Source organism: Mesorhizobium sp. M1006, from assembly GCF_040318825.1.
Taxonomy (GTDB): Bacteria; Pseudomonadota; Alphaproteobacteria; order Rhizobiales; family Rhizobiaceae; genus Mesorhizobium.
This window is the reverse complement of record NZ_JAMYMZ010000017.1, coordinates 53,476-111,146: the sequence shown is the minus strand read 5'-3', so window position 1 is coordinate 111,146 and position 57,671 is coordinate 53,476. Positions and strand designations below refer to the sequence as shown.

48 protein-coding genes (2 of these 48 only partly in view) are annotated in these 57,671 nt (G+C 64.1%); 24 read left to right on the top strand and 24 right to left on the bottom strand.

Features of this window, described 5'->3' with window-relative positions; genetic code table 11:
- The 4 genes from NKH60_RS18330 to NKH60_RS18315 form a co-directional block, all read left to right on the top strand.
- Window positions 1–130, top strand: partial view of a hypothetical protein gene (locus tag NKH60_RS18330; protein ID WP_352453928.1) — the end only. Its footprint begins 245 nt before the window's first position; only the last 130 of its 375 coding nucleotides appear in the window; its start codon lies beyond the left edge, outside the window; the stop codon is at window positions 128–130.
- 427 nt (window positions 131–557) lie between these two features.
- Window positions 558–1,181, top strand: a complete 624-nt coding sequence (locus NKH60_RS18325) for a CDGSH iron-sulfur domain-containing protein (RefSeq protein WP_352472830.1) — start codon at window positions 558–560, stop codon at window positions 1,179–1,181.
- A 242-nt stretch (window positions 1,182–1,423) separates the two neighbouring features.
- Window positions 1,424–3,451 (top strand): hydantoinase/oxoprolinase N-terminal domain-containing protein, encoded by a 2,028-nt coding sequence (locus NKH60_RS18320; RefSeq protein ID WP_352835991.1) that lies wholly within the window; start codon window positions 1,424–1,426, stop codon window positions 3,449–3,451.
- Between the two features lie 268 nt (window positions 3,452–3,719).
- Complete coding sequence (locus tag NKH60_RS18315; protein WP_352835989.1) at window positions 3,720–5,891, top strand: malate synthase G; 2,172 nt, start codon at window positions 3,720–3,722, stop codon at window positions 5,889–5,891.
- 241 nt (window positions 5,892–6,132) lie between these two features.
- Here NKH60_RS18315 and NKH60_RS18310 read toward each other — a convergent pair whose 3' ends face one another.
- The 4 genes from NKH60_RS18310 to NKH60_RS18295 all read right to left on the bottom strand — a co-directional run bounded on the left by NKH60_RS18310 (window position 6,133) and on the right by NKH60_RS18295 (window position 10,379).
- On the bottom strand, window positions 6,133–7,662 hold the full coding sequence (locus NKH60_RS18310) for a YifB family Mg chelatase-like AAA ATPase (RefSeq protein WP_023679867.1): 1,530 nt from the start codon (window positions 7,660–7,662) through the stop codon (window positions 6,133–6,135).
- Window positions 7,663–7,830: 168 nt separating this feature from the next.
- A complete protein-coding gene (gene gshB, locus NKH60_RS18305; RefSeq protein WP_352835986.1) occupies window positions 7,831–8,772 on the bottom strand; it encodes a glutathione synthase in 942 nt (313 codons plus the stop codon).
- 216 nt (window positions 8,773–8,988) lie between these two features.
- The gene (locus tag NKH60_RS18300) at window positions 8,989–9,363 is read right to left on the bottom strand and encodes a GtrA family protein (RefSeq protein WP_352449625.1); all 375 of its coding nucleotides are present in this window, start codon (window positions 9,361–9,363) and stop codon (window positions 8,989–8,991) included.
- A gap of 8 nt (window positions 9,364–9,371) precedes the next feature.
- Entirely contained in the window at window positions 9,372–10,379 is a 1,008-nt protein-coding gene (locus tag NKH60_RS18295; protein WP_352449624.1) for a glycosyltransferase, read from the bottom strand.
- 129 nt (window positions 10,380–10,508) lie between these two features.
- On the opposite strand from NKH60_RS18295, the gene NKH60_RS18290 reads away from it, so the two are divergent.
- The 6 genes from NKH60_RS18290 to NKH60_RS18265 all read left to right on the top strand — a co-directional run bounded on the left by NKH60_RS18290 (window position 10,509) and on the right by NKH60_RS18265 (window position 16,950).
- The gene (locus tag NKH60_RS18290; RefSeq protein ID WP_352835984.1) at window positions 10,509–12,311 is read left to right on the top strand and encodes a GtrA family protein; all 1,803 of its coding nucleotides are present in this window, start codon (window positions 10,509–10,511) and stop codon (window positions 12,309–12,311) included.
- Between the two features lie 132 nt (window positions 12,312–12,443).
- Complete coding sequence (locus tag NKH60_RS18285; RefSeq protein ID WP_352702070.1) at window positions 12,444–13,211, top strand: SDR family NAD(P)-dependent oxidoreductase; 768 nt, start codon at window positions 12,444–12,446, stop codon at window positions 13,209–13,211.
- Window positions 13,211–14,161, top strand: coding sequence for a 2-dehydro-3-deoxygalactonokinase (locus tag NKH60_RS18280; RefSeq protein WP_502898623.1), 951 nt, complete (start codon window positions 13,211–13,213; stop codon window positions 14,159–14,161). The genes NKH60_RS18285 and NKH60_RS18280 overlap by 1 nt, the downstream gene beginning before the upstream one ends.
- Window positions 14,158–14,796: a 2-dehydro-3-deoxy-6-phosphogalactonate aldolase gene (locus NKH60_RS18275; protein ID WP_352472811.1), complete on the top strand. Its 639-nt coding sequence runs from the start codon at window positions 14,158–14,160 to the stop codon at window positions 14,794–14,796. Before NKH60_RS18280 ends, NKH60_RS18275 begins: the two co-directional genes overlap by 4 nt.
- On the top strand, window positions 14,796–15,677 hold the full coding sequence (locus tag NKH60_RS18270; protein ID WP_352835979.1) for an SMP-30/gluconolactonase/LRE family protein: 882 nt from the start codon (window positions 14,796–14,798) through the stop codon (window positions 15,675–15,677). Before NKH60_RS18275 ends, NKH60_RS18270 begins: the two co-directional genes overlap by 1 nt.
- Before the next feature lie 214 nt (window positions 15,678–15,891).
- Window positions 15,892–16,950 carry a D-alanine--D-alanine ligase family protein gene (locus NKH60_RS18265; protein WP_352851211.1) on the top strand — a complete coding sequence of 353 codons (1,059 nt, stop codon included), beginning with the start codon at window positions 15,892–15,894 and terminating at the stop codon, window positions 16,948–16,950.
- Here the strand turns inward: NKH60_RS18265 and NKH60_RS18260 are convergent.
- The 6 genes from NKH60_RS18260 to dnaK form a co-directional block, all read right to left on the bottom strand.
- Window positions 16,947–17,234: a DUF1330 domain-containing protein gene (locus NKH60_RS18260; protein WP_352834263.1), complete on the bottom strand. Its 288-nt coding sequence runs from the start codon at window positions 17,232–17,234 to the stop codon at window positions 16,947–16,949. The two genes, NKH60_RS18265 and NKH60_RS18260, sit on opposite strands and share 4 nt — an antisense overlap.
- Window positions 17,235–17,404: 170 nt before the next feature.
- Complete coding sequence (gene pyrF / locus NKH60_RS18255) at window positions 17,405–18,118, bottom strand: orotidine-5'-phosphate decarboxylase (RefSeq protein ID WP_352472808.1); 714 nt, start codon at window positions 18,116–18,118, stop codon at window positions 17,405–17,407.
- The gene (locus NKH60_RS18250) at window positions 18,115–18,711 is read right to left on the bottom strand and encodes an NADPH-dependent FMN reductase (protein WP_352472807.1); all 597 of its coding nucleotides are present in this window, start codon (window positions 18,709–18,711) and stop codon (window positions 18,115–18,117) included. The genes pyrF and NKH60_RS18250 overlap by 4 nt, the downstream gene beginning before the upstream one ends.
- Window positions 18,712–18,770: 59 nt before the next feature.
- A complete protein-coding gene (gene pmtA / locus NKH60_RS18245; protein ID WP_023679853.1) occupies window positions 18,771–19,376 on the bottom strand; it encodes a phospholipid N-methyltransferase PmtA in 606 nt (201 codons plus the stop codon).
- A 117-nt stretch (window positions 19,377–19,493) separates the two neighbouring features.
- A complete protein-coding gene (dnaJ, locus tag NKH60_RS18240) occupies window positions 19,494–20,624 on the bottom strand; it encodes a molecular chaperone DnaJ (protein ID WP_023679852.1) in 1,131 nt (376 codons plus the stop codon).
- Between the two features lie 213 nt (window positions 20,625–20,837).
- On the bottom strand, window positions 20,838–22,754 hold the full coding sequence (gene dnaK, locus NKH60_RS18235) for a molecular chaperone DnaK (protein ID WP_023679851.1): 1,917 nt from the start codon (window positions 22,752–22,754) through the stop codon (window positions 20,838–20,840).
- A 570-nt stretch (window positions 22,755–23,324) separates the two neighbouring features.
- Here dnaK and NKH60_RS18230 point away from each other — a divergent pair.
- The 4 genes from NKH60_RS18230 (at window position 23,325) to NKH60_RS18215 (ending at window position 31,545) form a co-directional block, all read left to right on the top strand.
- Complete coding sequence (locus NKH60_RS18230; RefSeq protein WP_352834257.1) at window positions 23,325–25,286, top strand: hypothetical protein; 1,962 nt, start codon at window positions 23,325–23,327, stop codon at window positions 25,284–25,286.
- Window positions 25,287–25,296: 10 nt separating this feature from the next.
- A complete protein-coding gene (locus NKH60_RS18225; RefSeq protein WP_352834254.1) occupies window positions 25,297–29,082 on the top strand; it encodes a DUF7929 domain-containing protein in 3,786 nt (1,261 codons plus the stop codon).
- A 221-nt stretch (window positions 29,083–29,303) separates the two neighbouring features.
- Complete coding sequence (gene rpe, locus NKH60_RS18220) at window positions 29,304–29,981, top strand: ribulose-phosphate 3-epimerase (RefSeq protein WP_352449613.1); 678 nt, start codon at window positions 29,304–29,306, stop codon at window positions 29,979–29,981.
- 40 nt (window positions 29,982–30,021) lie between these two features.
- Window positions 30,022–31,545, top strand: coding sequence for a malonate--CoA ligase (locus tag NKH60_RS18215; protein WP_352834251.1), 1,524 nt, complete (start codon window positions 30,022–30,024; stop codon window positions 31,543–31,545).
- A 2-nt stretch (window positions 31,546–31,547) separates the two neighbouring features.
- Here NKH60_RS18215 and nagA read toward each other — a convergent pair whose 3' ends face one another.
- Genes nagA through NKH60_RS18195 form a run of 4 tightly spaced genes read right to left on the bottom strand, consistent with a single transcriptional unit; the run spans window position 31,548 to window position 35,405 of the window.
- Window positions 31,548–32,720 (bottom strand): N-acetylglucosamine-6-phosphate deacetylase, encoded by a 1,173-nt coding sequence (gene nagA / locus NKH60_RS18210; protein ID WP_352834248.1) that lies wholly within the window; start codon window positions 32,718–32,720, stop codon window positions 31,548–31,550.
- Window positions 32,717–33,748: an SIS domain-containing protein gene (locus NKH60_RS18205; protein WP_352872851.1), complete on the bottom strand. Its 1,032-nt coding sequence runs from the start codon at window positions 33,746–33,748 to the stop codon at window positions 32,717–32,719. The genes nagA and NKH60_RS18205 overlap by 4 nt, the downstream gene beginning before the upstream one ends.
- Complete coding sequence (locus tag NKH60_RS18200) at window positions 33,745–34,527, bottom strand: GntR family transcriptional regulator (protein WP_352472800.1); 783 nt, start codon at window positions 34,525–34,527, stop codon at window positions 33,745–33,747. The genes NKH60_RS18205 and NKH60_RS18200 overlap by 4 nt, the downstream gene beginning before the upstream one ends.
- Window positions 34,524–35,405 carry a glucosamine kinase nucleotide-binding domain-containing protein gene (locus tag NKH60_RS18195; protein WP_352472799.1) on the bottom strand — a complete coding sequence of 294 codons (882 nt, stop codon included), beginning with the start codon at window positions 35,403–35,405 and terminating at the stop codon, window positions 34,524–34,526. Before NKH60_RS18195 ends, NKH60_RS18200 begins: the two co-directional genes overlap by 4 nt.
- Before the next feature lie 199 nt (window positions 35,406–35,604).
- On the opposite strand from NKH60_RS18195, the gene NKH60_RS18190 reads away from it, so the two are divergent.
- The 6 genes from NKH60_RS18190 (at window position 35,605) to NKH60_RS18165 (ending at window position 41,912) form a co-directional block, all read left to right on the top strand.
- Window positions 35,605–36,564, top strand: a complete 960-nt coding sequence (locus NKH60_RS18190) for an N-acetylmuramic acid 6-phosphate etherase (protein WP_031212743.1) — start codon at window positions 35,605–35,607, stop codon at window positions 36,562–36,564.
- A gap of 2 nt (window positions 36,565–36,566) precedes the next feature.
- Window positions 36,567–37,826, top strand: coding sequence for an ABC transporter substrate-binding protein (locus NKH60_RS18185; protein WP_352449606.1), 1,260 nt, complete (start codon window positions 36,567–36,569; stop codon window positions 37,824–37,826).
- 238 nt (window positions 37,827–38,064) lie between these two features.
- A complete protein-coding gene (locus NKH60_RS18180; protein WP_023718922.1) occupies window positions 38,065–38,988 on the top strand; it encodes a carbohydrate ABC transporter permease in 924 nt (307 codons plus the stop codon).
- Between the two features lie 12 nt (window positions 38,989–39,000).
- On the top strand, window positions 39,001–39,840 hold the full coding sequence (locus NKH60_RS18175) for a carbohydrate ABC transporter permease (RefSeq protein ID WP_023679838.1): 840 nt from the start codon (window positions 39,001–39,003) through the stop codon (window positions 39,838–39,840).
- Entirely contained in the window at window positions 39,837–40,898 is a 1,062-nt protein-coding gene (locus tag NKH60_RS18170; RefSeq protein WP_352834242.1) for a Gfo/Idh/MocA family protein, read from the top strand. Before NKH60_RS18175 ends, NKH60_RS18170 begins: the two co-directional genes overlap by 4 nt.
- Window positions 40,899–40,913: 15 nt before the next feature.
- A complete protein-coding gene (locus tag NKH60_RS18165) occupies window positions 40,914–41,912 on the top strand; it encodes an ABC transporter ATP-binding protein (RefSeq protein ID WP_352527632.1) in 999 nt (332 codons plus the stop codon).
- 211 nt (window positions 41,913–42,123) lie between these two features.
- Here the strand turns inward: NKH60_RS18165 and NKH60_RS18160 are convergent, their stop codons facing one another.
- The 5 genes from NKH60_RS18160 to NKH60_RS18140 form a co-directional block, all read right to left on the bottom strand.
- Window positions 42,124–42,969, bottom strand: coding sequence for a fumarylacetoacetate hydrolase family protein (locus tag NKH60_RS18160; RefSeq protein WP_352834239.1), 846 nt, complete (start codon window positions 42,967–42,969; stop codon window positions 42,124–42,126).
- Window positions 42,970–43,135: 166 nt separating this feature from the next.
- Window positions 43,136–43,867 (bottom strand): SDR family oxidoreductase, encoded by a 732-nt coding sequence (locus tag NKH60_RS18155; protein ID WP_254815741.1) that lies wholly within the window; start codon window positions 43,865–43,867, stop codon window positions 43,136–43,138.
- A gap of 178 nt (window positions 43,868–44,045) precedes the next feature.
- Window positions 44,046–46,418, bottom strand: coding sequence for an aldehyde dehydrogenase family protein (locus tag NKH60_RS18150; RefSeq protein ID WP_352872847.1), 2,373 nt, complete (start codon window positions 46,416–46,418; stop codon window positions 44,046–44,048).
- Between the two features lie 13 nt (window positions 46,419–46,431).
- Window positions 46,432–47,481 (bottom strand): deoxyribose-phosphate aldolase, encoded by a 1,050-nt coding sequence (deoC, locus tag NKH60_RS18145; RefSeq protein ID WP_352834233.1) that lies wholly within the window; start codon window positions 47,479–47,481, stop codon window positions 46,432–46,434.
- Between the two features lie 162 nt (window positions 47,482–47,643).
- Window positions 47,644–48,471 carry a ferredoxin--NADP reductase gene (locus NKH60_RS18140; RefSeq protein ID WP_352771472.1) on the bottom strand — a complete coding sequence of 276 codons (828 nt, stop codon included), beginning with the start codon at window positions 48,469–48,471 and terminating at the stop codon, window positions 47,644–47,646.
- A gap of 218 nt (window positions 48,472–48,689) precedes the next feature.
- Between NKH60_RS18140 and NKH60_RS18135 the strand changes: the two genes are divergently transcribed.
- Genes NKH60_RS18135 through NKH60_RS18125 form a run of 3 tightly spaced genes read left to right on the top strand, consistent with a single transcriptional unit; the run spans window position 48,690 to window position 53,206 of the window.
- Entirely contained in the window at window positions 48,690–50,774 is a 2,085-nt protein-coding gene (locus NKH60_RS18135; RefSeq protein ID WP_352834232.1) for a hydantoinase/oxoprolinase family protein, read from the top strand.
- Between the two features lies 1 nt (window position 50,775).
- Window positions 50,776–52,491: a hydantoinase B/oxoprolinase family protein gene (locus NKH60_RS18130; protein WP_352851213.1), complete on the top strand. Its 1,716-nt coding sequence runs from the start codon at window positions 50,776–50,778 to the stop codon at window positions 52,489–52,491.
- On the top strand, window positions 52,463–53,206 hold the full coding sequence (locus tag NKH60_RS18125) for a hypothetical protein (RefSeq protein WP_352539846.1): 744 nt from the start codon (window positions 52,463–52,465) through the stop codon (window positions 53,204–53,206). Before NKH60_RS18130 ends, NKH60_RS18125 begins: the two co-directional genes overlap by 29 nt.
- A 28-nt stretch (window positions 53,207–53,234) precedes the next feature.
- On the opposite strand, the gene NKH60_RS18120 is transcribed toward NKH60_RS18125, so the two are convergent.
- The 4 genes from NKH60_RS18120 to NKH60_RS18105 all read right to left on the bottom strand — a co-directional run bounded on the left by NKH60_RS18120 (window position 53,235) and on the right by NKH60_RS18105 (window position 56,563).
- The gene (locus NKH60_RS18120; RefSeq protein WP_352820853.1) at window positions 53,235–53,891 is read right to left on the bottom strand and encodes a methionine ABC transporter permease; all 657 of its coding nucleotides are present in this window, start codon (window positions 53,889–53,891) and stop codon (window positions 53,235–53,237) included.
- Entirely contained in the window at window positions 53,872–54,936 is a 1,065-nt protein-coding gene (locus NKH60_RS18115; RefSeq protein WP_352834272.1) for a methionine ABC transporter ATP-binding protein, read from the bottom strand. The genes NKH60_RS18120 and NKH60_RS18115 overlap by 20 nt, the downstream gene beginning before the upstream one ends.
- 133 nt (window positions 54,937–55,069) lie before the next feature.
- The gene (locus NKH60_RS18110; protein WP_352539848.1) at window positions 55,070–55,918 is read right to left on the bottom strand and encodes a MetQ/NlpA family lipoprotein; all 849 of its coding nucleotides are present in this window, start codon (window positions 55,916–55,918) and stop codon (window positions 55,070–55,072) included.
- Between the two features lie 345 nt (window positions 55,919–56,263).
- Window positions 56,264–56,563 carry a DUF1236 domain-containing protein gene (locus NKH60_RS18105; RefSeq protein WP_352614254.1) on the bottom strand — a complete coding sequence of 100 codons (300 nt, stop codon included), beginning with the start codon at window positions 56,561–56,563 and terminating at the stop codon, window positions 56,264–56,266.
- A gap of 204 nt (window positions 56,564–56,767) precedes the next feature.
- Between NKH60_RS18105 and NKH60_RS18100 the strand changes: the two genes are divergently transcribed.
- Window positions 56,768–57,553: a DUF1236 domain-containing protein gene (locus NKH60_RS18100; protein ID WP_352834226.1), complete on the top strand. Its 786-nt coding sequence runs from the start codon at window positions 56,768–56,770 to the stop codon at window positions 57,551–57,553.
- Between the two features lie 105 nt (window positions 57,554–57,658).
- Here NKH60_RS18100 and NKH60_RS18095 read toward each other — a convergent pair whose 3' ends face one another.
- Window positions 57,659–57,671, bottom strand: partial view of a polymerase gene (locus NKH60_RS18095; RefSeq protein WP_352834223.1) — the 3' end only. Its footprint extends 230 nt past the window's final position; the window shows 13 of its 243 coding nt (coding positions 231–243); the start codon falls outside the window, past its right edge — the gene reads right to left on this strand; it ends in the stop codon at window positions 57,659–57,661.

Genomic DNA, 57,671 nt, shown 5'->3' with positions numbered 1-57,671 from the left:
CTACGGCGCCTGGGTCGACGGCGACGAGAACACCTATTGGGGCGTCGGCCCCGGCAATACGGAAAAGTGCGACGATTGCTGCTACACCTGCAGTGGCGGCGAGACCGAGGAAATCGATCTGGTTCCGTGACGTGGCAGATCTCCCCCCTTGAGGGGGAGATGTCGCCAAAGGCGACAGAGGGGGTCGCCGCGCATAGAGCGCCAACCTGTTCTGCAGCAGCAGGCCGAGTCCGGTCGTGCCGACCCCCTCTGGCCGCTGCGCGGCCATCTCCCCCTCGAGGGGGGAGAGGGCCGTCCCGCGAGTGCAGGCCGGCAACGGAAATTCAAAGCTGAAACAAAAAACCCGCCTCGGCGGGCGGGTCGTTGGAGCCAATTGGCACCATACCCAAATTAGTAGCATAGCTGCCGGCACAAAGCAAGAACAAAATGTGGTGCTGCGAGCAAAAAATGGGAATTCCCTTACCGCCGCGCCCGAGGTCGGCCCTCACGAGGGGGAGAATGCTGCCTTGACGTCGTCCTGACTGTCGCCATAGCGTAGTCCGACAGGAGACCCACCCATGGCAGTGGTCGAAGGCGAGAAGATCGACATCGGCTTTTCGGGAAAACGTTGCATCCATTCGCGCAACTGCGTGCTTGGCGATCCGCATGTTTTCGTGCCCAACGCGCCCGGCCAGTGGATCCACCCCGAGGCGGCCAGCGTCGAGAAGATCGTGGCGCTCGCCGAAGCCTGCCCGTCCGGCGCCATCACCTATGTCCGCAAGGATGGCGGGCCGCAGGAACAGCCGCCGGTGGTCAACATTGTGCGCATAAGGGAAAACGGTCCGCTTGCCGTCCATGCCGAGATCGTGTTGGGCGGCGAAACGTTTTACCGCGCCACGCTCTGCCGCTGCGGCGCCTCGGAAAACAAGCCGTTCTGCGACGGCAGCCACGCCAAGGCGGGCTTCACCGCCACCGGCGAGCCGGCGCTGAAGGACACGCCGGCGCTGGAGGTGCGGAATGGCCCGCTGACCGTCACACCGACGACCAACGGCCCGCTCAAGCTCGAAGGCAATGTCGAAATCGTCACCGGCACCGGCCACACGGTCGACCGTACGCAACGCACCTTCCTCTGCCGCTGCGGCCACTCCGCCAACAAGCCGTTCTGCGATGGCTCGCACAAGCGCGTGGGGTTTGTGGGGTAGCCTAGCGATCTCCCCCCTTGAGGGGGAGATGTCGCCGAAGGCGACAGAGGGGGTCGGTACGTCCTGACGCCAACGCCATCGCGGCCAGAGAATGCCGGCGCTCCACGCGAGACGCCCCCCTCTGGCCTGCCGGCCATCTCCCCCTCGAGGGGGGAGATTACGCTGCCTTGGCCCAGCGCTCGTGCCTTTATCGGCCCGTTCATATCCGCTAAGGGGCGGAGACGAATTCTCCGGACCCAAATATGACCGCCAAGCCCAAACCCTCACCCCTGTTCCTCGGCATCGACACCGGCGGCACCTATACCGACGCCGTGCTGTGGTCGGAGGCCGGCGGGCCAAGCGGAAAGGTGCTGGCCAAGGCCAAGGCGCTGACCACGCGCCATGATCTGGCGGTCGGCATCTCCGGCGCGGTCGATGCGGTGCTCGAAATGGCCGGCACCGACCCGGCAGCGATCAAACTGGTATCTATGTCGACGACGCTAGCCACCAACGCGCTGGTCGAGGGCCAGGGCGGCCGCGTGGCGCTGGTGATGATCGGCTTTGCCGAGGGCGACCTTGCCCGCGACGGGCTGAAGGCGGCGCTTGGCACCGACCCGGTGGTGTTCTGCCCCGGCGGCCACGATGTCCACGGCAATGCGGCAAAGCTCGATCTGTCCGGGCTGGAGGCAGCTTTGCCGGAACTGGAAAAGTCGGTGTCCGGCTTTGCCGTCTGCGCCTATTTCGCCACCCGCAACCCGGCGCATGAGCTAAGCGCGCGGAACCTGATCCGCGACAGGACCGGCCTGCCGGTCACCGCCAGCCACGAACTGTCGGCCAAGCTCGGCGGCCCGCGCCGGGCGCTGACGACATTGCTCAACGCCAGGCTGATCTCGATGATCGACCGGCTGGTCGCGGCAACGGAAGGCTTTTTGGCCGCGCGCAACATTGCCGCCCCGCTGATGGTGGTGCGCGGCGACGGCGCTCTGGTCTCGGCTGCCTTTGCCCGCCAGCGGCCGATCGAGACCATCCTGTCCGGCCCGGCCGCCAGCCTCGTCGGTGCCCGCCACATGACCGGCATCGACGATGCCGTGGTCTCCGATATCGGCGGCACCACCACCGACGTCGCCGTGCTCGACAAGGGCCGGCCGCGGCTCGATCCGGAAGGCGCCACCGTCGGCGGGTTCCGCACCATGGTCGAGGCCGTCGCCATGCGCACCTTTGGCCTCGGCGGCGATTCCGAAGTGGCGCTGGAGGACGGCGCGCTCAATCCGAGAATCCTGCTCGGCCCGCGCCGCCTGGTGCCGCTGGCGCTGGCCGGCTTGATGCATGGCGAGGCCGTCACGGCGGAGCTCGAGCGCCAGCTGCGCGCACCCAATTCCGGCCGCATGGATGGCCGCCTCGCGGTGCGCACCGGCGTGCCGGAGCGGCTGGCGGCCGGACTGACCGGCGCCGAAGCCAAGCTTTACGAGATGATCGGTGCTGTGCCGCAGGCTCTCGACAGATTGCTGACCTCGAACGCCCAGAACGCCACCTTGAACCGGCTGGTGTCGCGCGGGCTGGTGCATGTCGCCGGCTTCACGCCGTCGGACGCCGCGCATGTGCTGGGCAGGCAGGCCAATTGGGATGCGGCCGCGGCGCGTCTGGGTGCCGAGCTGTTCACGCGCAGGCGCGACGGCCGCGGCCAGTTCATCGCCGCCTCGCCGGAGGCGATCTCGGAACGGGTGCTGACCGCGCTGACCCGCCTGTCGGCCGAAGTCATCCTCGAAACCGCCTTTGCCGAGGACGGGCTGGATGGCGCGGCGACCGTCGCCCATGCCCTGGTCCAGCGCGCCGTCGACGCGCATCCCGGCATCGCCCGCTTGAGCGTCGCGCTCGACCGTCCGGTCATCGGCCTCGGCGCCTCGGCACCGCTGCATTATGCCGGCCTCGCCGAGCTGGTCGGCAATCGATGCGTGGTGCCGCAGGATACCGATGTCGCCAACGCGCTCGGCGCCGTCGTCGGCCAGGTCCGGGTTTCGGCCGAGGCGCGGGTCAGCCAGCCCAAGGAAGGCCTGTTCCGCGTCGCCTCCGGTGAAAGCGTGCGCGATTTCAACGACGAAGCAGCGGCGATCGCCGCAGCGGAGAAAGATGTGCGGGCGATTGCCGCCGGGCGGGCGAAGGACGCCGGCACCGACAGCGCCGAGATCGAAATCGCCAGCGAGTTCCGCGTCTCCACAGTAGAGGGCCAGCGCATGTTCATCGAGGCGCATGTCGTGGCGGTGGCGTCGGGACGGCCAAGGATTGCGGTGTGAGCGCGTAATCTACCCCCTCGAGGGGGAGATGTCGCCGAAGGCGACCGAGGGGGTCGCCTCGCATGAAGCGCGACGCGATTTGGTGCAAAGAAGAGGTTGCACTTCCACGCGAGGCGACCCCCTCTGGCCTGCCGGCCATCTCCCCCACAAGGGGCCCTCAAGGGGGAGATCGGCAGCGAAAACGCCCTACCTTCACCCTGAGCTGAATTGACCCTGCCACCGTGACATGCCAAAGGCCCGGCCTAGCCTTTCGTCTGGAGAAGCCCTGATGACCGATCGCGTCGAGATCGCCGGATTGCGGATTGCCCGCGAGCTTCATGATTTCGTCGTGAACGAAGCGATGCCGGGCACCGGCATCGAGGCGGAGGCATTCTGGAACGGTTTTTCGGCGATCGTCCATGATCTCTCGCCAAAAAACCGGGCACTGCTCGAAAAGCGCGATGCCATGCAGGACAAGCTCGACCGCTGGTATCGCGACAATGGCGCGCCCGTCGACATGGAGGCCTACAAGACGTTCCTCCGCGAGATCGGCTATCTGCTGCCCGAGGGGCCGGCGTTCAGCGTGACCACCGAAAATGTCGACCCGGAAATCGCTTTGGTTGCCGGGCCGCAGCTGGTGGTGCCGGTGATGAACGCGCGTTATGCGCTGAATGCCGCCAATGCGCGCTGGGGCTCGCTGTACGATGCGCTCTACGGCACCGACGCTATCCCGGAGACGGCCGGCGCCGAGCGAGGCAACAAATTCAATCCGGCGCGCGGCGCCAAGGTCGTCGCCTGGGTGAAAAGCTTCTTCGACGAGGCGGTGCCGCTCACCACAGGCAAATGGGCCGGCGTCAACGGGCTTTCGGTCGCCAACGGCATGTTGCGGCTGGGCGAGGGTGCCGGCGCCACCACGCTTGCCGACCTCAGACAGTTTGCCGGCTATCGCGGCGATGCCGCCGACCCCGAAGCCGTCCTGCTGGTCAAGAACGGCCTGCACATCGAAATCGTCATCGACCGCAACAACCAGATCGGCCGCACCGATCCGGCCGGCATTGCCGATGTCGTGCTGGAATCGGCACTGACCACCATCCAGGACTGCGAGGATTCGATCGCCGCAGTGGATGCGCAGGACAAGGTGCTGGTCTACCGCAACTGGCTCGGCCTGATGAAGGGCGACTTGGCGGAGGAGATCACCAAGGCCGGCAAGAGCTTTGTCCGCAGGCTCAACCCCGACCGCACCTATACCGCGCCCGATGGCGGCACGCTGACCTTGCCCGGCCGCTCGCTGATGCTGGTCAGGAATGTCGGCCACCTCATGACCAATCCGGCGATATCGGACCGCGACGGCAACGAGGTGCCGGAAGGCATCATGGATGCGGCGCTGACGGCGCTGATCGCGCTGCATGACATCGGCGTGAACGGGCGCCGCGCCAATTCTCGCGCCGGCTCGATGTACATCGTAAAGCCCAAGATGCACGGGCCCGACGAAGTTGCCTTCGCCGTCGAGATTTTCGACCGCGTCGAGGCGCTGCTCGGCGTGCCCAAAAACACCATCAAGATGGGCATCATGGACGAGGAGCGGCGCACCACCGTCAACCTCAAGGAGGCGATCCGCGCCGCGAAAGAACGCGTCGTCTTCATCAACACCGGCTTCCTCGATCGCACCGGCGACGAGATCCACACCTCGATGGAAGCCGGCCCGATGATCCGCAAGGGCGACATGAAGCAGGCCGCCTGGATTGCCGCCTACGAAGCCTGGAACGTCGACATCGGGCTGGAATGTGGGTTGGCCGGCCACGCCCAGATAGGCAAGGGCATGTGGGCGATGCCCGACCTGATGGCGGCGATGCTGGCCGAGAAAATCGTGCATCCCAAAGCCGGCGCCAACACCGCCTGGGTGCCGTCGCCGACGGCCGCGACGCTGCACGCCACCCATTATCACAAGGTCGACGTTCATGCCGTGCAAGCGGCGCTGAAGAGCCGGCCCAAGGCAAAACTCGACGACATCCTGTCGGTGCCGGTCGCTGTGCGGCCGAACTGGTCGCCAGAAGACATCCAGAAGGAGCTCGACAACAATGCGCAAGGCATTCTGGGCTATGTCGTGCGCTGGATCGACCAGGGCGTCGGCTGTTCGAAAGTGCCTGACGTAAACGACGTCGGCCTGATGGAGGACCGCGCCACACTGCGCATCTCCTCGCAGCACATCGCCAACTGGCTGCATCACGGCGTCTGCACGCCCGAGCAGGTCATGGAGACGATGAAACGCATGGCGGCGATCGTCGACCGCCAGAACGACGGCGATCCGCTCTACCGGTCGATGGCGCCGGATTTCGACAAGTCCATCGCCTTCCTCGCCGCCTGTGACCTGGTCTTCAAGGGGCGCGTGCAACCCAACGGCTACACCGAGCCAGTGCTGCACGCACGGCGGCTGGAGCTGAAGACGCGGGATAACGGCTGAACCGAAAGCACGATGCACGCCGGCCAAGGGTAAGCGCCGGCGTCCCCCTCCCCCTTGAGGGGAGGGTGGCCCGAAGGGTCGCCAATGCAGTGCGCCAACCCAATTCTGACGGTGCGCCTTAGGAGGAGCATCGCAACGCTCCGCACCTCGGTCGGTTTCGAAATGCGACAGGCCGAGCGTCTCACCGGCGACCCCACCCGGCCGCTTCGCGGCCACCCTCCCCTCAAGGGGGAGGGGAACGTCACGCCGCCTGCGCCATCCGTTCCGAGCTCATGCGGTAGGAAATCGCTTCGGCCAGATGGATGCGGCCGACTGTTTCGCTGGCCTCGAGATCGGCCAGTGTCCGCGCCACCTTCAAGACGCGGTGATAGGCTCGTGCGGAAAAGCCGAGCTTTTCGCTGGCATCCCTGAGCAGCGACAGGCCGGCGGCGTCGGGCATGGCGATCTCCTCGATGACTGACGGCGAGCAATGGGCGTTGGTGGTGGCGGTCGCGCCGAGCCGCTCGAAGCGCTCTCGCTGGATCGTACGGGCGCGGGCAACACGTAGTGCGACGGCGGCACTTTTCTCCGCCCGGTCCGGCCGGATCAGATCGCTGGCCGAGACCGCCGGCACCTCGATCCTGAGATCGATGCGATCGAGCAGCGGGCCGGAAATGCGCGCCTGGTAGTCGGTGCGGCAGCGGTCGCCGCGCAGGCAGCGATAGCCGGGCTCGCCGGCCATGCCGCAACGGCACGGGTTCATCGCCGCGACCAGCTGGATACGCGCCGGATAGGTGACGCGATGATTGGCGCGCGCGATCATGCAGTCGCCGGTCTCGAGCGGCTGGCGCAGTGCATCGAGCGCCTGCGGCGAGAATTCGGGGAATTCGTCGAGGAACAGCACGCCGTGATGGGCAAGCGAGGCCTCGCCCGGCCGCACGCGCAACCCGCCGCCGACCATCGCCGCCATCGAGGCCGAATGATGCGGCGCGCGGAACGGCCGCCGGTCGGTGAGTTTTCCTTCGCCGAGTTCGCCAGCCACCGAGGCGATCATCGAGACTTCGAGCAATTCCCTGGGCGCCAGCGGCGGCAGGATCGACGGCAGCCGCTGCGCCAGCATCGACTTTCCCGACCCCGGCGGTCCGACCATCAGAAGATTGTGGCCGCCGGCGGCCGCCACCTCCAGCGCCCGCTTGGCGGTCTCCTGGCCCTTGATGTCGGCAAGGTCGGGCAGGTCGCGCGCCGCGGCATGGATGCCGGCTTCCGGCCGTGACAGAACCTGCGTGCCGCGAAAATGATTGGCGATGGCGATCAGGCTGCGCGGCGCCAATATGTCGAAGTCCTTGCCGGCCCAGGCCGCTTCCGGCCCGCAGGCGAACGGGCAGATCAAGCCCTTGCCTTCGGCGTTGGCACCGATTGCCGCCGGCAGCGCGCCAGCCACCGCGGCGATGGTTCCGTCGAGTGACAATTCGCCAAGCACGACATAGCCGGCCAGCATGTCGCCCGGAATGGCGCCGAGCGCCGCCATCAGCCCGAGGGCGATCGGCAGATCGTAGTGGCTGCCTTCCTTGGGCAGGTCGGCCGGCGCCAGATTGACGGTGACCTTCTTCGACGGCATCGACAGGCCGGATGCATGCAGCGCTGCCTGCACCCGCTCGCGGCTTTCGGCCACAGCCTTGTCGGCCAGCCCGACGATGTGCATGTTGACTTTGCCCGGCGCGATCATCACCTGCACGTCGACCGGCACGGCCTCGATGCCCTGGAAAGCAACCGTGCGAACCCGCGCCACCATGTCTTCACCCCGGATGCAGGCTTTTGCCCCAAGCCTTTGCGATCATGCCGCGAACGGCGTCACCGGAGACAACCACAGATTACCGGCGAAGGCAAGAACATTTGGGGAACAGCTGAGCGCCACGGCTGCAATGGTTTGCAACGCGGCCGCTTCCAGAAGCAATGTACGCTAGTTGCGCTTCTCCTCCACGGCATCCCAGAACAGGCTGGCGATGTCGGCGCCGCCGAAGCGCTGCACTTCGCGTATGCCCGTCGGTGAGGTCACGTTGATCTCGGTCATGTAGTCGCCGATGACGTCGATGCCGACGAGGATGAAGCCGCGCTCTTTCAGCGCGGGGCCGATGCGGGCGCAGATCTCGCGTTCGCGTTCCGTCAATTCGGTCTTTTCGGCGCGGCCGCCGACATGCATGTTGGAGCGCGAATCATGCTCGGCCGGCACGCGGTTGATGGCGCCGACAGGCTCGCCGTCAATCAGGATGATGCGCTTGTCGCCAGCCCGCACCTCCTTGAGGTAGCGCTGCACGATGTAGGGTTCGCGGAACATCTGGCCGAACATTTCGAGCAGCGAGGCGAGGTTGCGGTCGGCCTCGTGCAGGTGGAAGATGCCGGCGCCGCCATTGCCGTAGAGCGGTTTGACGATGATATCGCCGAACTCCTTGCGGAAGGCTGCGACCTCGAGCGGGTCCTTGGTGATCAGCGTGTCCGGCATCAGGTCGGGAAATTCGGTGACGAAGATCTTTTCCGGGCTGTTGCGCACCCAGGCCGGGTCGTTGACCACCAGCGTCTTCGGATGGATGCGCTCGAGGATATGCGTGGTGGTGATGTAGTTCATGTCGAAGGGTGGATCCTGCCGCAAAAGGATGACGTCCATCTCCGAAAGATCGGTGCGGACTTCTTCGCCCAGCGAATAATGATTGCCCTTCTCGTCGCGAACCTGCATCGCCTCGATACGGGCAAACACCTTGCCGTCGCGCAGCGACAGCCGGTCGGGCGTGTAGTGGAACAACTGGTGGCCGCGCCGCTGCGCCTCCAGCGACAGCGCAAACGACGTGTCGCCGGCTACCGACACGGTGGAGATGTGGTCCATCTGGACGGCGACTTTCAGGGGCATGGCAGCTCTCCGGCGCACTTGGAGCGATCCACTTGGACGCACAAAGTACGCTCCAACATTTTTTGAATCCATGCATCGTGCTTTCCGAAAATCGATTCCGATTTTCGGGCCGATGCATCGACGACAGCGATATAAGGAAATCGGCGGCTTCTGCCAATCGGCCAAGGTCACGATGAGGCTGCGCTTCGCTTGGCGCAGACCTCGACGCGATAGTTCTCAGCGGTCGAAGACCAGCTTGGAATAGCCGAGGAAGGACAGTGCCATGGCGACCAGCGAGGCGACCGCAAGGGCTATGAGCGGCGACACCATCGGCAGTGCGAACAGCATGGCGCAATAGACGAGATAATTGACGACGCTGGTGGCAATGCCGACGCCGCCATAGCGGGCGCCCTCTTGCGCGACGCCGCGGCTGGAAGGCGAGAAGGTCAGATGGCGGTTGATCAGCCAGGTGACGGACAGGGCAAAACCGATCGAGATGATGCGAGCCGCGAAGGGGCCAAGCGGCGCTATCGCCAACACCAGCCAAAGCGCCGCCGCGTCGGCGACGAAGCCGATGCCGCCGGCGACAATGAAGCGGGCGAGGCGTCCCATTTAGGGCTCTAAGCCGCCCGCGGGGTCTTGCGCGGTCCGGTCTTCAAAGTCGCGAGCGCACTTGCGCGTTCGCGTTCGACGCGGCCGGAAGGCATCGACAGATAGAAGATGCGCTTCTGCTCGGCCCGGCCGCGCGACACCGAATCGAGGATTACCCCGGTCACCGCCGCCAGCATCGACAGCAGCAGCAGCCCGACCGACAGCACCCACGTCGGCATGCGCGGCACAAGCCCGGTTTCGGCGAACTCGATCAGCACCGGCGCCATCAGAAACAGGCTTGATGCCAGGAAGAACACCGAAAAAGCGCCGAAGAAACGCAGCGGCTGCGTCTCCTTCATCAGCATGGCGAACATCCACAGGATCTTCGCGCCGTCGCGAAAGGTCGACAGCTTCGACGAGGAGCCTTCCGGCCGGCGGCCATAGTCGAGTCCGATCTCGCTGACCGGCAATTTGAGCTGCGAGGCGTGCACCGACATTTCGGTCTCGATCTCGAAACCGCCGGAAACGGCGGGAAAACTCTTGACGAAGCGCCTGGTGAAGGCGCGGTAACCCGAGAAGATATCGGTAAAGTCCGAGCCGAACAAACGTTTGTAGAGGCTGTTGAAGATGCGGTTGCCGAAGGCGTGGCCTGTCCTGCCGGCGTCGTTGACGACGCCGCGCCTGGTGCCCACCACCATGTCGGAGCGCTCGGTCAGCAGCGTGTTGATCAGTTGTGGCGCGTCCTCCGGCGCATAGGTGCCGTCGCCGTCGGCCATCAGGTAGATGTCGGCCTCGATGTCGGCGAACATGCGGCGCACGACATTGCCTTTGCCCTGGCGCGGCTCGCGCACCACGATGGCGCCGGCGGCGCGGGCTCGGAGCGCCGTCAGGTCGCGCGAATTGTTGTCGTAGACATAGATCGCGGCGGCAGGCAGCGTTTCGCGAAAGCGCCGCACCACTTCGCCGATCGTCAGCTCTTCATTGTAGCAAGGCAGGAGCACGGCGATGCTCGGCTCATGGCGCACTTCTTGTGGCATTTTCGTCTCCGGATGCCCTGTGAGGCCCCTGACCACTCAAGCGCCGGCCTCGCTCGGGCGGCTTTACTATTTATTGAAGCTGTTAAGGCTAGGTTTAAACCGCACCGTATTCCTTCCAAAGGTCCTGATATGAGCACAGCCGACGATGGCGCCTCCATTTGGAGGTCCGATATCGCGCTGGCGCTGCTTGCCACGCTGCTGGCGCTTGCCGTCAATGCCTTTGCCGGCTTCCCGGCACTGACCAATGCCGGCGGCGACAACGACAATCTGCTGCGCCTCGTCGAAGTTCGCGACATGCTGGCCGGCCAAAGCTGGTTCGATCTCCACCAGTACAGGATGGGCCTGGAAGGCGGTTTCGTCATGCATTGGTCGCGGCTGGTCGATGCGCCGATCGCCGCCATCATCATCGCCGTATCGGCCCTGACCGGCAGCGCGGCCTTTGCCGAGAATGTTGCGCAAGTGCTGTGGCCGGCGCTGCTCTTCTGCCTGACCGTATTTTTCACGGCTCGCGCCGCGCGCAGCTTTGCCGGTGACAGCGCCGTGCTGCCCGCTGTCGTGATCGGCGCTGCCGCACTGTATTTCCTCGGCATTTTTTCGCCTGGCGCGCTCGATCACCACAATGTCCAGCTGATGCTGAGCATGGCCAGCCTGAGCCTGTTGCTTGAAGCGCCAAGGCGCAGGCCGGCGGCATTGCTCTCCGGCCTGTGCGCCGGATTGATGCTGGCCGTCGGCATGGAAACCGCGCCTTATGTCGCCACCATCGGCGCCTCAGTCGCCACGCTGTTTGCCCTCGACGCCGATGGCGAGAGGTCGATTGCCAGGGATTTCGGCCTCGGCTTTGCCGGCGTCTCCGCCCTCGTCTTTGTCGTCACCATTCCGTGGTCCGCCTGGGGTCAGGCGCAATGCGACGCCTTCTCGGCCGTGCAGTTCGTCGTCGCGGCGATTGCCGGAACCGGCCTTGCGGCGATAGCGTCGATCGAGCCCGCCGGCCGCACGCGCCAACGGCGGTTCGCCTCGCTTGGCCTGCTTGCCCTGATATTGGCCGCTCTCGTCGTCCTTTTGTTCCCACAATGCCTGGCAGCGCCCTACGCCAACCTCGATCCGCGCCTCAAGGAGCTATGGCTTGATCACATCGACGAGGCGCAATCGCTGTTCAAGCTGGTCGCTGAAGATCCGGCCGGGGTGGTGGCGCGCTATGCCACGCCGCTCATCGCGCTCGTGCTGATGGCGCTTCGCCTTGGCCGTGGCGGCTGGCGGCGGCAGGACAGCCTTGTCGGCGCGCTGCTTGTCGTGGCCTTCATCGTCAGTGCTTGGCAGGTGCGCGGTTCGACATTCTCGATCGCCTTCGCCGTCATCCCGCTTGCCGCCTGGATTGCCAAATGGCGTCAACGGGCAGAGGTCAGCCCGTCGCGCGGCGTGGCGCTGCGCATGGCCGCCGTCTGGCTGGTTTCAGTGAATGCCGTCTGGACTGGGGCTGCCGCGGCAACCTCGGTCGCCTTCGAGGACAGCAATACCGCCGCCGATAATGGCGACGGCGCCGATGTCGCTTGCCAGCGCATGGCCTCCTTTGCGGCACTCGGCCGCCTGCCCGGCACCACCGTGCTGGCAATTTCCAATCTCGGATCGCCTATCCTGGCCTATTCCGGACATCGCGTCTTCGCCGGGCCTTATCATCGCAATGTCGCCGGCAACCTGCTGGCGCTCGATGCCTTCCTTGGGTCCGATGCCGATGCCCGGACGGTCGTGGCGGATCATCACGTCGGCCTCGTCGCGCTGTGCCCCGGCAGCGCCGAAAGCAAGCTCCTCGCAGCCAAGGCGCCGGCAGGCTTTCTTGCCGGGCTGATGCGCGGCAGCGTGCCGGAATGGCTTGAGCCGGTTGCCGGGACCAGCGGAGCCGCAGTCGAATTGTACCGCGTCCGGCTGGGCAGCTGATCGATCGGCGGCCCGTGCGGCCTTTTGTCGGACATAAGTCCTGACAATCCACTCTTTCGCCCTTGCCCGCCCGACACGGCTGGATAGGATGCGCGCCGGCCGACCGAGATCATTGGACCGGGAGAGAATTTCATGATGCCATCGGCACGCTTTGCCGACCTCGAAGGCGCTTCGGTGCTGATCACCGGCGGCGGCTCCGGCATTGGTGCTGCCTTGACCGAAGGTTTTGTCCGCCAGGGGGCAAACGTCGCCTTCATCGATATTGCCGACCGTGCGAGCCTGGCGCTGGCCGATCGGTTAGAGAAGGAGCTGGGCCGGCGGCCGCTCTATCTCAAGACCGACATACGCGACATCGAGGCGTTGCGGCTATCGGCGGGCAAAGCTGCAGAGGCGCATGGCGACGTGACGGTGCTGGTCAACAATGCCGCGCAGGATGACCGTCATGCCGTCGAAGACGTCACGGTGGAGTTCTGGGACAACAACCATGCCATCAACCTGCGCCCGCATTTCTTCAGCGCACAGGCGGTGGCGCCGGGCATGAAGCGGGCCGGCGGCGGCTCGATCATCAATTTCACCTCGACCTCGTTTCTCATCAACCATCCCGACATGCCGGCCTATACCGCCGCCAAGGCCGGCATCGTCGGCCTCACCAAGGGTCTTGCCGGCAAGCTCGGCGTCGACGGCATTCGCGTCAACGCGATCGCGCCCGGCTGGGTGATCACCGAGCGGCAGAGAAAGCTCTGGGTCACCGAAGAAGCGCTCGCCGCTCATGTCGCCAAACAGTGCATCAAAGAGGTGATGCAGCCGGAAGACATTATCGGCACTGTGCTGTTCCTTGCGTCGGACGCCTCACGCATGCTGACCGCGCAGATGCTGATCGTCGATGGGGGGTTCCTGTGATCTCATCGAGCAAAGCAGCTTCCGTCGCGGCCGTCGACTGGGGCACCACCCGCATGAGGGTATGGCTGCTCGACGGCACTGGCAAGGTTCTCGCCGAGCGGCGCGGCGATGACGGGCTGATCACCGCCCAGGCTAAAGGATTTTCGTCCATTCTCGAAGGGCATCTGGCCGCCATGGGTGCTCCCGAGGCGCTGCCGGTCATCATTTGCGGCATGGCCGGTTCGCGCCAGGGCTGGCTGGAGGCACCCTATGTCAGCGTGCCGGCGCCGATAGGCGCTATCCTCGCCGGCGCTGCCCACATCCCCGGCCAGCGCCGTGATATCCGCATCGTGCCTGGCCTTGCCCAACGCCTCGCCGATGCACCTGACGTCATGCGCGGCGAGGAAACCCAGCTTGCCGGCGCCGGTTTACCGGCAAAGGGACGCCACCTCGTCTGCATGCCCGGCACCCATTCGAAATGGGTGCTGGTCGAGGACGGCTCTGTTGCCGGTTTCGGCACCTGGCCGACCGGCGAGCTGTTTTCGGTGCTGGCCGCGCACTCGATCCTACGCCATTCGCTGGGCGAGCCGCCGAAGCCGGTTGCCGCCGAAAATCCATTTTTCCGGGAGTGGTGCCTGAAGGCGTTGGCCGAAGGCGGTGACATCGGTTCAAGACTGTTCTCGATCCGCGCCGCCAGCCTGCTGCAGGATCTGAAGCCCGAGGATGCCGCCGCCTGCCTGTCCGGCCTGCTGATCGGCGGCGAGATCGCTTCGGCAAGTCGCCGTTATGGGGCGAGTGCCGTGCCCGTCGTGCTGATCGCGTCGGGCGCACTCGGCAAGCTCTATGCCGACGCCCTCGGCCTTGCCGGGCTCGCGGTCAGGGTGGTCGACGCCGACGAGGCGGTGCGTGCCGGTCTTGCTGAAGCCGCGCGCGAAAATGGCATGATCGCTGGAAATGGAGTTGCCGCATGACCGAAACCGCACCTTTTCCAAAGCTCGAGCGGGGTCTGGTCGCCATCCTGCGTGGCCTCAAGCCAAGCGAGGCGGTGGCGATCGGCCAGGCGATCTTCGGCGCCGGTATCGAAGCGATCGAGGTGCCGCTCAACTCGCCCGATCCTTACGCCTCCATCGCCAGCATTGTCGGAGCGCTTCCTCCAACAGCCTTGGTCGGTGCCGGCACGGTGCTCAGCGCCGCCGATGTCGACGGCCTGCACAAGGCCGGCGGGCGGCTGCTGGTCAGCCCCAATATCGATGCCGAGGTCATGGGCCGGGCCATGCACTACGGCATGGTGACGATGCCTGGCGTGTTCACGCCGACCGAGGCATTCCAGGCAATCCGGCTCGGTGCCTCGGCATTGAAATTCTTCCCGGCGAGCGTGCTTGGCGCGGCAGGCATTTCGGCGATGCGCGCGGTGCTGCCGGCCAGTGTGCTGGTCGGCGCGGTCGGCGGCGTTTCAGATAAGGATTTTGCCGGCTACAAGGCAGCCGGCGTCAGCGTCTTCGGTCTTGGCTCCAGCCTCTTCAAGCCGGGCATGAGCGTCGACGAAGTGGCAGCGCGAGCGAAAGCCGCAGTTCAGGCCTGGGACGCGGCGTTTGGAGCGGCATGATGAGCGAGACCATTGTTTCGGTTTTTTCCGACCATGTCTGCCAACTCGGCGAGGGACCAAGCTATGACCCTGCCACCGACACGCTCTACTGGTTCGACATCGTCAACGGCCAGCTCCTCGAACAGCGCCTGTCGGGCGGTGCTGTCAAAATCCACGAGCTCGGTCAGATGGCCAGCGCCATCTGCATCATCGACGACCAACGCCAGCTGATCGCCACCGAGACCGGTCTGCATGTCCGCGACGTCGCGACCGGCAAGCTGACGCTGCACACGCCGATCGAGGCCGACAATGCGGTCACCCGCTCGAACGATTCACGCGTTCACCCTTGCGGCGCGCTGTGGGTCGGCACCATGGGCAAGGGCGAGGAGAAGGGTGCCGGTTCGATCTACTGGTTCTTCAAGGGCGAGCTGCGCCGGCTTTATGCCGACATTACTGTGCCCAACTCGATCTGCTTTTCCGAGGATGGGACCATTGCCTATTACACCGACACCAGCACCGGCCTGTTGATGCGCGTCGGCTGCGATCCGGCGACCGGACTGCCGGTTGGCGAACCGAAGGTCTTCGTCGATCACCGTTCGGCCAAGGGCTATATCGATGGTTCGGTGCTCGACCGCGACGGCATATTGTGGAACGCCTGCTGGGGCGGCAGCGTCGTCGAAGCGTATGGACCCGACGGCAAGCTTATCCGTTCGGTGGCGATGCCGGCGACGCAGCCGTCCTGTCCAGCTTTCGTCGGCAGGAACGCCGACCGGCTGGCGGTCACCTCCGCCTGGTCAGGCAAGAGCGAGAAGCAGCGCCTGCTCGACCCGCAAGCCGGCATGACATTCATGCTCGACATTCCAGTCAATGGTCGCTTCGAGCCACGCGTGCTGATTGGCTAGACCCATATCTAGCACTGTCGTGCAGGCGTCCAGCTGACGTCGGTTCCGCGAAAGCCGAATGCGCTCGCCGTGCGATGCTTGAACGCTTCATCGTTTCGCGGGAACGCTGAACCGCTCTATCTCTTTGTTTTGACGCAATTCCGGACGGAAAGCCGTTTCACACTTTTCCTGGAATTGCTTTAGGCAATCGTGCTGCCGGGAAATCGTTTCGATCATGTCAAGCCGCGAGCCGAAGCTGATCCTTGTCTACGAGCCGGAAAAGGCTTGCTTCGATCGGCTGGTCGCCGATAACCACGTGCCGGAGCGTGCCGCCGAAATCGCCTCCTATCTGGCGCAATCGACCGACTTCGCTGCTGAATTCGACGCACTTGCCGCCGCTTGCCAGAAGCGCGGCTTGTCATTTGCCCCGCTGGCGCTCGACGACGCCGCAAGCCTTCTCGGCGGCGAGGACCCGAAGACCACGCTTGTCTGGACGCTGACCGACGGCGTCGCCTATTTCCGCGGCGGCGCGGCACCGGCTCTGGCACGGCTGAATGGCCTCAAGGCGATCGGCGCCGACGATGCGCTGTTCGCGCTCTGTCAGGACAAGTTCCGGTCCGGCGCCGTGCTCGGCGCGCTTGGCCTGCCGGTGCCGCAGGCGGGCCTTGCCCGCGACGGCGCCTGGCTGGTCGCGCCACCGGCCTCGCCCGCCGGCTGGTTCGTCAAGCCGAACCGGCTCGGCGCCAAAATCGGCATCTGGCCGGATTCGCGCTGCCACGATCTCGGCCATGCGCTGGAGCTTAGCCGGCGCGTCTTCGCCGCCTATCGCGACGATGTCATCGTCCAGCCCTATGTCGCCGGCCGCAACGCGCGCGCCAGTTTTCTCGGATTGCGGCCGGATACCGGCGTCGAGGCGCTGGGCATCGCCTTTGTCGATTCGGGCGGCGATTTCCAGACCATGCAGGACAGCCTGGCGCTTTACGGCGATACCGGCGCAGCGGCGAAAGCTGCGGGAAAATATACCGAGCCGGTGCTGCTGCCGGTCGCCGGCAGCCAGCCTGAAGCCGATGCAAGAATCCGTCTCATTGCCGAACGCCTGATGGTCGGGCTTGGCCTGCGGGATGTGTTTTCCATCGATTTCCGGGTCGAAGCCGACGACAGCGTCCACCTCATAGAGTTCGAGGTCTGCCCCGGCCTGCCCTGCTTCGATTTCCGCGATTACTGTCGCCAGCAATGGGGCTTGAGCCTCGCCGACGCGATGGCGGAGGCAGCGGCGAACCGGCTTCTCGCCTAAATCCCCTCGACCAGCACGATTTCGCCCTTGGCCACCTTCTGGCGGATCGCGACGGCGCGCTGGTATTCGGGCGAGTGGTAGCAGTCATGCGCCGCCTCAAGCGACGGAAACTCGATGATCACGTTGCGGTCGCGGCCCGGCCCCTCGGCCTTCTCATGCGCGCCGCCACGCGCCAGGAACTTGGCGCCGAAGCGGTCGAAGGCCGGTTTGGCGGCTGCGACATAGTCCTTGTAGCCTTCCGCATCGCGCACGTCGACGCGAGCGATCCAGTATCCCTTGGGCATGGTATTTCTCCTGGTTTTTGGCCGTGCGCGGACCGATGTTGAAAGTCGCTCCGGTGAGATGGCTGGGGTTGTTTTCGAGTGCCGGAGCGGAGCGTACTTAAAGTACGTGAGCACCGGAAGCGGAGAAAACGCCGTCAGACGGCTGCAGGAGCAAGTTTCGGAATCGGTCCTCAGGCCGAGCGCATTTCATCGAGGATCGCTTCCGCCGCCGCCCGCCTGTCGGCCGCTCCGACGATCGGCCGGCCGATGACGAGATGGCTGGAGCCGTTGCGGATCGCCTGCGCCGGCGTCACCACCCGTTTCTGGTCGCCATGGTCGCTGCCCTTCGGCCGGATTCCCGGCGTCACCACGGCCAGGTCGGGGCCGACGATGCGGCGCACCGCCTCGGCTTCTTCGGCCGAGCAGACGATGCCGCCCATGCCGGCATGCAGCGCCTGCTCGGAGCGCCTCAGCACCAGTGTATGCGGATCATACTCATAGCCGGCGTCGATCACGTCCTGCTCGTCCATCGAGGTCAGCACGGTGACCCCGAGTAGGCAAAGGTCGCTGCCCCTGGCAGCCTCGACCGCCGCCTTCATCGTCTTCGGATAGGCATGGATCGTCAGCATGCTCATGCCCATCCTGGCGATGTTTTCGACCCCCTTGGCCACGGTGTTGTCGATGTCGAGCAGCTTCATGTCGAGAAAGATCCTGGTGCCCCCGCTGGCCAGCTCGCGGGCGAAGTCGAGCCCGCCGGCAAACGCGAGCTGGTAACCGATCTTGTAGAAGGAGACGATCCCGTCGAGCTCGCGCACCGCTTTCTCGGCTTCCTTCAGCGTCGGCAGGTCGAGGCCGACGATCAGCCTTTCCTGCATCGTGTCGGCATGCGCGGCGTCCGGGATCATGCCTCGATCCGCGTCGACAGCATGCGCGAGGTTTCGATCAGCGTTCGGCATAGGTGCTCCATCGATTGGCGTAGTCTCTCGTCCCTGAACTTGCCCTCGTCGTCGAAGGCGTAGCCGCCCTCCGGCACCGAGCATTCCGGTGTCACCACCTCCATCCGGCAGCGTACCAGAACGGCGCGCAGATGGTTGATGCAGCGTATCCCGCCGAAGGGTCCGTTGGAAGACGAGCAGAGGCCGGCGACCTTGCCGGCAAGTGGCCTGAAAGTCCGGCCGCCATCCTTGCGCAGCTGGCTCACCCAGTCGATGCTGTTCTTGAGCAACGGTGGAATGGAGCCGTTATATTCGGGCGTCGCGACCAGCAGCCCGTCATGGGCGGCGATCATCCGGCCGAGCTTGAAAGCATTGTCGGGAATGCCTTCTTCCTTTTCCAAATCCTGGTCGAGGATCGGCAACGGATAGTCGGCGAGCGAGATGCGGGTCACCTCGGCGCCCTGCATGGCAAGTTCCTTCTGTGCCACGTCGGCGGTCCTGCCGCTATAGGCGCCGCTGCGCACCGAACCGGCGACGACGAGAATTTTCGGGATCACAGCCATGGGTCTGCCTTGTCACCGATGGGTATAAGACAAGTGCCATTCAAACCCAACGCTTCAATTCATGCGGCCCCGCGTCGGTAGATCCAAAGCTGCGTCGGCGGAATGTTGCGGATGACGAAATGGAAATGCTCGACCGTATAGTCGCCGCGGCCCGGCGGGATCGGCGACAGCGGCCCGTAAGTCAGCTGCACGATCGGCCGGCCCGCCGGGATACGGTCGAGCAGGCTCTCGACATAGGCGATGCGCTGGGCGACAGGGAAATTGAGCAGCGGCACCCCCGATATCACGGAATCGAAGATCAGGTCGCGCTTGTCGCCAAGCGTCGCGTCGAGATTGAAGGCGTCGCCCTCGATGACGTTGACGCCTGGATAAAGCTGGCGCAGATGGCGCACGAAATCAGTGGAATATTCGACCGCGTAGAGATTCTCAGGCTTTATGCCCTGGGCGAGGATGGCGCGGGTGATGACGCCTGTACCGGGTCCGACCTCGAGCACCGGCAGGCCGGATGTCGGATCGACGATCGAGGCCATCTTGCCAGCGGTGATGGAACTGGTCGGGACGATCGAACCGACCGCCTTCGGCTTGTCGATCCAGCCCTTGAAGAACTTCAGCTCGTCGTCGAACTTTTCCGCCAGCGTCTTTCGCAGTCCGGGACTACGCGTCATCGAAAGTCCTCCTCAACGCTCCCTCGCATGCTACTTAGCAGTTACGAGGTGCAAGACAAGGCGAATCCCCGGATAAGGTGTTGATGACGCTCGGGAAGCGTTTTCCAGGGATCAGCTTCAGTGCTCGCCGAACGTTTCGAAAAAGTCTTTCATGCGGGCGAAAAATCCGCTCGACTGAGGCGAATTGTCCTTTGAGGAAAGCTGCTCGAATTCCTCCAGCAATTCGCGCTGACGGCGCGAAAGGTTCTGCGGCGTCTCAACCACGGTCTGGATGTAGAGATCACCGATATTGGGCTGGCGAAGCACAGGCATGCCCTTGCCCTTGAGACGGAACTGGCGACCGTTCTGGGTGCCTTCCGGCACCTTCACCTTCGTCTGGGTACCGTCCAGTGTCGTCACCTCGAACGAGCCGCCAAGCGCTGCCGTCGTCATCGAGATCGGCACCTTGCAATAAAGATCGGCCCCGTCGCGCTGGAAGAATTCGTGCGGCTTGACCGCGAGGAAGATGTAGAGATCGCCCGACGGGCCGCCGCGCAGGCCGGCCTCGCCCTCATTGGCCAGCCGGATGCGGGTGCCATCCTCTATGCCGGCAGGGATGTTTACCGACAGCGAGCGCTCCTCGGTGACACGGCCCTGGCCGGCGCATTTCGGGCACGGATCCTTGATGGTCTGGCCGCGCCCCTGGCATTGCGGGCAGGTGCGCTCGATCGAGAAGAAGCCTTGCGTGGCGCGCACCTTGCCGTGGCCGTTGCACATCGAGCAGGTGACGGGCTGGGTGCCAGGCTTGGCGCCGCTGCCCGAGCATTCCGAGCAGGAAATCGAAGCTGGCACCCGAATCTGCGCGGTCTTGCCGGAAAATGCCTCTTCCAGCGTAATTTCCATATTGTAGCGCAGGTCGGCGCCGCGCTCGCGGCCGCCGGACGAGCGGCGCTGGCGCCCGCCCATCATGTCGCCGAAAATGTCTTCGAAAATGTCGGCGAAGCCGCCGGCGCCAAAGCCTTGCGCCCCGCCATTCATACCGCCGTGCTCGAAGGCGGCGTGGCCGAAGCGATCATAGGCGGCGCGCTTCTGCGGGTCCTTCAGTGTCTCGTAGGCTTCGTTGATTTCCTTGAACTTGTGCTCGCAGGCATGGTCGCCTGGGTTGCGGTCGGGATGGAACTGCATGGCGAGCTTGCGAAAAGCGCTCTTGAGCTCCTTCTCGTCGGCGCCCTTTTGCACGCCTAGCGTTTCGTAAAAATCAGCTTTCATGTTTTCCCGCAGTCCGGATAGTCAACGTCTTGAAGCATCGTTGCGTCGTTTGCCGGCACGCTGTTCCGATTTAGGTGTGATGGAGGCGCGATGCCAGTGTCTACGAGGCTTTGTCCGCATTTTTTCGGGCAGCGCAGCGTTTTTCCGGCAAAGGGTTGCAAAAAAGCCCGGCTGTGCGCCGGGCTTTTTCCCTTACCTGTACCGTCAGGCGGTTCAGGCCGACTTCTTCTTCTCGTCGTCTTCGTCGATTTCCTCGAAGTCGGCATCGACGACGTCACTGTCCTTGGCGGCATCAGCCTTGGCGTCGGCCTCGGCGGCTTCCTTCTGCGAAGCCTCGTACATGGCCTGGCCGAGCTTCATCGAGACTTCGGCGAGCGTCTGCGTCTTGGCCTCGATCTCGGTCACATCGTCGCCTTCGGCAGCGGTCTTCAGCGCCGCGATCGCATCGGCAATCGCCGTGCGGTCGGCCTCGGAAACCTTCTCGCCGTATTCCTTCAGAGACTTCTCGGAGGAATGCACCAGCGCCTCGGCCTGGTTGCGGGCCTCGACCAGCGCGCGCCGCTTCTTGTCGGCTTCGGCATTGGCCTCGGCGTCCTTGACCATCTTCTCGATGTCGGCGTCCGAAAGGCCGCCGGACGCCTGGATGCGGATCTGGTGCTCCTTGCCGGTGCCCTTGTCCTTGGCCGAGACGTTGACGATGCCGTTGGCGTCGATGTCGAAGGTGACCTCGATCTGCGGCACGCCGCGCGGCGCAGGCGGGATGCCGACCAGATCGAACTGGCCGAGCGCCTTGTTGTCGGCGGCCATTTCACGCTCGCCCTGGAAGACGCGGATGGTCACCGCCGACTGCGAATCCTCGGCCGTGGAGAACACCTGGCTCTTCTTTGTCGGAATCGTCGTGTTGCGTTCGATCAGCCGCGTGAATACGCCGCCCAGCGTCTCGATGCCCAGCGACAACGGCGTCACGTCGAGCAGCAGCACGTCCTTGACGTCGCCCTGCAGCACGCCGGCCTGGATAGCGGCGCCTAACGCGACGACCTCATCCGGGTTGACGCCCTTGTGCGGCTCCTTGCCGAAGAACTGCTTCACGATCTCCTGGATCTTGGGCATACGGGTCATGCCGCCGACCAGGACGACTTCGTCGATTTCGCCGGCCTTCAGGCCGGCATCCTTGAGCGCCGCCTTGCAAGGATCGATCGTGCGCTGGACGAGATCCTCGACCAGGCTCTCGAACTTCGCCCGCGTCAGCTTCAGCGTCAGGTGCTTGGGGCCGGTGGCATCGGCGGTGATGAAGGGCAGGTTGATTTCGGTCTGCGTGGTGGACGACAGCTCGATCTTGGCCTTTTCAGCCGCTTCCTTGAGGCGCTGAAGGGCGAGCTTGTCGTTCCGCAGGTCGATGCCCTGTTCCTTCTTGAACTCGGCCGCCAGATATTCGACCAGACGCATGTCGAAATCCTCGCCGCCGAGGAAGGTGTCGCCATTGGTCGACTTCACCTCGAACACGCCGTCGCCGATTTCGAGCACCGAAATATCGAACGTGCCGCCGCCAAGGTCATAGACGGCAATCGTCTTGCCTTCCTTCTTGTCCAGTCCATAGGCAAGCGCGGCCGCCGTCGGCTCGTTGATGATGCGCAGCACTTCGAGGCCGGCGATCTTGCCGGCATCCTTGGTCGCCTGGCGCTGGGCGTCGTTGAAATAGGCCGGAACGGTGATGACTGCCTTCTCGACCTTCTCGCCGAGATAGGCCTCCGCCGTTTCCTTCATCTTCTGCAGGATCATCGCCGAGATCTGGCTAGGCGACTGCTTCTTGCCGCCGGCCTCGACCCAGGCGTCGCCATTGTCGCCCTTGACGATCTTGTAGGGGACAAGCTTCTTGTCCTTCTCCGTCACCGGATCGTCGTAGCGGCGGCCGATCAGGCGCTTGACCGCGAAAATGGTGTTCTCAGGATTGGTAACCGCCTGGCGCTTGGCCGGCTGGCCGACGAGGCGCTCGCCGTCGCTGTTGATGGCGACGATGGAAGGGGTCGTGCGGGCGCCTTCCGCATTCTCGATCACCTTGGATTCCTTGCCGTCCATGATGGCGACACAGGAGTTGGTTGTTCCCAGATCGATACCGATTACTTTTGCCATTTCTCTAATCTCTCCGCTAAGCAGGCTCTCAGGACCCGTACAGGCGTTCCGACGAAAGCCCCTGTTCACAAGAAATTCCGCTCCGGCAACCGGCATTCGGCGCTGGACGGCTTGGCGCGTATATAAGAACAGGCTGCGTGGCGCGCAAGCATTCTGCGCAAGGCGTTCACCATTCATCGCGGTTGATCGGATTCGGGACCGGCAGGCCCGTATTTTCGGCGGTGATCCAGCCGGCCCGGCCCCCGGCCCATGAACCTTTCCGCCTCGCCCCGCGACTGATGCTCAGGTGCCGCGTGGTGCGGCCCCGGAAAGGAAAGCCCCATGACCACAGATCCAGAGGCTCCATGGTCTCCGGGAACAGCAGGAACTCAGCGCGACCATCGCCTTCGGGACCGGGTCGATGCGCTGGGCTTTTCGCCGGTTCCGTTGACCCTGCGCGGACCCAGGCGTATCGTGACGTTGAGGAAAGCAGACAATTCGATCAGGGATGAACGTGCCGGAACGCCGCGCCTTGCCCTGATTTGCGCGCCGGGACCGGATGTTTCTCCCATGACCTGTGGGGGGAGATCCATGTCTTGCGACCACGGCGCGTTCGTGCGCTCTCGTGCCGGCCGTTTGCGCCGCGCCATCGAGGCTGCCAGCGGATTGTCGATCTTGGCGCTCGCCGCTGGGCTCTGGCTCGGTGGCTCGGCCCAGGCTCAGGAAACCCGGATCATCTATCCCGGCTCGATGGCAATGACCGGATTTTCCGGCACCATCATCCCCAATTTCGAGGAAGGCCTGCCGCCAGGCGTCGATCCCGTCGACGAAACCTTCATCGACACGGCGCGCGCGACCTTGCGCATCTTCGACGTCTCAAGGCTGGGCGGGCCGGCGTCTGGCCAATTGGTCTTCACCCCGCCACCGTTCGAGGTCACAGCCGGGCAAATCGGCCAGGTGTTCGGCATCACCTACGACGACGGCGTGCGCGACGGCGTCCCATCGGCCATTCCAAACCTCTATGCCGGCGCCACGTCGCTGCACGGCATCCGCATAGTCACGCCAGACGGCGACGCCGACGGCCGGCCGGAGCGGCAGCGCCGCGGCACGGCTGACGCTGTCTTCATGGACGGCCAGTTCGGCACCGAAAACGGCGGCGGCCCCGGAACGATCTGGAAGATCGACGGCATCACCGGCGCCGTCTCGAAATTCGCCGATATCGACGCCAATAGCGGTCCCGGCATCGGCGACGTCACTTTCGACAATATCCACCGCCAGTTCTTCGCCAGCGATCTCGACACCGGCCTCATCCACCGCATCGACGCCAATGGCGCGCTGCTCGACACGTTCGACCACGGCATAGCCGGTCGCCCGGCGCACGGGCTTGCCGCCGTTGCCGACGACGGCTCGGTGATTGACATCCAGGGTGCTGCCTTCGACAGCGAGGACCCCGACAGCTGGGGCTACACGCAGGACGAGCGCCGCGTCTGGTCGGTCGCCTATCGTGGCGGCCGGCTCTATTATTCGGTCGGTGATAAGGCGGAGATCTGGTCGGTAGGCGTTGCCGGCGACGGCAGTTTCGCCGGCGACCCGCGCTGGGAACTGACGGTCAAGGCCGACAAGGATTACGCGGTCACCGACATCGCCTTCGACAACGAAGGCTTCATGTACCTGGCCCAGCGCGGCCCGGTGGAGAACCGCTACGACTACAGCCAGTTCGCCGATTCCGGCAAGGGTGAGGTCATCCGCTACTGGCGCGAAAATCCGGACGATCCGGCGACGGAATCGGCCTGGGTGGAAGTGCCGCAGGAATATGCGGTCGGCTTCCCGCAAGACAACCGACAGTCGGCCGGCGGCCTCGACCTGCAATATGGCTACGATGCCGAAGGCAATCTCGATACCGGCGTCTGCACCGACACGCTGGTCGATACCGGCGACAAGTTGCGCGACAATCCGGAGCTTGCCGAACAACTCGCAGCCGGCGGGCCGCTCGCCGTGCACGGCGTGCAAATCAGGCCGACGTCACTGGCCAAGCCGGCCGACATGCCGCCTTTCGGCTCGTGGTTCGTCGACTTCGACAATTATTTCGAAGACCCGGAAGTCGAAGGCCATGTCGGCGACGTCGAGGTCTGGCGCCCCTGCGAAGGCCGTGCCGGCTATTACGAGCAGGTGCCGGGCGGCTATCTGCCACCGTTCTATCCGCCGGACTTTCCGCCCCCCGGCAATCTGCCTCCTTGCCTCGATGTCGAGGATGTCAGGTATTTCTGCACGCCCTCCGGCCTCGAGGCCGAACTCTATCTCCATGACCATGCCGGCTTTGGCGGCGATTCGATCAAGGCTCTGTCCAGGACGCCTGGCGTTGGGGTGACTTCACCTCTGTCGCATGCGCCCGGCGCGCCATACACGATCGGCATCACCGGCCATTACCCTGGCGATACGGTCGATGTCGGGCTCTGCTTCTACAGGCAGTCCGATAGCGACAAGGGTGGCTACTACCCTTGCTGCAAGATGACCTTGCCGCTCAGAACCCCAGCCGTCAGCTGCGAACCGTGAGGAGGGGAAGATGAGCAATCTCGCATTTTTCCCGCCTGCGACAAGCAGCCAATCAACCGGCAAACAATCATTCGTCATCGAGACCATCGTGAAACCCCTGTCACTCGCCAGGCGCGGTGTGCGCTGGCTGATGGCGGCCGGTATCGCGGTCGCCATGCTGAGTCCGCTGCAAGGCTTCGCTGAAGACCTTGCTCCGGCCAAGACCAAGCCTGCCGATGCGGGCATCTACACTGCCGTTCCAGATCCCAGGCTCGATTTCGACAATCCTCGCATCGTCAATCCGGAGCCGGGCCGGATTGTGCCCTTCTTCACCAAGAAAGGCACCCAGAGAGGCTGCGACTATGTCGTATACTCGCTGAGCTTTGGCTTGCGCGGCAATCCGCAGGGTTTTGCCAGCCCGGACCTCGCCGCCATGCTGAAAAAGGTCAGGCTCGATTTCAGGGACCAGCTCCCGCACGGCCTGCGCATCGTCGGCGTGCATGTGACTGGCGACGGCACCGATGCGTCCGGCGGACCGCTGCCCGGTGCTGCGATCAGCAGTTCGGCTGGCCCGGACGATACCGCGGCGGTGCCCGATTTCCGGATTTCCGCCAGCGATCTCGACGGCATCGGCGCTGCGAACGAGCGCGCCGTCACCTTCCAGATCACCGCCAGGATCGACCATGCGGCGTTTCCGTCGCCGACGATCGTTCACAACCAGGGCCTGGTCAAGGTGAGCCGCGAACGCGGCGCCGGCATCGAAATCCCGTCGCAGGACCCGGGCAAGCCGGACGACGGCAATTACCTCACGGGTGCAAAGACCTCGATCAAGATCGACGTCACCAGGTGCAACCCGCCGCCTCCACCTCCCGGCAAGGAATGCTTCAAGGTGGAGCGAGGCACGGTTGATTGCGTGCCCGGCGGCGGCGCCTTCATCTACCACATGCCGGTCGGCCCGGAGATGGCTGGCAAATGGGTGCAGCTTTCGACGACGACACCCGGCATCACCATCATTCCCGACACGCAATTGGTGCCGGCGGGCGGCGGTGTGCTCAATTGGAAGATCGTCGGCGCTTCACCCGGCGACGTCATCCACATCATCGTCACCGGTGTCGAAACCTATGCCGGCCCGAGGGAGGGGTGGGGCCTGTGCTGTACGCAGACTGTCGATATCGTCATCCCGCGTGATCAGCGCTGCCCACCGAAGGACAAGGAACCGGATCTGAAAGTCGAAAAGCGCGCCGACGTGCAACGTTGCACGGTGGGTGGCGGCTGCGACTTCACCATCAGGGTCACCAATGTCGGCGATGCACCCTACCACGGCAAGATCGTGCTCAACGAAGTCACCCTGCCGGCTGGCTCCACCCTCGATTCAGGGCCGAACCCGCCTTGGGTCTGCGCGCCTGGAACCACCCCGATGATTTGCACTCATCCGGTGACCACGCTCAATCCGGGTGCCTCTGTCGACCTCAAGCTCGGCTTCAAGCCGGCCGCAGGCTGGCGAGGCAGCGCCTTGCGCAACTGCGCCACTTACAATTACGGCGCCAGCGGCAAGCCGCTTTTCGGCAGCCAGCAAAACGATCGCGGCTGTGCTTCGATCCCGGTCTGCCGGCGTGGCGATCGTGACCGCAACTGCCGGCCGCCGGTGGAGAAGAAGGTCGACCTGATCCTGAAGAAGCGCGCCCGCACCGAATTCTGTTCGGCCGATGGCGTCTGCACCTTCGTGGTCGACATAATCAACAATGGCAGCGTCCCCTATAATGGGCCGCTGACGGTCGTCGATACCTATCCGGGCGGCGTGCCGGCATCCTCGACCTTCGGCCCGACGCCGCCATGGACATGCGGACCGAACGGCCCCGGCCAGTTCCGCTGCGACAATGCCGGCATCGTGCTGTTGCCTGGCGCCTCGACGCCGATCTTCGTCAGGGCGGTGATGCCGGCCAACTACCGGCCCGACAGTGTCGAGAACTGCGCCGAGGTGAAAGCTATTCCCGGTGAGAACGACATCACCAACAACAGGGCCTGCGCCAAGGAACGCATCCGTCATCCGAATGCCGGCCAGCCGGCCCTGCGCATCACCAAGGTTTGCAATGGTTCGCTGGCCGGTGCTGCGGTCGTTTCCTGCCGCATTACCGTCATCAGTCTCGGCACCACTGCCCCGACCGGTCCGGTACGGGTCAACGATGCCGCGACGCTGATAGCCGGCGGAGCGCCGGTCCAGATCCAGACCGTCACCCCAGACGGCGCGGAATGGGCTTGCGGACCGGTTCCGGCCAATGCGCTGTCGTGCCAGATTCCCGGCGCCGTCATCACGCCTGGAACCAGCCGCCATTTCGACGTGACGGTTGCCGCGAACGGCGAATTCGAGAACTGCGCACGCGGCTCCTACGGCCCGGCTCCGGGAGACGACATCGTCTATCCGATCGGCCAGGCCTGCGCCAAGGGCAGCGGCGCCTCGACCATCCGCGTCGAGAAGACCGGTGATGCCGAGTGCAAGCCCGGCCAGCCCTGCTCGTTCGAGATCACCATCACGAACGATGGCGCGAGCGCCTTCTCCGGTCCGGTTCGCCTCGGCGATGCGATCGGCGTCGAAGGCCTCGGCCGGCTGGAAGGCGTTGCGATCACCTCGATCGATCCGCCCTTCGGCTGCTCGCCGGAGCCGGCAATCTTGCCTCTGTCCTGCATCGCCCAACTGACGCTCGGCGCCGGGGAAAGCCACGTGCACACGGTGACCGTGATCATTCCGGACGATGGCCGTCTGGCCAATCTGCAGGGCACTGTCAACGGCCAGAACTGTGTCGGCGTGCTGTCCCCGAACACGCCGGTGCAAGGCGGTGGCGACGTGCTGTCCCGCGGTGCGGCCGACGTGCAGGGTGATCGCGGCAAGGCCTATGCCTGCCATCCCTTCACCATCAGGAATGAGGTGAAGAAGGAATGCTCGCAAGGCTTCGTCATGAACGACGCCGGCAACTGCGTCTGCCCGCCCGGCACGACCTTCCGCAATGGCCAATGCTCGTCCGGGGGCGGCACGGTCATCGTGCCGAAGCCAAAACCTTGCGTTCTGCTCAAAGGCCAGATCCGTACCGAAGACGGACGCTGCGTCTGTCCGCGCGGAACCGAGCTGGAGAACGGCGCTTGCGTGGGCAGCAAGCCGCAGCCCGAGCAGTGCACCATCCGTGGCCAGATCCACGACGCTGCCGGCGATTGCGTCTGCCCGCGGGGCACCGAAGTCAAAGGCAATGCCTGCCGGCCAATCCAGCCGAAACCCGAGCAGTGCACCATTCGGGGCCAGATCCATAACGCCGCAGGCGATTGCGTCTGCCCGCGGGGCACCGAAGTCAGGGGCAATGTCTGCCGGCCAATCCAGCCGAAACCCGAGCAGTGCACCATTCGGGGCCAGATCCATAACGCCGCTGGCGATTGCGTCTGCCCGCGGGGTACGGAAGTCAGGGGCAATGTCTGCCGGCCAATCCAGCCGAAGCCGGAGCAGTGCACCATCCGCGGCCAGATCCACGACGCCGGAGGCGATTGCGTCTGCCCGAAAGGCACGGAAGTGCAAGGCAATGCCTGCAGGCGCAAGAAGCCTGTTGTGGTGGAGTGCTCGATACCTGGTCAGATCCACAACAAGCGTGGCGTCTGCGTCTGCCCGCGTGGGACAGAGCTGCGCGACGGCGCCTGCCGCAAACCGCGGCTGGAGTGCGCACCGGGCGCGCGGCCGATTAATGGCCAGTGCCAGCCGATCCGTAAACCGAGCCTGCTGCTGAATCCAGATGTTCTTCAGCAGCTGCCAAGGCGCAAGCCGCAGCTCGAGCAATAGGATCGCGCGCGAACTTCAAAACGGTGATCATTCGATCAAGAAAACCCCGCCGGAGCGATCCGGCGGGTTTTTCTTTGGCTCGCAGATGAAAGAGCAGCGAAAACCTGAAGCCGTGGCATCAGCGGAAGGACAAACCGGCTTCCACTTTCCGGGCTCGACTCATGGTCTAGGCAGGCGATACAGAGGGGCCGTAAACCGGGGCGTTCGGGAAAAACCGCGTCATGAGCAAAAAAACCCTGATCGCGCCATCGGTGCTGGCTTCCGATTTCTCGAAGCTCGGCGACGAGGTCGAGGCGGTGGCGGCCGCCGGCGCCGACTGGATCCATCTCGACGTCATGGACGGGCATTTCGTCCCCAACATCACCTTCGGGCCGCCGGTGATCAAGGCGATCCGCAACCGCACCAAGGCCTTCTTCGACTGCCATCTGATGATCGCCCCCGCCGACCCCTATCTGGCCGCCTTCGCCGAGGCCGGGTGCGACGGCATCACGGTGCACGCCGAAGCCGGGCCGCATCTCGACCGCTCGCTGCAGACGATCAAAAATCTTGGCAAGAAGGCCGGTGTGTCGCTCAACCCGGCGACACCGGAGACGATGATCGAATACGTGCTCGACCGGCTCGATCTGATCCTGATCATGACGGTCAATCCGGGCTTCGGCGGTCAGGCCTTCATTCCGGCGATCGTAGACAAGGTGAAGCGGGTGAAGGCGCTGATCGGTGACAGGCCGATCCGGATCGAGATCGACGGCGGCATTTCGCCGGAAACTGCGCCCCTGGTCACCGCCGCCGGCGCCAGCGTGCTGGTCGCCGGTGCGGCCATTTTCAAGGGCGGCAGCGTCGCAGCCTATCGGGCAAACATCGAGGCAATCAGGGCAGCGGCGGACAAGGCGGCCGGCTGACCGCCGCCGTCCGGCCGGAGACAGCCGCTCGGGGGAACTTTTGAGCAACCATCTGTTCGATGCTTTCCGTGCCCGGATGCCCACGCCCGGACGCCTTTTGATGGAGGCAGATGACGGGAGCTCGATCAGCTATGGCGAAATGCTGGCGCGCTCCGCTCAACTGGCACATGTGCTGTCGCAGCTGGGCGTCGAAGCCGGCGACCGCGTCGCCGTTCAGGTCGAGAAGAGCCCGGAGGCCATTTTCCTTTATCTCGCTTGCCTGCGTGCCGGCGCGATCTTCCTGCCGCTCAACACCGCCTATACGCTGACCGAACTCGACTACTTCTTCAGGGATGCCGAACCACGACTGATCGTCTGCGACCCGGCGCGAGTGACCGAGATCGGCGTTTTGGCGCAGGCCTCGGGCGCTGCGGTCGCGACACTCGGCAGCAAGGGCGAGGGTTCGTTGACCGATCGCGCCTCCGAGACGGCCGTGGACTTCCACGACGTGGCGCGCGGACCGGACGACCTTGCTGCGATCCTCTACACATCCGGCACCACCGGCCGTTCGAAAGGCGCCATGCTCAGCCACGAAAACCTCGCCTCCAATGCGCGGGTGCTGGTCGACCTCTGGCGCTTCACTGCCGCAGACGTGCTGATTCACGCGCTGCCGGTTTTCCACACGCATGGCCTTTTCGTCGCCACCAATGTCGTCCTGATGGCCGGCGCCTCGATGCTGTTCGAAACCAAATTCGACCCGGCCCGCATCGTCTCGCTGCTGCCGCGGGCCACCGTGCTGATGGGCGTGCCGACCTTCTACGTCCGCCTGCTGCAGCAGGACGGTTTGAACCGGCAAGCGGCGAAAAACATCCGCCTGTTCATTTCCGGCTCGGCGCCGCTTTTGGCCGAGACGCACAGAGCCTGGCGAGAGCGCACCGGCCACGCCATCCTCGAGCGCTACGGCATGACCGAGACCAACATGAACACGTCGAATCCTTATGATGGCGAGCGGCGTGCCGGCACGGTCGGGTTTCCCCTGACCGGCGTTTCCCTGCGCATCACCGACCCCGAGAGCGGCGAAACACTTGCCAAGGGCGATGTCGGCATGATCGAGGTGAGGGGTCCCAATGTCTTTTGCGGCTACTGGCGCATGCCGGAAAAGACCAAAGCGGAGTTCCGTGACGACGGTTTCTTCATCACCGGCGATCTCGGACTGATCGATGCTGACGGCTATGTCCACATCGTCGGCCGCGGCAAGGACCTGATCATTTCCGGCGGCTACAATATCTATCCAAAGGAAGTCGAGAGCGAGATCGACGCACTGCCTGGCGTCGCCGAAAGCGCTGTCATCGGCGTTGCCCATCCGGATTTCGGCGAAGGCGTCACCGCTGTCGTGGTGAGGGCGCTGGGCTCGACCATCAGCGCCGCAGGGATCGTCGAGGCCATCGCCGGGCGCCTCGCTAGGTACAAGCATCCGAAACGGGTGATCTTCGTCGACGAACTGCCGCGCAACACGATGGGCAAGGTGCAGAAGAACCTGCTGCGCGAAGCCTACAAGGACCTCTATACGTCCAAAGCCGGCTAACCCTAACGAGCAGGGCTGCCTGCAAAAACCCTGGCACCATCGATCCAGACGCTTTTAATGTCCAGATCGTCCGACAGCGAAACGATGTTGGCCGCGGTACCGTTGGCGAAGCGCCCGAGCCGGTGCGATTGGCCGATCGCCTGCGCCGGATAGAGCGAGGCCATGCGCAAGGCTTCGTCGAGGTCGAGGCCGACGACGCGGTGCATGAAGCGCACCGCGGAAATCATGTCGAGATCCGCGCCCGCCAGCGTGCCGTCGGCAAGTGTCAGCCTGCCATCCTTGCGGTGGATGGTGCGGCCGTTCAGCGTGAACGAGGTCATGTCGGTGCCGATCGTCGCCATGGCATCGGTAACGAGCAGGATCTTGCCCGGGCCCTGCTTGGCGCGCAAGGCGATGGCCATGGTGGCCGGATCGACATGGATACCGTCGGCGATGATGCCGGCATAGAATGTGCCTGTATCGATTGCGGCGCCCGCCAGCCCCGGCTCGCGATTGCCGATCTGGCTCATCGCATTGAACAGATGGGTGATCACCGTTGCGCCGGCCTCGGCAAAGGCGCGAGCCGTGGCATAGCCGGTATCGGAATGGCCGATGCTGACGACAATGCCGGCCTTGCTAAGCGCCGACACCTGGCTGGGCTCGACGGATTCGGGCGCCACCGTCGTCAGCAGCACGGGCAGGTTTTTCCGTGCGGCGATCAGCATCGTCTGGTCGGAGTCTAGCATCGGCCGGATCAAAGCCGGGTCATGTGCGCCCTTGCGGGCGATCGACAGATGCGGCCCTTCGAGGTGCAGGCCCAGGAACCCCGGCACCTTCCTCCATGCCGCCTCGGCTCCGGCCGCAACCGCCGCGGCGGTGATCTCGGACGTGTCGGTGATCAGCGTCGGCAACAGCGCCGCCGTGCCGAAGGGTGCGTGCGCCCGGCAGATGGTCTCGATCGAGGCGACGTCCGGATGGTCGTTGAGCATGACGCCGCCGCCGCCATTGACCTGCAGATCGACGAATCCAGGCGCCAGCATGCCGCCGCCGGTCTCGATATGCGCAACATTGGATGGAATGGCACCGGCGGCAACAATGGCCTCGACGAGGCCGTCGCGCACGACAAGCGCCGCATTGTCGTGCCAGTCGTCGCCATCGAAAATCCGGGCGCCAGTCAGGGCAAAACGGTCGCTCATAGGGTTTCCGTTACCTTGCGCAGATTGGGCGGCGTGTCGGGGTCGAGGCCGCGATGGCGGGCAAAAGCCTCGACGAAACCATAGAACGACACGATCAGCGTCAGCGGGTCGGTCAGCGGATGACCGGTTGCGACATGCGGCAGGCGCTGAGCGCTCTTTGCCTTGTTCGACGTCACAAAGACGGCAGCGCCCTTGCCGGCCAGGCTGTCGGCGGCATCGGCCACCGATGGCTCGGACGCATCGCGAGCAGCCAGCGCCAGCACCGGGAAACCGGGACCGACCAGCGCCAGCGGGCCGTGCATGACCTCGGCGGCACTATAGGCTTCCGCATGCATGGCGCAGGTTTCCTTGAATTTCAGCGCCGCCTCGTTGGCGATCGCCGCCGACGGGCCGCGACCGAGAATGAACAGCGACTTTTGCGTCTCCAGCGCCCCGGCCAGCGCCATCCAGTCGCAGGCGATCGCCTTGCGAAAATGCTCCGGCAAGCGCGCGAGCGCCACCAGAAGTTTGTCGTCGCCGGTGCAATGCGCCATCAAGGCGAGTCCTGCGACGGCTGAATTGACGAAGGTCTTCGTCGCCGCGACGCTGCGCTCCGGTCCGGCCAGGATGTCGATCGCGTAGTCCGAAGCCCGCGCCAGCGGCGAATCGGCGGTGTTGGTGATGGCGACGGTCAGCGAACCGCCGGTCCTCGCCGCTTGCGCCATTGCAACGATGTCCGGGCTCTTGCCGGACTGCGAGATCGCCAGGCAGGCCGAGCCGCCCAGCTTCAGCTTGGCGCCATAGATCGAGGCGATCGACGGGCCGACCGATGCAACCGCCAGCCCGGCGGTCAACTCCACGGCATATTTCATGAAGGTCGCGGCATGGTCGGACGAGCCGCGCGCCACGGTGACGACGAAATTCGGATCGCGCTTTCGAATGCCGCGTCCAGCTTCCGTCAGCACCGCGGCCGAGCCATCGAGCAGACGGGCGGTGGCCTCCGGGATCTCCTCGATCTCGCGCCGCATATGGGTCGTTGTCGCGGTCATGGCCGGCCCTCTTCGCCCGGCCCGCTCAGCCGGAGTTCGGCGACAAAATCATAGGCGTCGCCCCTGTAGATGGAGCGGGTAAACTCGATCACCTTGCCGCTCGCCAGATAGGAGATACGCTCGATGTGCAGGCCGGCAATGCCCGGCGGCACTTCCAGCAGCTGTGCGTCGCTATCGCCGAGATTGGTGGCGGAAATGCGCTGCACCGCCCGCACCGGCCTGTTGCCGGTCTTTTCCAACGCGGCGTAGAGCGACGAACCAATCGCCGCCGGATCGGGCAGCACGCTTGTCGATAGCGAGGCGCGCTCGATCGCCAGCGGCGTGTCGTTGGCGATACGAAGGCGCGCCACGCGCGCAACCAATTCGTTCGATGCCAGGCCGAGCACCATCATCTCGTCGGGCGACGGCGGATAGAGGCCGCGGTCGAGCCAAGCCGAACGCACCGCCATGCCGCGCCGTGCCATGTCCTCGGTAAACGAGGTCAGCATCGACAGCGACTGCTCGACGCGCTCCATACGTGGCGCAACGAAGGTACCGGAACCATGGCGCTGGACGAGGATGCCGCCCTTGACCAGGTCCTGCACCGCCTTGCGCACGGTGACGCGCGAAATGTCGGCCTTGCTAGCGATGTCGCGCTCGGAAGGCAGCGCATCGCCAGGTCCGATCAGCCCGCGTTTGACCGCATCCTCGATACTCTTCCTGAGCTGCAGATAGAGCGGCGCGCCACTCTGCGACGATTGTTTCAGCGCCGCGAATATCTGGTCGGCGGCCTCACTCATCGAGCTGCCTCCGCCGTGTTTGCGAAAATCCGAGCCGCCATCTGAACCGCGCCGCCCAGAGCGTCGTCGAGCGGCGGTTTCAGCAGCGCCCGGTAGCGGGCCGACAGGCGCGGCGCGTAAAGCGGCGCCAGCCCGCCGAGCAGGCAGAGCGGATCGCCGCCGCCCAGGTCGAGCACGCCAAGCGCTGCTTCGACATCGGCGACCGCCTTGTCGAGGATCCAGATAGCGACGACGTCGCCTTTTTCGGCATGTTCGAACACCTTGGGCGCGAAGCCGCCGAAATCGCCGGGCTTGGCGTTGGTGGTGAATTCGACCAGATCCTCGGGATTGTTGCGGAAAATGGCGAGCATGGTCTCCGTCAGCGGCGATCCCTGGCGGATGCCGTCATAGGCGAGCAGCGTCTGCTCGAGCAGGTCGCGGCCGATGCGGGCGCCGCTGCCCTGGTCGCCGACCTGGAACCCCCAGCCGCCGATGGCGCGCGACTTGCCTTGTTTGCGTGCCATATAGGCGGTGCCGGTGCCGAGGATGGCCATGGCGCCGTCGCCTGAGCCAACCGCGCCTTCCAGCGCGATCTCGGCGTCGGTCTCGACACGGCTGATGCGAAACGGCAGGATCGCTTCGAGCTGCTGCCGGTAGGTGCCGACGTTGGCGCCTGCAAGACCGAGAACGGCCGGAGTTTGCGGGATCAGTGCGGGATCCTTGCCCGCGGCGACAAAGGCCTGCTGCGCTGCGTCGACGATGTTCGTCCTGGCGCCGGTGAGATCGGTTCGGATGTTGGCGGCACCGCTTTTGGCGCGGCCGAGGACGATGCCGTCGGCCGTTGCAAGGGCCGCCCTGCAGCTGGTGCCGCCGCCATCGATGCCGAGCACGAATTTCACGCGATTTCTCCTCCGGGCGGATAATACCAATAAAATACCAATAGCCAAGGATTAATTTCCGTTTCAAAAAAGTTAAGGCGTAGTTTGTTGGAAAATCAGCCAATTTCGTTCGCAAGCCTGCACTGCCGCAAGGATTTCATTAATGCGTGTGGACAAGTGGTATTTTTTTGGTATGGTTTTCTCGATTGGAGGAAAGCGGATGGCCGAAACGCGCACCGAAGCGCTTCACCAGAATGCCGAGGGACTGGATATCCAGGCCCCGGAAGCCGTCCTTTCCTCTTTGGCCAACGCACAGATCGAGGCCGCCAAGGCCGTGCACGGCGCCATTCCTGCCATTGCTGCGGCAGCCGAAATCATCGCAAGCAGACTGAAAAGCGGCGGCAAGCTCGCCTATGCGGCTGCCGGCAGTTCGGGCCTGATGGCACTGGCCGATGCGCTTGAGCTCCCGGGCACTTTCGGCATCCAACGCGACCGCATCGCCATCCTGATCGCCGGCGGCGACGAGGCCTTCAAGACACTGGCCGGCGGGCCGGAGGACGACACCGAGGAAGCTTCGGCAGCAGTTGCCGCCGCCCGCATCGGCAAGGGCGACTGCCTGATCGCCGTCTCGGCCAGCGGCTCGACACCTTATGCAGTCAGGGCGATCGAGGACGCCAGGCGCCGCGGTGCGGCGACCATTGCCATCGCCAACAACAGGGATGCGCCGCTGTTGCGGCTGGCCGACATCGCCATCCTGCTCGAAACGCCGCCGGAGCTGATTGCCGGCTCAACGCGCATGGGCGCAGGCACCGCCCAGAAGATCGCGCTCAACATGCTGTCGACGCTCGCCGCCATCCATCTCGGCCATGTCCATGACGGCTACATGGTCAACCTCATGGCCGACAACATCAAGCTGCGCGACCGCGCCGCACGCATCGTCGCCGCTGTCAGCGGGCGCGACAAGGACGAGGCGGCGCGCCTGCTCGAAAGGAGCGGCGGCGTCGTCAAGACCGCTATTCTGCTCGCCGCCGGCGCCGCCAGCGCCGATGCAGCCGAGAAGATATTGGAAGGGACTGGCCACAAGCTGCGGCCGGCCCTTTCCGCGATCGAGGGGAGCAAGGGGCGCAATGCCTCTGTTCTCATCAAAACCGAACCTGAAAAAGGTCAACAGGGAGACTGAGCATGACAACGAAGCTACTGACGGCACTTCTTCTCGGCACCAGCATTCTCGGCTCCGCCGGGGTGGCTTATGCCGACGACGTAACGCTCAACATCGAAAGCTGGCGCGGCGACGACCTTGCCATCTGGAAGGACAAGCTGATCCCGGCCTTCGAAGCCAAGAACCCGGGCATCAAGGTGGTGTTCGCGCCGTCGGCGCCGACCGAATATGACGCCGCCCTCGGCGCCAAGCTCGCCGCCGGCTCGGCCGGCGACCTGATCACCTGCCGCCCGTTCGACAAGTCGCTGGAACTCTTCAAGAAGGGCAACCTCGCCGACATCTCGACCCTGCCCGGCATGGAGAACTTCTCCGACGTCGCCAAGGCCGCCTGGCAGACCGACGACGGCAAGTCGAGTTTCTGCGTGCCGATGGCCTCCGTCATCCATGGCTTCATCTACAACAAGGACGCCTTCGACAAGCTCGGCATCAAGGTGCCGGAGACGCGCGACGAATTCTTCGCCGCGCTCGACAAGATCAAGGCCGACGGCACCTACATCCCGATGGCGATGGGCACCAAGGACCTCTGGGAAGCGGCGACCATGGGCTACCAGAACATCGGCCCGAACTACTGGAAGGGCGAGGAAGGCCGCCTGGCGCTGATCAAGGGCGAGCAGAAGCTGACCGATCCGCAGTGGGTCGAGCCCTTCAAGGAACTGGCCAAGTGGAAGGACTATCTCGGCGACGGCTTCGAGGCGCAGACCTATCCGGACAGCCAGAACCTGTTCACGCTCGGCCGCGCCGCCATCTACCCGGCCGGCTCGTGGGAGATCGGCCTGTTCAACACGCAGGCGCAGTTCAAGATGGGCGCCTTCCCGCCGCCGGTGCAGAAGGCCGGCGACACCTGCTACATCTCCGACCACACCGACATCGGCATGGGCCTCAATGCGGCCTCGAAGAACGCGGATGCGGCCAAGACCTTCCTGTCCTGGGTGGCCTCGCCGGATTTCGCCACCATCTACGCCAACGCGCTGCCGGGCTTCTTCAGCCTGAACAACACCCCGGTGAAGATGGAAGACCCGCTGGCCCAGGAATTCGTCTCCTGGCGCGGCAAGTGCAAGTCGACGATCCGCTCGACCTACCAGATCCTGTCGCGCGGCACGCCGAACCTCGAAAACGAGACGTGGGTTGAATCGGCCAACGTCATCAACGGCACCGACACGCCGGAAGCTGCCGCCAAGAAGCTGCAGGACGGCCTCGACAGCTGGTACAAGCCGGCGAAGTAAAGCGCGGCGAAGCGTTGTCTCCCCCCTCGAGGGGGAGATGTCGCCGAAGGCGACAGAGGGGGTCGGTCGAGGCAGACTGCGGCTTGATCGCTGCTGGAAAGCACGGTCGAACGACGATGGCGTGCTCCTCTGCCGACCCCACCCGCCTCGCTTTGCGAGGTACCCTCCCCTCGAGGGGGAGGGAGGCGCCGCGCCCTTTGGCGGCAATAGCAAGACCTGATCGGCGGGGACCGAACGCATGGCCGCAGCACCGAAAAGACCGTTCCGTTGGCATATCGGCGTTTTCCTGGCGCCGGCGCTGCTGGTCTATACGGCGATCATGATCCTGCCGCTGGCCGGCACGCTGCAGCTGTCGCTGTTCCGCAACATCAACCAGTCGCAGGTCTTCGTCGGACTGGAAAATTTCCGCATGCTGTTCGGTGATCCCAACTGGTCGGTCAATTTCTGGAACGCGCTCAGGAACAATGTCTGGTTCTTCATCATCCACATGCTGGTGCAGAACCCGATCGGCGTCCTTTTGGCCGCACTTCTGTCCAGCCCCAGGCTACGGTTTTCCGCCTTCTACCGCACGGCGATCTTCGTGCCGACGATCCTGTCTTTCGTCATCGTCGGCTTCGCCTGGAAGCTGATCCTGTCGCCGCTATGGGGCGTGGCGCCGCATATGATGGACCTTGTCGGCCTGAAAAGCCTGTTCACGCCCTGGCTCGGCAAGGCGCAATATGCGCTGACCGCGCTCAGCCTGATCTCGGTGTGGCAGTTCGTCGGCATCCCGATGATGCTGATCTATGCGGCACTGCTGTCCATTCCCGAGGAGGTGATCGAAGCGGCCGAATGCGACGGCATCACCGGGATGGCGCAGTTCTGGAAGATCAAGCTGCCGCTCATCCTGCCGTCGATCGGCATCATCTCGATCCTGACCTTCGTCGGCAACTTCAACGCTTTCGACCTGATCTACACCGCGCAAGGCGCGCTGGCCGGGCCGAACTATTCAACGGATATTCTCGGCACCTTCCTCTACCGCGCCTTCTTCGGTTTCCAGCTGCAGGTCGGCGATCCCAACATGGGCGCGGCGATCGCCACGATGATGTTCCTGATCATCCTCGGCGGCGTCTGCGTCTATCTGTTCCTCGTACAGACGCGCTTGCGTCGCTACCAGTTTTAGGGGAGCGCGACCATGAGCACCGCAACCCGCTCGCTGCCCCGCACCATTGGCGCGCATGCGATCCTTCTGACCTACACGGCGATCGCGCTGTTTCCGGTAATCATCGTCATCGTCAACTCATTCAAGTCGCGCGCCGCCATCTTCGGTGCGCCGCTGGCGCCGCCGACGCCGAAAACCTTCGATCTAATCGGCTACACGACGGTGATCGGCCAGGGCGATTTCATCCACTATTTCCAGAACAGCCTTGTCGTCACCGTCGCCTCGCTGTTCTTCGTGCTTTTGTTCGGCGCCATGGCGGCTTTCTCGCTGTCGGAATACCGCTTCCGCGGCAATTCGCTGATGGGGCTCTATCTGGCGCTCGGCATCATGATCCCGATCCGCCTTGCCACCGTCGCCATCCTGCAATTGATGGTGGCGAGCGGGCTAGTCAACACGCTGACAGCGCTGATCCTGGTCTATACGGCGCAAGGCCTGCCGCTTGCCGTCTTCATCCTGTCGGAATTCATGAAGCAGGTGTCGGACGATCTGAAGAACGCCGGCCGCATCGACGGGCTATCGGAATACACCATCTTCTTCCGCCTGGTGTTGCCGCTGGTCAGGCCATCTATGGCGACGGTCGCCGTCTTCACCATGATCCCGATCTGGAACGATCTGTGGTTCCCGCTGATCCTGGCGCCGTCGGAGGAAACCAAGACGGTGACGCTCGGCGCGCAACTGTTCCTCGGCCAGTTCGTCACCAACTGGAATGCCATCCTGGCGGCACTGTCGCTGGCGATCATGCCGGTGCTGATCCTCTACGTCATCTTCTCGCGGCAGCTGATCCGCGGCATCACTTCGGGAGCGGTCAAGTGAATTCGCAAAAACCCCTTCGCGTTGTCGTCGCCGGGCTCGGCAATATGGGGCGCAGCCATGCGCTGGCCTATCACACCAATCTGGGATTCCAGATCGCCGCGCTGGTCAACCGCTCCGATGTGCCGCTGCCGGAAGGGCTTTCGACCTACGCCATCCGGCGTTCCTTCGATGAGGCGCTACGCGACGAAAAGCCCGATGTCGCCTGCATCGCCACCTATTCCGACAGCCATGCTGACTATGCGGTCAAGGCGTTCGAGGCCGGCTGCCACGTCTTCCTCGAAAAGCCGCTGGCAACCACCGTCGCCGATGCAAAGCGCGTGGTCGCGGCAGCCAAGGCCAACGGCAAAAAACTGGTGATCGGCTACATCCTGCGCCATCACCCGTCCTGGATCCGGCTGATCGCCGAGGCGCGCAAGCTCGGCGGCCCTTACGTGTTCCGCATGAACCTCAACCAGCAATCCTCCGGCCATAGCTGGGAGACGCACAAGCAGTTGATGCAGACGACATCGCCGATCGTCGATTGCGGCGTGCATTATCTCGACGTGATGCTGCAGATCACCGACGCCAGGCCAGTCGAGGTGCGCGGCATGGGGCTGAGGCTGAGCGACGAGATCGCGCCGTCAATGTACAATTACGGTCATCTGCAGGTGCTATTCGACGACGGTTCGGTCGGCTGGTACGAGGCCGGCTGGGGGCCGATGATTTCGGAGACGGCTTTCTTCGTCAAGGACGTGATCTCGCCCAATGGCTGCGTGTCGATCGTCATGAAGGAGGGTGTCAGGTCCGACGACATCGACACCCACACCAAGACCTCGACCATCCGCCTGCACAGCGCGGCGACCGGCGCGGATGGCAAGTTCGCCAAACCCGACGAAATGCTGTCGATGCAAGGCGAGCCCGGCCATCAGGACCTCTGCGACCTGGAACAGGCGTTTGTGCTGAAGGCGATCCGCGAGGATCTGGACTTGACCCGCCACATGGACGACGCGGTGAAGTCGCTCGCCGTCTGTCTTGCCGCAGACGAGAGCGTGCGCAGCGGCCTCGCCGTGAAACTCTAGAACAGGGACGAAGCCGTGGGCTCGCTGAACATCGAGAATGTGAAAAAAGCCTTCGGGCCGGTCGAGGTGCTGAAGGGCATCAACCTCGAGGTGACGGATGGCGAGTTCGTCGTCTTCGTCGGTCCATCCGGCTGCGGGAAGTCGACGCTGCTCAGGGTCATTGCCGGGCTGGAGGACTCGACCTCGGGCCGCGTGGTGATCGACGGGGCGGACGTCTCCGCCACGCCGCCGGCCAAGCGCGGTATCGCCATGGTGTTCCAGACCTATGCGCTCTATCCGCATCTGACTGTGAAGAACAATATGGGCCTCGGCCTCAAGCAGGCGGGCACGCCGGCGGCCGAGATCGACCGCCGCATCGGCATCGCTTCCTCGATGCTGTCGCTGGAGCCCTACCTCTCGAGGCGGCCGGCCGAGTTGTCCGGCGGCCAGCGCCAGCGCGTCGCCATCGGCCGCGCCGTGGTGCGTGAGCCCAAGCTTTTTCTGTTCGACGAGCCGCTGTCGAACCTCGACGCCGCACTGCGCGTCAACACCAGGCTGGAGATCGCGCAATTGCATCGCCGGCTGAAGGCCACGATGATCTATGTCACCCACGACCAGGTCGAGGCGATGACACTGGCCGACAAGATCGTCGTGCTGAACGCGGGAAAGATCGAGCAGATCGGCGGACCGATGGAGCTTTACAATTCGCCGGCAAATGAATTCGTCGCCGGCTTCATCGGCTCACCGAAGATGAACTTCGTCGACGGGGCCAGGCTTGGCGAGACGGCCAAGACCATCGGTGTCCGTCCCGAGCACCTGACCGTCGATCCGAAATCCGGTGCCTGGAAAGGCACGGTTGTCCATGCCGAGCACCTTGGCGCCGACACCAACCTCTATCTCGACTGCGAGAAGGCCGGCTTGATCACAGTGCGCATCTTCGGCGTCTATAACGCCGAACCGGGTGCCACGCTCTACGCGACGCCGGATCCGGCAAAGACATACCGGTTTGGGGCTGATGGGAAGGTGCTGAAATAGCGCAGGCGCCGACTCCCCTTCTCCCCTTGTGGGAGAAGGTGGCCGAGCGAAGCTCGGTCGGATGAGGGGTGTTGGACGGATCGCTACGCTGAAGGCGTAAGTGCCTAAAATCCCCTGATGTTTTCACGCCTCGTTTTCTTGCAGCACCCCTCATCCGTCTCGGCGCTGCGCGCCGATCCACCTTCTCCCCCAAGGGGAGAAGGAAGAGCGCCTACAAATCCGCCTTGAACGTCTGCTTCTGGATGCCCAGCCCTTCGATACCGAGCTCGACCACGTCGCCGGGCTTCAGGAAGACCGGCGGCTTCATGCCGAGGCCGACGCCGGGCGGCGTGCCGGTAGAGATGATGTCGCCCGGGTGCAGCGACATGAACTGGCTGAGATAGGAGACGAGATAAGCGACGCCGAAGACCATGGTCTTGGTCGAGCCGTTCTGCATGGTCTTGCCGTTGACCGTCAGCCACATCGGGATGTTCTGCGGGTCCTTGATCTCGTCCTTGGTCACCAGCCACGGGCCGATCGGCCCGAACGTGTCGCAGGACTTGCCCTTGGTCCACTGGCCCTGGCGCTCGGCCTGGAAGGCGCGCTCGGAGACGTCGTGCGCGACGCAATAGCCGGCGACATAATCCAGCGCCTCGGCCTCGGTGACATACTTCGCAGTCTTGCTGATCACCACGCCGAGCTCGACCTCCCAGTCGGTCTTCACCGAGCCGCGCGGGATCAGCACGTCGTCGTTCGGCCCGACAATAGCCGAGCTTGCCTTCATGAAGATGATCGGCTCCGGCGGCACGGTGGCGCCGGTTTCGGCAGCATGGTCGGAATAGTTGAGACCGATGCAGATGAATTTGCCGGTGCCGGCGACGCAGGCGCCGATGCGTGGCTTGCCGGAAACCGCCGGTAGCGTTTTCGGATCGAGCTTCGACAATGTCTCGAGCGATGCCGGATCGAGCGTCTTGCCGGCAATGTCGGTGACATGGGCGGAGAGGTCGCGGATCGTTCCATCCGCATCGAGCAGGCCGGGGCGTTCGCTCCCCGCCTCGCCATAGCGCAGCAGTTTCATGCAGTTTTCTCCCAGTTGCGACCAGAGGCCGTTTGCAAACTCGCTCCGCTGCGGCGAATGGCGTGGGTTTCGAGAACCGGAGCGGAGCGTACTTAAAGTACGTGAGCACCGGAAGCGCAGAAAGCCGCGTCAGGCGCCCGGCGGAGTAGGGTTTTCAAATGGCCTCTTAGATCGACCAGCCACCGTCGATATTATAAGCCTGCCCCGACGTATAGGTGGCGCCGGCCAGATAGACGGCGAGGTCGGCGATTTCCTCGGGCGTGCCGAGGCGGCCCATCGGCTGGCGCGCGATGAAGGCGGCGCGAGCTGCTTCGTAGTCGCCCTGCGCATGCATGCGGTCCTGCAGCGACGGGCTTTCGACCGTGCCCGGACAGATCGCATTGCAGCGTATGCCCTTGCCGACATAGTCGGCGGCGACCGACTTGGTCAGGCCGATGACGGCTGCCTTGGTTAGGCCATAGACGAAGCGGTTCGGCACGCCCTTGGTCGAACTGGCCAGCGACGCCATGTTGATGATCGAGCCGTCGCCGCGCTCCAGCATGCCGGGCAGCACGGCGCGGATGGTGCGGATCATTGAGCGGACATTGAGATCATAGGCAAAGTCGAGGTCGCCGTCCTTCATCTCGAGGATCGAGCCGGAATGGACGAAGCCGGCGCAGTTGAACAGCACGTCGACGGCGCCGATCTCGGCAAACGCGGCGTTCACCGCCTCGTCGTTCAGCACGTCGAGCTTGCGGGTCTTGATACCGGGCGTCTTGCCGAGGTCGGCGAGCACCACCTCGTTGATGTCGGTGGCATGGACGACGGCGCCGGCCTTGGCGAAAGCCAGCGCACTTGCCCGGCCGATGCCTTGCGCCGCCGCCGTGACGACAACGATCTTGCCTGTCAGATCCGCCATGCTTCTCTCCTCGCCCGTCTGTGATCGTTCGGCTTTTTACCGGCACAAGGCCGGGGCGCAATGTGCCAGCCGGGCAGTACCATCCCGCCTGTTTCGATATTCGCCCTGCCAACCAAATGTTTTTTCTCGGTAAAGAACATTTGTTGGCCCGTCAAGCCCGGACGTCCCTCCGGGACACTCAGTCGCCGTAGGGCACCCAGACGTTCTTGACCTCGATCGCACGGCGCAGCAAGGCATCGCCGGCTGCTTCGTTCGAGGGCCAGTCGAGGCTGTGGCCGTTGCCGGTCCAGACGCGTTTGAGATTGCCGATGGACTCGGCCTCGGCCTTGGCGCAAGTCTCGGCATCGGCGAACACCCAGAGCCCGTCGACATCGTCATGCTTGGCCAATACGCCGGCAAGCTCGGCGCTACGGCCGGTAACGATATTGATGGCGCCTGCGGGAACGTCGGAATATTCGATGACCTGGTAGAGGTCGGTGGCAAGCAGCGGGTATTTTTCGGATGGCACTGCGACTACGGTGTTGCCCATGGCAAGCGCCGGCGCCACCAGCGAGATCAGGCCAAGCAGAGGCGCATTGTCCGGCGCGATGATGCCGACGACGCCGACTGGCTCGTGCAGCGCCAATGTGACGGCGCGGGCCGGCGGCTGGTGGACGCGGGCCTCGAATTTGTCGGCCAAGCCGGCATAGAGGAAAAGGCGCTCGATCGACAGCTCGACCTCGTCACGCGCCGCCTTGGCGGTCGCGCCGGTGAGCTGGGTCAAACGGGCGGCAAACTCGTCTGCGCGGCCGGAAAGGTTTTCGGCCAGGTAATAGAGCACCTGGCTGCGGTTGTAGGCGGTCGCCTCAGGCCAGGCCTTGCAGGCGCGCGCGGCCGCGACGGCGTCACGGATATCCTTGCGGTTGCCGAGACCGATCTCGCCGGCAAGCTTGCCCTTGGCGCTGGCGATGGCGAAGGAATAATTGCCGTCCGGCCGGACCTGCTTGCCGCCGATGAACAGCTTTGCCGTGCGGTCGATGGCGCCACCTTCCGCCTGCTCGACAGGTTGGGCCGAAGACGTTGCCGGTTTGACGATCGGGCCGAGCGGCAGTTTTGCCGAGAGATATTCGAACATGCCCTCGCGCCCGCCTTCACGGCCAAAGCCGCTCTCGCGGTAGCCGCCGAAGCCGCAGGAGGCGTCGAACATATTGGTGCCGTTGACCCAGACGACGCCGGCCTTCAATTGCGGCGCGACGTGCAGGGCAAGATTGATGTTCTCACTCCACACCGAAGCGGCCAGGCCATAGCGTGTGTTGTTGGCGAGCTCGATCGCTTCCTCGGTGTTGCGGAAGGTCATAGTGGCGAGCACCGGCCCGAACACCTCTTCCTGTGCCAGGATGTTAGCCGGCGAAACACCGGTCGCCAGCGTTGGCAGATGGTAATAGCCCGCGGCGGGCAGTGCCGAGTCCGGCTGCCAGCAGATCGCGCCCTGCTTGGCGCCTTCGGCGATCAGGCCCTTGACGCGATCGAGCTGAGTCAAATCGACCAGCGGGCCGATATCGGTGTTCTTGTCGAGCGGACTGCCGACGCGCAGCCGGCTCATCCGCGTCTTGACCTTGGCGATGAAGGCGTCGGCGATGCCTTCTTGCACCAGAAGGCGCGAGCCGGCACAGCACACCTGGCCCTGGTTGAACCAGATGCCGTCGACCAGACCCTCGACGGCGCTGTCGAGGTCGGCATCCTCGAAAACCACGAATGCCGACTTGCCGCCAAGCTCCAGCGACAGTTTTTTGCCCGAGCCGGCAGTGGCCTTGCGGATGATCTTGCCGACCTCGGACGAACCGGTGAAGGCAATCTTCTGGACGCCGGGATGGTTGACGATGGCTGCGCCCGCCTCCGGCCCGCCCTGGACGATGTTGACGACGCCCTTCGGCACGCCGGCGCGTCCGCAGATCTCGGCAAACAGGATCGCGGTGAGCGGCGTGAATTCCGCGGGTTTGAGCACCACGGTGCAGCCCGCAGCGAGCGCCGGCGCGATCTTCCAAGCGAGCATCAAGAGCGGGAAGTTCCACGGGATGATCTGGCCGACGACGCCGACGCCCTTGTGGCCGGGAAAATCCCTGTCCAGCGCCTGCGCCCAGCCGGCATGATGGATGAAATGGCGGATCGCCAGCGGCACGTCGATGTCGCGGCTTTCGCGGATCGGCTTGCCATTGTCGATCGATTCCAGCACCGCGAACAGCCGTTGGTGGCGCTGCATGGCGCGGCCGATGGCGTAGAGCACTTTGGCGCGTTGATATCCGGTGCTGGCGCTCCATTTCGGCAGCGCTTTTGTGGCCGCCGCAACCGCCGCGTCGATATCGGCGGCACCGGCATCCGACACCTTGGCCAGCAGCTTTCCCGAGGACGGATCGCTGGTGTCGAAGGTTTTGCCTCCGCTGGCTGCCTTCCAGTCGCCGCCGATAAACAGCGCTTTGCCGAAATCCCGCGCGGCAAGCCACGCATCGGCCTCGTTGCGCGCCTCCGGCGCCGGGCCGTATTCCATGGCGTGATAGCGTTCGAGAATGTTCATGAAGCGCTCCGAATCACGCCATCGCGTGGCGATGATTGGCCGAGTAGTGGCCGGTCAGATGATGCTCGAGCTGGCGCTCGATATCGGTCAAAAGGCTCGATGCTCCGAAGCGGAACAGCTCCGGCTCCAGCCACGGCCGGCCCAGTTCTTCTTTCATCAGCACCAGCCAATCGAGCGAGGCTTTTGCCGTGGAAATGCCACCGGCCGGCTTGAAGCCGATGAGATAGCCGGTTTCCTCGAAATAGGCGCGGATAGCGCGCACCATGGCAAGGCCGACCGGCAGCGTCGCGTTGACGCTTTCCTTGCCGGTCGAGGTCTTGATGAAATCTGCACCCGCCATCATCGCCACCATCGAGGCGAGCATGACGTTGCGCAGCGTGGCGAGGTCGCCGGTACCGAGGATCACCTTCAGATGCGCCTCGCCGCAAGCGGCGCGCATCGAGACGATCTCGTTATAAAGCTCCTGCCATTTCGCCCCGAATACCAGGCCGCGCGGGATGACGACGTCGATCTCGTCGGCGCCGTCGCGGACCGATGCTTCGATCTCTTGCAGGCGCGTCGAAAGCGGTGCAAGGCCATGCGGGAAGGCGGTCGAAACGGCGGCGACATGGACGCCGCCGCCGCGCAGCGCTTCTACGGCGGTGGCGACGAAGGGATGATAGACGCAGACCGCCGCCGGGCGGATCTTTTCACCAGTAATGCCCAGCCCCTCGACGATGTCGCGACGGAACGGGTTGACTGCCTTGGCACAGAGCCTGCGCACGCGCTCTTCCGTGTCGTTCGAGTTCAGCGTCGTCAGGTCCATGCAGGCGACGGCGCGCAGCAGCCAGGCCGCCTGGTTATCCGCCTTGATCGAGCGTCTTTTGGTCAGGCTGGCGACGCGGCGTTCCAGCGCCGAGCGGTTGACGCCGCGCATCGATTCCATGAAGCCGAGATCGAGCCTCATGCCGGGATTGCGAGCAATGCCATGGGCTTGCGGCATCGGCGCATTGGCGGCGGCGCGCGCCGGCAGCGGCGTGATCTTGGACGTGCCGAGATCGGTTTCGCGGATTGTGCTGCTCATCTCCTGCCCCTTGTTCAGCGACTTATGCCGAAGATAGACCGTGAAGCAGCGCTTCACGAGTCCTTCAAGCAGTCATAGCGGAAAAAGGCGGTCAAGGCAGCCGATTTTTGACCGCATGATCAAAATCAGGGTCTCGAACCAGTGGACGCTGAGCTGCGCGTCTCAGCCGACGAAGGCGCGCTCGACGACGAAGCTTGCCGGATGGTGCAGCGAGCCTTCCTGGAAGCCGAGGCTTTCGGCCAGTTCCTTGACGTCCTTGAGCATATGCATCGAGCCGCAGATCATGATGCGGTCGGTCTCGGGATTGAGCCTGTCGATGCCGAGATCGGTGTAGAATTTGCCCGAGCCGATCAGCGCGGTGATGCGGCCCATGCGCACGGAGGTCTCGCGCGTCGTCGAATTATACAGCGTGACGCGGCCGCCGGTCAGTTCGCCGATCAGCGGGTCCTTCTCAAGCGCTGTCACCAGCTCCTGGCCGTAGGTGAGCTCGGCATTGTCGCGGCAGGTATGGGTCAGGACCACCTGCTCGAACTTCTCATAGGTGTCGGGATCGCGCAGCAGGCTGGCGAAGGGTGCGATGCCGGTACCTGTCGAGATCATGAACAGGCGCTTGGCCGGCGTCAGCGCGTCGACCACCAGCGTGCCGGTCGACTTCTGCCGCATGATGACTGTATCGCCGATCCCGATTTTCTGCAGCTCCGAGGTAAGCGGGCCGTCCGGCACCTTGATCGAGAAGAATTCGAGTTCGTCGTCCCAGGACGGGCTGGCGATCGAATAGGCGCGGAATACTGGCTTCTCGGCATTGGGCAGGCCGATCATGACGAATTCGCCGGAGCGGAAGCGCAGCGACTGCGGCCGGGTGATGCGGAACGAAAACAGCCGGTCGGTATAATGCTTCACCGAGACGACGGTTTCGGCATAGACATTGGCCGGTATCGGGAACTGCAGCGGCCGGGCGCCGGCTGTGTTGAACGCGGATGTGGTGTTCATCAAACCTAACCTTCTGGGCCGGCTCAGCGCCGGCGCCAAATCTCCACCTGCGCGCCCGAACCGGTCAGGTTCCAGCGTGCCGTTTGCACACTCCGAAGCGGTAAGCTCTTGTGTCCGGAATTTATTAGTATACAAACGATATTTGCGTCAAGACGCCGCCGTAAAACAGCTTTCCAAACTAAGGCATCTAGGCAGTTCGGGCATTTCGGGTTTCGACAATGGGACAGAATTTTTCGGCGCAAGCGCTGGATTCGACTGGCGGCGTCGTCGCCGGCATCGATGTCGGCGGAACTTTTACCGACCTCCTTCTGATCGACGGCCGTGACGGTGGCCGGGTGCATATCGCCAAGACCCCGACCACGGTCGACAACCAGGCGTTCGGCGTCGTTGCAGCACTTGGCGCCACCGGCTTTCCGGTCGACGGCATCGACCTCATCGTGCACGGCACGACGACCACCACCAACGCGGTCCTGGAGCGCCGGCTGGCCAAGACCGGCATGATCACCACGCGCGGCTTTCGCGACGTCATCGAGCTTGGCCGGCGGACACGGCCGCAGGCCTATGGCATGACGGGCACGTTCGTCCCGATCATTCCGCGCAATCTGCGGCTCGAAGTGTCGGAGCGGGTCGAGGCCTCGGGCGCGGTGCGCATCCCGCTCGACGAGGCCGAGATGCGGACAGCGATTTCACAACTGATCGCAGCCGGCTGCGAATCCCTCGTCATCCATTTCCTGCATTCCTACGCCAACCCGGCGCATGAGCGGCGCGCCGCCGAGATAGCGGCCGAGCTTTGGCCGAACGGCTACATCACGACAGGCCACGCCCTGCTTTCGGAAGCGCGCGAATTCGAGCGCGGGGTGACCGCTTCGGTCAACGCTTCGGTGCAGCCGATCCTCGAACGCTATGTCGAACGGCTGCGCAAGGAGCTGGCTGCAAAAGGCTACGCCCGCGACTTTCTGATCATGAACGGCAATGGCGGCATGATCTCGGCCCGCTTTGTCACACGTGAGTCGGCCAAGACCGTCATGTCCGGCCCCGCTTCCGGTGTCATTGCTGCCGCCTATACCGGAAAACGCGCCGGCTTCGAAAATCTGGTCACCTACGACATGGGCGGCACCTCAACCGACGTGGCGCTGATCCGCAACGCCGAGCCGGCGGTGTCGAACGAGATCGAGATCGAATATGCGATGCCGATCCACGTGCCGATGGTGGCGGTGCATACGGTCGGCGCCGGCGGCGGCTCGATCGCCCGCGTCGATGCGGCCGGCCTGATCCAGATCGGCCCGGAAAGCGCCGGCGCCAATCCCGGGCCAATCTGCTACGGACGCGGCGGCTTGGAGCCGACCATCACCGACGCCAATCTGGTGCTCGGCAGGCTGGCGCCGAAGAAGCTGCTCGCGGTGGAAAACCCGGTCACCGTCGAGCGGGTCACCGGTATATTCGAGGACAGGATCGGCCGCGCCACAGGCTTGTCCGGCGTCGAGGCGGCGGGTGCGGTGCTGCGGCTCGGCAACGTGAAGATGGCTGGCGCCATCCGCATGGTCTCGGTGTCGCGCGGCCACGACCCGCGCGATTTCGCGCTGTTCGCCTTCGGCGGCGCCGGGCCGCTGCATGCGACGGCATTGGCGCGCGAACTAGGCCTGCCGAAAGTGCTGGTGCCGGCGCGGCCGGGCATCACCAATGCTCTCGGCTGCGTCGTCGCCGATCTGCGCCATGATTTCGTCAACACGGTCAACCAGCCGGTGGCCAGTCTCGATGAAACCCAACTCCACGAGACATTGGAACGGCACCGAAACGAAGGCGAGGAGCTGATCGGCAAGGAGGCGGTGAAGCCGGAAGCAATCCGTATCACGCATTCCGCCGACATGCAGTTCGTCGGCCAGACGCATATCATCAACGTGCCGCTGCCGTTGTCTGCGGTGACACGCGAGGGACTGCAGCAACTGTTCGAGAGTGCCTATTTCGCCCGCTTCAAGGTCGAGCTACCCGAGATCCGCGCCAATCTGGTCAACCTCAACACGTCGGTCACTGGCGTGCGGCCGACCATCGATCTGTCCCGGCTGATCGATCCGGCTGGGCGCGCCAAAACGCTCGAAGAGGCGCGGCGCGAAATCCGGCCGGTCTGGTATGGCGGGCGCTGGTACGATACGCCGGTCTACAGCAGGGAAAAGCTGCCGCTCGGCGCAGTCATCATGGGGCCGGCGATCCTCGAACAGATGGACGCGACGACTGTGCTGGAGCCCGGCGACCGGGCGCGATCGGATGCCGACGGCAACATCATCATCGACATCGGTGAGGCCTGAGATGGCGCAGCTCGACACCATTACGCTTTCGGTCCTCCAGGCGGCCCTGCAGCAAGTCTGCGACGAAATGGACCTGACGTTTTCGCGCGCCGCGTTCTCGCCTGTTATCGCCGAGGCCAATGACCGTTCGGATGGCATCTATTCGGCGCTCGATGGTTCGCTGATCGCGCAAGGCAGCCAGGGCCTGCCCGTGTTCGTCGGCGTCATGCAGTATTCGACCAAAGCGGTGATCGAGATGATCGCCGACGGACGCTGCCTGCCGCCCGAGCCGGGCGATATCTACATCGTCAACGATCCCTATCTCGGCGGCACCCATCTGATGGATGTGCGCTTCGCCATGCCGGTCTACCGCGACGGGAAGATCTTCTGCTGGCTGTCGAACACCGGCCATTGGCCCGACATTGGCGGTTCGGTGCCGGGCGGATTCTCCGCCTCGGCAACGGCGGTCGAGCAGGAAGGCTTGCGGTTGCCGCCGGTGAAACTGTTCAAGAAGGGCGTGCTCGACCCGGAGATCTACGCCATCATCTGCTCCAACATCCGTGTCGCCGACCAGCGCATTGGCGATATCCGGGCGCAGGCGGCGGCACTGCTGATCGGCCAGGACAGGCTTAACGGAATCCTGGATCGTTACGGAGATGAAACGGTTGTCGAAGCGATCGCCGAATTGCGGCGCCGCGCCGCTGAACAGATGCGCGTCAACATATCGGCCATTCCCGACGGAATCTATCGCTCGCAGGCCTTCGTCGATTCAGACGGCGTGGTAAACGAGCTGCTGATCATCGCGCTGGCAGTCGAGAAAAAAGGCGACACGCTCAGCTTCGACTTCTCCGGTTCGTCAAAGCCCTGCGCTGGGCCGATGAACAGCGTGCTGGCGACGACCTTGTCCTCGGTCTATCTCGCCATGCGGCACATTTTCCCCGATGTGCCGATCAGCGCCGGCGCCTTCGAGCCGCTGATCGTCAAGCGGCCGGAAGGCACCTTCCTCGACGCCAAATATCCGCGGCCGGTATCGGGCTGCGCGGCTGAGGTTTCGCAGCGCATCGCCGAGGCGGTGTTCGCGGCGATGGTGCAGGCCCTGCCGGACAGGGTGACGGCGGCTCCGGCTGGCTCCAGCGGCAATTTCGCGCTCGGCGGCAACGATCCGGTCCGTGGCCGCGATTATGTCATGTACCAGATCTCCGGCGGCGGCTATGGCGGCAATGCCGGTCACGACGGCCTGACCAATGGCTGCTCGACCATCGGCATCTCCAAGTCGCCGCCGGTCGAGATCATGGAGCAGGCCTTCCCGGTGCTCTACCGGCATTATGCGCTGCGCGAAGGCTCGGGTGGCGCCGGCAAGCACCGCGGCGGGTTTGGGCTCGCCTATGAGGTAGAGATCCTGCGCGGCGACGCCCGCGCCTCTTTCGTCATGGATCACGGCCGGTTCGGCCCGCAAGGCGCGCTCGGCGGCAAGGACGGCGCGGTCAACACGGTGACTGTGTTCCGCAACGGCGAGGAACATGTGCCGCCGCACCTCTCAAAGGAACAGGACATCGCGCTGAAGGCAGGCGACCGCGTGCGCGTCGGCACACCGGGCGGCGGCGGCTACGGCGATCCGTTGCAGCGCGATCCGCAATTGGTCGCTCGGGATGTCAAGCTTGGCTACTATACCGCAGAGCAAGCCAGAGACCTGTTCGGAGTCGTAGCGGATGAGCAACCCAAATCCCCTGGAGGCTGATCTCTCGTCTGAACTGGCCTACGCAGTCGAACGCGTCTATGCCGCTTTCGCGTCTTATCCATCGCCCCGCCACCTGCATGGCTCGCCGTACAAGGATTTGGAATCGATCTTTCGGGGAGTATCCAGTGGTCCGCTTCGGGAGCTCAGTGGTGAAAACCTCGGCGCCTATGCCGGATCGGCCATATGGACGGTCGGCGACGTCGATGACTACCGGCACTTTCTGCCGAGAGTGCTTGAACTTGCCATCCAAGGCGAACCTTCGATGGGGTTCGACGCCAACGTGATTGCCGCAAAGCTCGAAAGGACCTCCTGGCGCGATTGGCCGTTGGAAGAACAGCAGGCTGTCGAGGAGCTGTTTCAGGCTGCCTGGCGAAAAGCGATGACCATGCATCCCGATGAAGGGAACGCGGTTCCCTGGCTGGAGGGCATAGTGCTTGCCGGAATGGATGTAGCAGCTGCATTAGCGGCATGGCATGATAGCCCTTACCCCGAGGCCATGTTGCACTGTGCGGACTTGATTACCGGCAACATCAAGACACTCGATAAGGGGCACGTGATCTTCAGCGAACAGGTCACCACATGGCTTCTATCCGACAGTCTCGCCTGGCACTTGTTCACCGTCGCGGTCGAGGCTCCCTTGCGCCCCGACGATCGCGAAAAGCTCGCTTGGGCGAGCGAGACCATCGAGAACAATCTGAACTTTCCCGGAAATTAAAGGCATTGATTGGGCCGCGTTTCGCCGGTCACGCCCTGTGATCCAGCCTCGCGACCAGCCGGTCGCCGGCCCACTGGATGCCGCAGACCAGGACGATCAGGACGATGACCACGGCGATCATGACGGATGTCTCGAAGCGCTGGTAGCCGTAGCGGATGGCGAGGTCGCCGAGGCCGCCGGCACCGATGGCGCCGGCCATGGCCGAGGCGCCGATCAGCGTCACCAGCGTCACCGTGAAGCCGGCGACGATGCCGGGCAACGCTTCCGGCACCAGTACCTCGCGAATGATCGTCCAGCGGTTGCCGCCCATGGCGCGTGCTGCCTCGATCAGCCCGTGGTCGACCTCGCGCAGCGACACTTCGGCGATCCGGGCATAGTAAGGCGTCGCCGCGATCGACAGCGGCACGATCGCTGCCCAGGTGCCGATCGAGGTGCCGACGATCAGCCGCGTCACCGGGATCAGCGCAACCAGCAGGATGATGAAAGGCACCGAGCGGAAGCCGTTGATGACAGCGCCAAGCGCGCGGTTCACCCACAGGTTTTCGGCGATGCCGCCGCGGTCGGTGGCGACCAGCGCCAGGCCGAGCGGCAGCCCGAAAACCAGCGAGACGAGGCCGGAGGCGGCCGTCATCAGGATCGTTTCCCAGATTGAACGGACGAGAAGCTCAAACAGAACCGGCGACATGGCCAAGCACCTCCACCCGCGCTTGGCGGGCTTTCAAGAACGCGATCACCTCTGCCAGGTGAGCTTCATTGCTGCCGGCGACCGCCACGAACAGTGTCCCGACAGGCTGCTGCTGGACGTGATCGATGCCGCCATGCACGAGGCGGAACGAGCCGGGAACTGCCGAGGCAAGATCGGACAAAAGCGGGCTTCGGGCGGCCTCACCGGCCACGTCGATCCTGAGGATCGCCTCCACGCCGGCGTTCTGCGTTAGCTGGCTTGCGATCTCCGCCGGCAATTGCGGCCGGATGCCGCCGAGCAGGCTTTGTGTGATCGCCGATTTCGGGTCGGCAAAGACCGACCACACCGGCCCTTGTTCGACGATCCGCCCAGCGTCGATCACCGCGACCCGGTCGGCGATCGAGCGGATCACCTCCATCTCATGTGTGATCAGCAGGATGGTCAGACCAAGCTGCCGGTTGATGTCCCTCAGCAAGGCAAGGATGGAGCGGGTCGTCTCCGGGTCGAGCGCCGAGGTCGCTTCGTCGGACAAAAGCAGCGCCGGGCGCGCCGCAAGCGCCCGGGCAATGCCGACGCGCTGTTTCTGTCCGCCCGACAGCGACGCCGGATAGGCTTTCGCCTTCTCCGACAGCCCGACAAGCTCGAGCAGCTCGGCGGCGCGCGCCAGGCGTTCGGCCCTGGGCCGGCCTTCGATCTTGAGCGGCAGCGCTACATTGTCTTCGACGGTCTTGGCGGACAGCAGGTTGAAATGCTGGAAGATCATACCGATGCGCCGGCGCAGCGGCTGCAATTCGCGCTCGCCGAGCCGGCTGATGTCGCGGCCTTCGATGTAGACCTGTCCTGAATCCGGCCGCTCCAGGCCGTTCAGGCAGCGTATCAGCGTCGACTTGCCGGCGCCGCTGCGGCCGATGATGCCGAGGATCTCGCCCTGGCGCACGCTGAGCGACACGCCGTCCAGCGCCGCTGTCGCGCCGAAGCGGCGCTTCAGCTCGATGAGGCGCACGACATCGTTCGGTCCCGCGGAGCGGCCGCCGACGGGATGCATGACTTCGATGACCGAGGCGAAATGCTGGTTCATGAAAGTTCCTGTATTGGTGTCCCGCAAACGCGATCGCGGTCCGCGTTGAAGCGCGGACCGCTTTACCATGCCGGGCTTCGGCGCCCAGTCGAGCTCGGCATCAATAGGCGCTGATGCCGGTTCCCTTGTAGACCCGATCGAATTCGGCCTTCACCTTTTCGTTCTGATAGGAGGCGACCAATGTCTTTACCCAGGGCTGGTTTTCATTGCCGGCCTTGACCGCGATGAAATTGCGGTAGGGATTGTCGGCCACCGCCTCCTGGGCGATGCGATTCTCCGGTGTGAGGCCGCTTTTAAGCGCCCAATCCGTGTTGACTACGGCCGCGTCGAGGTCTTCCACCGAGCGCCCGACGATGCCTGCGTCCAGCTCCTTGATGACCAAGTGCTTCGGGTTTTCGGCGATGTCGGTGGTCGTCGCCAGAATGCCGGTGCCTTCCCTGAGCTTGATCAGATGTTCGCTCTGCAGGACGCGCAGTGCGCGGCCCTCATTGGACGGGTCGTTCGGCACGCCAATGACCGCGCCTTCTGGCAGGTCGGCAATCTTCGCGTACTTCTTGGAATAAAGGCCGATCGGCCAGACCCCGGTATAGCCGACCGGGACGATGTGATAGCCCTGCGTCTTGATCTGGTTGTCGAGATAGGGCTTGTGCTGGAAGGCGTTGGCGTCGATTTCGCCACGCTCGAGCGCTTCATTCGGCTGGGTATAGTCGTTGAACACCACGGTCTCGATTGTCAGGCCCCTCTCCGCCGCCTGGGCGGTGACGACGCGCCAGACGTCCTCGTCCTCGCCGCTCATGATACCGACCTTGACCGCCGTCTTGTCCTCGGCGAGCGACGGCGCAGCAAGGCCGACAATCGCAACCGCCGACGCGAAAAGTACAGCCAGACCGGCGCGCCGGCTTATACTTGCGGAGAGAAATGAGAGCAAAGTGTTGGTGTTCCCAGACATGATCTATCCCGTCGGTTCTGAAGTCGTTGCGGCCAGGCGGAGTGCCAAGCCTTGCCGGCATCATCGGGAATGCTGACCGTCGGATCAAAGCACCGTATTTCCCGCGAAATGCGAAGCCAGGAATATTCTCTCAAAGTTTCGGGCCTGGCGAGCACAGGGCGTGCTGGGATCATGTGTTCTAAGCCAATGCTGGTTCAGAAATTGTCCGGACGTCGTCTCCGCTATGAGGCCCGCCGTGCTTCGAAACGGCGGGCCTTTCTGCGTCCGAATGCCCAACACGGGCAGCAGTGTGGGATGTCGACAATGCTAGACGCGCCGCATGTCCCTTCAAAGCGACGCGCTTGCTCACTGGATGACCTTCACGATCCTGCGTGTGCCTGGATCGACCAGGACGGTCTGGTTGTCGACGACGACGTAGCGGTATTTGACGTTGGGGACTTCATGAAGCTCGACGGTATCAGGCAGGGTCGAGCCGACATTGAGCTCCACGCCGGGGAGCTGGACGGACGCCAGAGGCTGCTTTTTCACATACTCGCGTACGATCGTCTCCTGCTGCGGTTCGATGACCACGTCCTGAGCGGCAGCGGCGCCGACACCCGCAAGCAGCAAAAACCCAGCCGCGGCCGCCGAAAGATGCATTCTCATGATTGTCTCCTTTCCTCGTGAGCCACCTCTGCGCTGCGCCGCGTCATGCTGTTCGCAGCGGGGTCGCTATAGGCCGGTAACGTCATCAGGTGGAGCTTGTTCCGCCACTCGGATCGCTTGCCGTTTCCTTCCATTAGTTTGGAACAAAGTTTTTTAAACGCAGTTTTGCGGGGTGAAGGGACGCATTTTCCAAGGAGATCTCTCATGAAAGGCGTTCTGATCACCAGCATGTTAGCAATCAGCGTCAGCTGCGGGGCCGCACTTGCCCAGACGCAGCAGTCGACCGACGATCAGTCCGGCGCCAATTGTGCAGCCGGCACTGCCAATTGCCAGAACGGCGCCAAGATGGGCGAGCAGGCTCAGGGCAAGGCCGGCGCTACCACTGATCAACAGGCGCAGGGCAAACCGAAGCTGAAGACCGGCGAGCAGGCTCAGGGCAAGGCTGGTGCTACGACTGAGCAGCAGGCCACGGGCAAACCGAAACTGAAGACCGATCAGCAAGCCCAAGGCAAGGCTGGCGCCACGACTGACCAGCAGGCCACGGGCAACACGAAGATGAAGACCGAGGAGCAAGCCCAGGGCAAGGCTGGAACCACCACCACCGAGCAGGCTCAGGGCAGCTCCAAGATGCAGACCGAACAGCAGGCTCAGGGTAAGGCTGGGACCACGACCACAAACCAGGCTCAGAGCAATACTTCTACCCAGCAGGACCAGAGTTCGACCGCTTCCATCAGCAATGTGACCGTTGAGCAGAAGACAGAGATCACTCAGGTCATCAAGGAGACGAACGTCCAACCCGTTTCCAACGTCGATTTCGACATCTCCGTCGGTGTCGAGGTCCCGCGAAAGAAGGTCCGGCTGCATCGTCTGCCGGCGCGCATCGTCAAGATCGTTCCGGCTTACGAAGGCTATGAGTATTTCGTGCTCGCCGACGGCCGGATCGTCATCGTCGACCCGAATACCTACAAGATCGTGATTATCCTGACCTAGTCGTGGCCAGACGGTCTACCGTGGGTTGATTCACCAAAAAAGCCCGCCGCGCAGCTCGGGCGGCGGGCTTTTCCGTACCCAGCTCCAGCGTCTGCAAATCGCAAATCAAGGTCCGTCC

Bases quoted from the DNA above. Each gene is read 5' to 3' on its own strand.
- pmtA (WP_023679853.1), bottom strand. From the start codon at position 19,376: ATGACGCGTAGTCCCGGACTGCGAAAGACGCTGGCGGAAAAGTTCGAC.
- NKH60_RS18315 (WP_352835989.1), top strand. From the start codon at position 3,720: ATGACCGATCGCGTCGAGATCGCCGGATTGCGGATTGCCCGCGAGCTT.
- deoC (WP_352834233.1), bottom strand. From the start codon at position 47,481: ATGAGCAGCACAATCCGCGAAACCGATCTCGGCACGTCCAAGATCACG.
- NKH60_RS18115 (WP_352834272.1), bottom strand. From the start codon at position 54,936: ATGCATCCCGTCGGCGGCCGCTCCGCGGGACCGAACGATGTCGTGCGC.
- NKH60_RS18310 (WP_023679867.1), bottom strand. From the start codon at position 7,662: ATGGTGGCGCGGGTTCGCACGGTTGCTTTCCAGGGCATCGAGGCCGTG.
- NKH60_RS18125 (WP_352539846.1), top strand. From the start codon at position 52,463: ATGAGCAACCCAAATCCCCTGGAGGCTGATCTCTCGTCTGAACTGGCC.
- NKH60_RS18250 (WP_352472807.1), bottom strand. From the start codon at position 18,711: ATGGCTGTGATCCCGAAAATTCTCGTCGTCGCCGGTTCGGTGCGCAGC.
- dnaJ (WP_023679852.1), bottom strand. From the start codon at position 20,624: ATGAAAGCTGATTTTTACGAAACGCTAGGCGTGCAAAAGGGCGCCGAC.
- NKH60_RS18120 (WP_352820853.1), bottom strand. From the start codon at position 53,891: ATGTCGCCGGTTCTGTTTGAGCTTCTCGTCCGTTCAATCTGGGAAACG.
- NKH60_RS18205 (WP_352872851.1), bottom strand. From the start codon at position 33,748: ATGACCGCGACAACGACCCATATGCGGCGCGAGATCGAGGAGATCCCG.
- rpe (WP_352449613.1), top strand. From the start codon at position 29,304: ATGAGCAAAAAAACCCTGATCGCGCCATCGGTGCTGGCTTCCGATTTC.
- NKH60_RS18320 (WP_352835991.1), top strand. From the start codon at position 1,424: ATGACCGCCAAGCCCAAACCCTCACCCCTGTTCCTCGGCATCGACACC.
- NKH60_RS18200 (WP_352472800.1), bottom strand. From the start codon at position 34,527: ATGAGTGAGGCCGCCGACCAGATATTCGCGGCGCTGAAACAATCGTCG.
- NKH60_RS18140 (WP_352771472.1), bottom strand. From the start codon at position 48,471: ATGAACACCACATCCGCGTTCAACACAGCCGGCGCCCGGCCGCTGCAG.
- NKH60_RS18160 (WP_352834239.1), bottom strand. From the start codon at position 42,969: ATGAAACTGCTGCGCTATGGCGAGGCGGGGAGCGAACGCCCCGGCCTG.
- NKH60_RS18300 (WP_352449625.1), bottom strand. From the start codon at position 9,363: ATGGGACGCCTCGCCCGCTTCATTGTCGCCGGCGGCATCGGCTTCGTC.
- NKH60_RS18275 (WP_352472811.1), top strand. From the start codon at position 14,158: ATGACCGAAACCGCACCTTTTCCAAAGCTCGAGCGGGGTCTGGTCGCC.
- NKH60_RS18285 (WP_352702070.1), top strand. From the start codon at position 12,444: ATGATGCCATCGGCACGCTTTGCCGACCTCGAAGGCGCTTCGGTGCTG.
- NKH60_RS18105 (WP_352614254.1), bottom strand. From the start codon at position 56,563: ATGAGAATGCATCTTTCGGCGGCCGCGGCTGGGTTTTTGCTGCTTGCG.
- NKH60_RS18265 (WP_352851211.1), top strand. From the start codon at position 15,892: ATGTCAAGCCGCGAGCCGAAGCTGATCCTTGTCTACGAGCCGGAAAAG.
- NKH60_RS18290 (WP_352835984.1), top strand. From the start codon at position 10,509: ATGAGCACAGCCGACGATGGCGCCTCCATTTGGAGGTCCGATATCGCG.
- NKH60_RS18130 (WP_352851213.1), top strand. From the start codon at position 50,776: ATGGCGCAGCTCGACACCATTACGCTTTCGGTCCTCCAGGCGGCCCTG.
- gshB (WP_352835986.1), bottom strand. From the start codon at position 8,772: ATGCCCCTGAAAGTCGCCGTCCAGATGGACCACATCTCCACCGTGTCG.
- NKH60_RS18155 (WP_254815741.1), bottom strand. From the start codon at position 43,867: ATGGCGGATCTGACAGGCAAGATCGTTGTCGTCACGGCGGCGGCGCAA.
- NKH60_RS18270 (WP_352835979.1), top strand. From the start codon at position 14,796: ATGAGCGAGACCATTGTTTCGGTTTTTTCCGACCATGTCTGCCAACTC.
- nagA (WP_352834248.1), bottom strand. From the start codon at position 32,720: ATGAGCGACCGTTTTGCCCTGACTGGCGCCCGGATTTTCGATGGCGAC.
- NKH60_RS18225 (WP_352834254.1), top strand. From the start codon at position 25,297: ATGAGCAATCTCGCATTTTTCCCGCCTGCGACAAGCAGCCAATCAACC.
- NKH60_RS18295 (WP_352449624.1), bottom strand. From the start codon at position 10,379: ATGCCACAAGAAGTGCGCCATGAGCCGAGCATCGCCGTGCTCCTGCCT.
- NKH60_RS18150 (WP_352872847.1), bottom strand. From the start codon at position 46,418: ATGAACATTCTCGAACGCTATCACGCCATGGAATACGGCCCGGCGCCG.
- NKH60_RS18100 (WP_352834226.1), top strand. From the start codon at position 56,768: ATGAAAGGCGTTCTGATCACCAGCATGTTAGCAATCAGCGTCAGCTGC.
- NKH60_RS18135 (WP_352834232.1), top strand. From the start codon at position 48,690: ATGGGACAGAATTTTTCGGCGCAAGCGCTGGATTCGACTGGCGGCGTC.
- NKH60_RS18190 (WP_031212743.1), top strand. From the start codon at position 35,605: ATGGCCGAAACGCGCACCGAAGCGCTTCACCAGAATGCCGAGGGACTG.
- NKH60_RS18325 (WP_352472830.1), top strand. From the start codon at position 558: ATGGCAGTGGTCGAAGGCGAGAAGATCGACATCGGCTTTTCGGGAAAA.
- pyrF (WP_352472808.1), bottom strand. From the start codon at position 18,118: ATGATCCCGGACGCCGCGCATGCCGACACGATGCAGGAAAGGCTGATC.
- NKH60_RS18185 (WP_352449606.1), top strand. From the start codon at position 36,567: ATGACAACGAAGCTACTGACGGCACTTCTTCTCGGCACCAGCATTCTC.
- NKH60_RS18260 (WP_352834263.1), bottom strand. From the start codon at position 17,234: ATGCCCAAGGGATACTGGATCGCTCGCGTCGACGTGCGCGATGCGGAA.
- NKH60_RS18230 (WP_352834257.1), top strand. From the start codon at position 23,325: ATGTCTTGCGACCACGGCGCGTTCGTGCGCTCTCGTGCCGGCCGTTTG.
- NKH60_RS18175 (WP_023679838.1), top strand. From the start codon at position 39,001: ATGAGCACCGCAACCCGCTCGCTGCCCCGCACCATTGGCGCGCATGCG.
- NKH60_RS18180 (WP_023718922.1), top strand. From the start codon at position 38,065: ATGGCCGCAGCACCGAAAAGACCGTTCCGTTGGCATATCGGCGTTTTC.
- NKH60_RS18110 (WP_352539848.1), bottom strand. From the start codon at position 55,918: ATGTCTGGGAACACCAACACTTTGCTCTCATTTCTCTCCGCAAGTATA.
- dnaK (WP_023679851.1), bottom strand. From the start codon at position 22,754: ATGGCAAAAGTAATCGGTATCGATCTGGGAACAACCAACTCCTGTGTC.